Annotated in this window: 46 protein-coding genes, 2 tRNA genes and 1 pseudogene (1 of these 49 running past the window's edge); 13 read left to right on the top strand and 36 right to left on the bottom strand. The window is 73.6% G+C overall.

Annotated elements, in window-relative coordinates; genetic code table 11:
* Together ACWEPF_RS10575 and ACWEPF_RS10580 are read right to left on the bottom strand one after the other, a co-directional pair.
* A pseudogene (locus tag ACWEPF_RS10575) lies at positions 1–1,813 on the bottom strand (SUKH-4 family immunity protein); the annotation flags it as partial.
* On the bottom strand, positions 1,807–2,832 hold the full coding sequence (locus ACWEPF_RS10580) for an SMI1/KNR4 family protein (RefSeq protein ID WP_449796255.1): 1,026 nt from the start codon (positions 2,830–2,832) through the stop codon (positions 1,807–1,809). The gene ACWEPF_RS10580 and the pseudogene ACWEPF_RS10575, both read right to left, overlap by 7 nt.
* 188 nt (positions 2,833–3,020) lie before the next feature.
* On the opposite strand from ACWEPF_RS10580, the gene ACWEPF_RS10585 reads away from it, so the two are divergent.
* Positions 3,021–3,920 carry a sigma-70 family RNA polymerase sigma factor gene (locus ACWEPF_RS10585; protein WP_452172297.1) on the top strand — a complete coding sequence of 300 codons (900 nt, stop codon included), beginning with the start codon at positions 3,021–3,023 and terminating at the stop codon, positions 3,918–3,920.
* 264 nt (positions 3,921–4,184) lie between these two features.
* Here the strand turns inward: ACWEPF_RS10585 and ACWEPF_RS10590 are convergent, their stop codons facing one another.
* The 5 genes from ACWEPF_RS10590 to ACWEPF_RS10610 form a co-directional block, all read right to left on the bottom strand.
* Positions 4,185–5,279 carry a DegT/DnrJ/EryC1/StrS family aminotransferase gene (locus ACWEPF_RS10590; protein WP_452172298.1) on the bottom strand — a complete coding sequence of 365 codons (1,095 nt, stop codon included), beginning with the start codon at positions 5,277–5,279 and terminating at the stop codon, positions 4,185–4,187.
* Positions 5,276–6,787 (bottom strand): MBL fold metallo-hydrolase, encoded by a 1,512-nt coding sequence (locus tag ACWEPF_RS10595; protein ID WP_452172299.1) that lies wholly within the window; start codon positions 6,785–6,787, stop codon positions 5,276–5,278. The genes ACWEPF_RS10590 and ACWEPF_RS10595 overlap by 4 nt, the downstream gene beginning before the upstream one ends.
* Positions 6,784–7,911, bottom strand: a complete 1,128-nt coding sequence (locus ACWEPF_RS10600; protein ID WP_452172300.1) for a DegT/DnrJ/EryC1/StrS family aminotransferase — start codon at positions 7,909–7,911, stop codon at positions 6,784–6,786. Before ACWEPF_RS10600 ends, ACWEPF_RS10595 begins: the two co-directional genes overlap by 4 nt.
* 152 nt (positions 7,912–8,063) lie before the next feature.
* Positions 8,064–9,044, bottom strand: coding sequence for an NAD-dependent epimerase/dehydratase family protein (locus tag ACWEPF_RS10605; protein ID WP_449796251.1), 981 nt, complete (start codon positions 9,042–9,044; stop codon positions 8,064–8,066).
* The gene (locus ACWEPF_RS10610; RefSeq protein WP_452172301.1) at positions 9,041–10,225 is read right to left on the bottom strand and encodes a Gfo/Idh/MocA family protein; all 1,185 of its coding nucleotides are present in this window, start codon (positions 10,223–10,225) and stop codon (positions 9,041–9,043) included. Before ACWEPF_RS10610 ends, ACWEPF_RS10605 begins: the two co-directional genes overlap by 4 nt.
* A 273-nt stretch (positions 10,226–10,498) precedes the next feature.
* On the opposite strand from ACWEPF_RS10610, the gene ACWEPF_RS10615 reads away from it, so the two are divergent.
* The 3 genes from ACWEPF_RS10615 (at position 10,499) to ACWEPF_RS10625 (ending at position 12,612) form a co-directional block, all read left to right on the top strand.
* Positions 10,499–10,954: a YwqJ-related putative deaminase gene (locus ACWEPF_RS10615; protein ID WP_345281133.1), complete on the top strand. Its 456-nt coding sequence runs from the start codon at positions 10,499–10,501 to the stop codon at positions 10,952–10,954.
* A 73-nt stretch (positions 10,955–11,027) separates the two neighbouring features.
* Positions 11,028–11,486 (top strand): SUKH-3 domain-containing protein, encoded by a 459-nt coding sequence (locus ACWEPF_RS10620; protein ID WP_380149426.1) that lies wholly within the window; start codon positions 11,028–11,030, stop codon positions 11,484–11,486.
* Between the two features lie 103 nt (positions 11,487–11,589).
* Positions 11,590–12,612, top strand: coding sequence for an acyltransferase family protein (locus ACWEPF_RS10625; RefSeq protein ID WP_449796250.1), 1,023 nt, complete (start codon positions 11,590–11,592; stop codon positions 12,610–12,612).
* Here ACWEPF_RS10625 and ACWEPF_RS10630 read toward each other — a convergent pair.
* Positions 12,577–13,845, bottom strand: coding sequence for a sensor histidine kinase (locus tag ACWEPF_RS10630; protein WP_345281137.1), 1,269 nt, complete (start codon positions 13,843–13,845; stop codon positions 12,577–12,579). The two genes, ACWEPF_RS10625 and ACWEPF_RS10630, sit on opposite strands and share 36 nt — an antisense overlap.
* 302 nt (positions 13,846–14,147) lie before the next feature.
* Here ACWEPF_RS10630 and ppc point away from each other — a divergent pair, with 302 nt between their 5' ends.
* Positions 14,148–16,943, top strand: a complete 2,796-nt coding sequence (ppc, locus tag ACWEPF_RS10635) for a phosphoenolpyruvate carboxylase (RefSeq protein WP_380149427.1) — start codon at positions 14,148–14,150, stop codon at positions 16,941–16,943.
* Between the two features lie 75 nt (positions 16,944–17,018).
* Here ppc and ACWEPF_RS10640 read toward each other — a convergent pair whose 3' ends face one another.
* From ACWEPF_RS10640 to ACWEPF_RS10665, 6 genes are all read right to left on the bottom strand, one after another.
* Complete coding sequence (locus ACWEPF_RS10640) at positions 17,019–17,294, bottom strand: hypothetical protein (protein ID WP_345281139.1); 276 nt, start codon at positions 17,292–17,294, stop codon at positions 17,019–17,021.
* Between the two features lie 146 nt (positions 17,295–17,440).
* Positions 17,441–18,016, bottom strand: coding sequence for an aminoacyl-tRNA hydrolase (gene pth, locus ACWEPF_RS10645; RefSeq protein ID WP_452172302.1), 576 nt, complete (start codon positions 18,014–18,016; stop codon positions 17,441–17,443).
* Positions 18,017–18,121: 105 nt separating this feature from the next.
* Complete coding sequence (locus ACWEPF_RS10650; protein WP_345281143.1) at positions 18,122–18,706, bottom strand: 50S ribosomal protein L25/general stress protein Ctc; 585 nt, start codon at positions 18,704–18,706, stop codon at positions 18,122–18,124.
* A gap of 276 nt (positions 18,707–18,982) precedes the next feature.
* Positions 18,983–19,963 (bottom strand): ribose-phosphate diphosphokinase, encoded by a 981-nt coding sequence (locus tag ACWEPF_RS10655; protein ID WP_452172303.1) that lies wholly within the window; start codon positions 19,961–19,963, stop codon positions 18,983–18,985.
* A 212-nt stretch (positions 19,964–20,175) separates the two neighbouring features.
* Positions 20,176–21,627 (bottom strand): bifunctional UDP-N-acetylglucosamine diphosphorylase/glucosamine-1-phosphate N-acetyltransferase GlmU, encoded by a 1,452-nt coding sequence (glmU, locus tag ACWEPF_RS10660; RefSeq protein WP_449796248.1) that lies wholly within the window; start codon positions 21,625–21,627, stop codon positions 20,176–20,178.
* Between the two features lie 155 nt (positions 21,628–21,782).
* A tRNA-Gln gene (locus tag ACWEPF_RS10665) sits at positions 21,783–21,853 on the bottom strand.
* 180 nt (positions 21,854–22,033) lie between these two features.
* On the opposite strand from ACWEPF_RS10665, the gene ACWEPF_RS10670 reads away from it, so the two are divergent.
* The 3 genes from ACWEPF_RS10670 (at position 22,034) to ACWEPF_RS10680 (ending at position 24,371) form a co-directional block, all read left to right on the top strand.
* On the top strand, positions 22,034–22,996 hold the full coding sequence (locus ACWEPF_RS10670) for an acyl-CoA desaturase (protein WP_345281148.1): 963 nt from the start codon (positions 22,034–22,036) through the stop codon (positions 22,994–22,996).
* A 200-nt stretch (positions 22,997–23,196) separates the two neighbouring features.
* Positions 23,197–23,799 (top strand): TetR/AcrR family transcriptional regulator, encoded by a 603-nt coding sequence (locus ACWEPF_RS10675; RefSeq protein WP_345281154.1) that lies wholly within the window; start codon positions 23,197–23,199, stop codon positions 23,797–23,799.
* A gap of 80 nt (positions 23,800–23,879) precedes the next feature.
* Positions 23,880–24,371: a MarR family winged helix-turn-helix transcriptional regulator gene (locus ACWEPF_RS10680; protein ID WP_345281156.1), complete on the top strand. Its 492-nt coding sequence runs from the start codon at positions 23,880–23,882 to the stop codon at positions 24,369–24,371.
* A gap of 45 nt (positions 24,372–24,416) precedes the next feature.
* Here ACWEPF_RS10680 and ACWEPF_RS10685 read toward each other — a convergent pair whose 3' ends face one another.
* The 8 genes from ACWEPF_RS10685 to ACWEPF_RS10720 form a co-directional block, all read right to left on the bottom strand.
* Entirely contained in the window at positions 24,417–25,952 is a 1,536-nt protein-coding gene (locus ACWEPF_RS10685) for a polysaccharide biosynthesis protein (protein ID WP_452172304.1), read from the bottom strand.
* Positions 25,953–26,010: 58 nt separating this feature from the next.
* The gene (locus tag ACWEPF_RS10690; RefSeq protein ID WP_345288242.1) at positions 26,011–26,877 is read right to left on the bottom strand and encodes a response regulator transcription factor; all 867 of its coding nucleotides are present in this window, start codon (positions 26,875–26,877) and stop codon (positions 26,011–26,013) included.
* A 338-nt stretch (positions 26,878–27,215) separates the two neighbouring features.
* Positions 27,216–28,346, bottom strand: a complete 1,131-nt coding sequence (galK, locus tag ACWEPF_RS10695) for a galactokinase (protein WP_452172305.1) — start codon at positions 28,344–28,346, stop codon at positions 27,216–27,218.
* Positions 28,343–29,305, bottom strand: a complete 963-nt coding sequence (galE, locus tag ACWEPF_RS10700; RefSeq protein WP_345288245.1) for a UDP-glucose 4-epimerase GalE — start codon at positions 29,303–29,305, stop codon at positions 28,343–28,345. Before galE ends, galK begins: the two co-directional genes overlap by 4 nt.
* A complete protein-coding gene (gene galT, locus ACWEPF_RS10705) occupies positions 29,298–30,392 on the bottom strand; it encodes a galactose-1-phosphate uridylyltransferase (RefSeq protein ID WP_449796244.1) in 1,095 nt (364 codons plus the stop codon). The genes galE and galT overlap by 8 nt, the downstream gene beginning before the upstream one ends.
* A gap of 131 nt (positions 30,393–30,523) precedes the next feature.
* Positions 30,524–31,213: a response regulator transcription factor gene (locus tag ACWEPF_RS10710; RefSeq protein ID WP_345288249.1), complete on the bottom strand. Its 690-nt coding sequence runs from the start codon at positions 31,211–31,213 to the stop codon at positions 30,524–30,526.
* Positions 31,214–31,379: 166 nt separating this feature from the next.
* A tRNA-Thr gene (locus tag ACWEPF_RS10715) sits at positions 31,380–31,452 on the bottom strand.
* Between the two features lie 82 nt (positions 31,453–31,534).
* Complete coding sequence (locus tag ACWEPF_RS10720) at positions 31,535–32,842, bottom strand: MFS transporter (RefSeq protein WP_452172306.1); 1,308 nt, start codon at positions 32,840–32,842, stop codon at positions 31,535–31,537.
* 334 nt (positions 32,843–33,176) lie between these two features.
* Here ACWEPF_RS10720 and ACWEPF_RS10725 point away from each other — a divergent pair, with 334 nt between their 5' ends.
* Positions 33,177–34,973, top strand: coding sequence for an FUSC family protein (locus ACWEPF_RS10725; protein ID WP_452172307.1), 1,797 nt, complete (start codon positions 33,177–33,179; stop codon positions 34,971–34,973).
* Between the two features lie 170 nt (positions 34,974–35,143).
* Here the strand turns inward: ACWEPF_RS10725 and ACWEPF_RS10730 are convergent, their stop codons facing one another.
* From ACWEPF_RS10730 to rsmI, 8 genes are all read right to left on the bottom strand, one after another.
* Positions 35,144–36,946, bottom strand: coding sequence for an ABC-F family ATP-binding cassette domain-containing protein (locus tag ACWEPF_RS10730; RefSeq protein ID WP_452172308.1), 1,803 nt, complete (start codon positions 36,944–36,946; stop codon positions 35,144–35,146).
* Between the two features lie 90 nt (positions 36,947–37,036).
* Positions 37,037–38,026: an aldo/keto reductase gene (locus ACWEPF_RS10735; RefSeq protein ID WP_452172309.1), complete on the bottom strand. Its 990-nt coding sequence runs from the start codon at positions 38,024–38,026 to the stop codon at positions 37,037–37,039.
* Between the two features lie 93 nt (positions 38,027–38,119).
* The gene (locus tag ACWEPF_RS10740) at positions 38,120–39,040 is read right to left on the bottom strand and encodes a 4-(cytidine 5'-diphospho)-2-C-methyl-D-erythritol kinase (protein WP_452172310.1); all 921 of its coding nucleotides are present in this window, start codon (positions 39,038–39,040) and stop codon (positions 38,120–38,122) included.
* On the bottom strand, positions 39,037–39,930 hold the full coding sequence (rsmA, locus tag ACWEPF_RS10745) for a 16S rRNA (adenine(1518)-N(6)/adenine(1519)-N(6))-dimethyltransferase RsmA (RefSeq protein ID WP_452172311.1): 894 nt from the start codon (positions 39,928–39,930) through the stop codon (positions 39,037–39,039). Before rsmA ends, ACWEPF_RS10740 begins: the two co-directional genes overlap by 4 nt.
* Before the next feature lie 19 nt (positions 39,931–39,949).
* Entirely contained in the window at positions 39,950–40,819 is an 870-nt protein-coding gene (locus tag ACWEPF_RS10750; RefSeq protein ID WP_452172312.1) for a TatD family hydrolase, read from the bottom strand.
* The gene (gene metG, locus ACWEPF_RS10755) at positions 40,819–42,438 is read right to left on the bottom strand and encodes a methionine--tRNA ligase (protein ID WP_452172313.1); all 1,620 of its coding nucleotides are present in this window, start codon (positions 42,436–42,438) and stop codon (positions 40,819–40,821) included. The genes ACWEPF_RS10750 and metG overlap by 1 nt, the downstream gene beginning before the upstream one ends.
* Positions 42,439–42,523: 85 nt before the next feature.
* Positions 42,524–42,934 (bottom strand): hypothetical protein, encoded by a 411-nt coding sequence (locus tag ACWEPF_RS10760; RefSeq protein WP_452172314.1) that lies wholly within the window; start codon positions 42,932–42,934, stop codon positions 42,524–42,526.
* A gap of 260 nt (positions 42,935–43,194) precedes the next feature.
* Complete coding sequence (gene rsmI / locus ACWEPF_RS10765; protein WP_345288268.1) at positions 43,195–44,043, bottom strand: 16S rRNA (cytidine(1402)-2'-O)-methyltransferase; 849 nt, start codon at positions 44,041–44,043, stop codon at positions 43,195–43,197.
* A 117-nt stretch (positions 44,044–44,160) separates the two neighbouring features.
* Here rsmI and ACWEPF_RS10770 point away from each other — a divergent pair, with 117 nt between their 5' ends.
* From ACWEPF_RS10770 to ACWEPF_RS10785, 4 genes are all read left to right on the top strand, one after another.
* Complete coding sequence (locus ACWEPF_RS10770; protein ID WP_345288270.1) at positions 44,161–44,574, top strand: VOC family protein; 414 nt, start codon at positions 44,161–44,163, stop codon at positions 44,572–44,574.
* 46 nt (positions 44,575–44,620) lie between these two features.
* The gene (locus tag ACWEPF_RS10775) at positions 44,621–45,055 is read left to right on the top strand and encodes a YdeI/OmpD-associated family protein (RefSeq protein WP_449796234.1); all 435 of its coding nucleotides are present in this window, start codon (positions 44,621–44,623) and stop codon (positions 45,053–45,055) included.
* A 75-nt stretch (positions 45,056–45,130) separates the two neighbouring features.
* Positions 45,131–46,963: a dolichyl-phosphate-mannose--protein mannosyltransferase gene (locus tag ACWEPF_RS10780; RefSeq protein WP_452172315.1), complete on the top strand. Its 1,833-nt coding sequence runs from the start codon at positions 45,131–45,133 to the stop codon at positions 46,961–46,963.
* 119 nt (positions 46,964–47,082) lie between these two features.
* Positions 47,083–48,747, top strand: coding sequence for a penicillin-binding transpeptidase domain-containing protein (locus ACWEPF_RS10785; RefSeq protein ID WP_452172316.1), 1,665 nt, complete (start codon positions 47,083–47,085; stop codon positions 48,745–48,747).
* A 28-nt stretch (positions 48,748–48,775) separates the two neighbouring features.
* Here the strand turns inward: ACWEPF_RS10785 and ACWEPF_RS10790 are convergent, their stop codons facing one another.
* The 6 genes from ACWEPF_RS10790 to ACWEPF_RS10815 form a co-directional block, all read right to left on the bottom strand.
* Positions 48,776–50,293 carry a N,N-dimethylformamidase beta subunit family domain-containing protein gene (locus tag ACWEPF_RS10790; protein ID WP_452172317.1) on the bottom strand — a complete coding sequence of 506 codons (1,518 nt, stop codon included), beginning with the start codon at positions 50,291–50,293 and terminating at the stop codon, positions 48,776–48,778.
* Positions 50,294–50,458: 165 nt separating this feature from the next.
* Positions 50,459–51,772 (bottom strand): glycosyltransferase 87 family protein, encoded by a 1,314-nt coding sequence (locus ACWEPF_RS10795; RefSeq protein WP_452172318.1) that lies wholly within the window; start codon positions 51,770–51,772, stop codon positions 50,459–50,461.
* Positions 51,773–51,856: 84 nt separating this feature from the next.
* Positions 51,857–53,320 carry an APC family permease gene (locus ACWEPF_RS10800; RefSeq protein ID WP_452172372.1) on the bottom strand — a complete coding sequence of 488 codons (1,464 nt, stop codon included), beginning with the start codon at positions 53,318–53,320 and terminating at the stop codon, positions 51,857–51,859.
* Positions 53,321–53,579: 259 nt separating this feature from the next.
* Positions 53,580–55,193, bottom strand: a complete 1,614-nt coding sequence (locus ACWEPF_RS10805; RefSeq protein ID WP_452172319.1) for a DUF2079 domain-containing protein — start codon at positions 55,191–55,193, stop codon at positions 53,580–53,582.
* A 1-nt stretch (position 55,194) separates the two neighbouring features.
* Complete coding sequence (locus tag ACWEPF_RS10810) at positions 55,195–56,445, bottom strand: glycosyltransferase 87 family protein (protein WP_452172320.1); 1,251 nt, start codon at positions 56,443–56,445, stop codon at positions 55,195–55,197.
* Between the two features lie 168 nt (positions 56,446–56,613).
* Positions 56,614–57,671: the 3' portion of a penicillin-binding transpeptidase domain-containing protein gene (locus tag ACWEPF_RS10815; protein ID WP_452172373.1), read on the bottom strand. The gene runs 406 nt beyond the window's last position; only the last 1,058 of its 1,464 coding nucleotides appear in the window; the start codon falls outside the window, past its right edge; it ends in the stop codon at positions 56,614–56,616.

Here is a 57,671-nt window from a genome sequence, read left to right on the forward strand (position 1 = left end):
GGGCCGCGCCGCCGACCGCGCCGGGGCCGCCGTCACCGCGCAGCTCGGCCGGCGGCGGCGGGGGCGGGGCGGTCGGGGTCCGGCCCGGGGCCTGACCCGTCGGGCCCGGCGGTACGGGCGGGGCGCCGGCCGGCCCGCGCAGGTCGGCCGGGGGCGGGGGCGGCGGTGCGGTCGGACCGCCCCGTCCGGGGGCGCCCGGCAGACCGCTCAGGCCGGGGACCTCGGAGGCCAGCAGGGTCGGCGCGTGCGAGGGGTCGCCGACCGGGCCCGCGCCGGGCCCGCCGGGCGGGGGCGCGAGCAGGGTCGGGGCGTCCCCGGCCGGGCGGCCGGACTCCGGCGGCGCGGCGAACACCGGCGGGGCACCGGGCCCGCCGGGCGGCGGGAAGCCACCGGGAGCCTGCGGGGGCGCACCCGCTGACGGACCACCAGGGAACGGAGCCCCGGGCGGCGGGAACGCACCCGGCACACCCTGCGGAGGCGTACCAGGGCCGCCCGGAGGCGGGAAACCACCGGGCGGCGGGAACGGACCCGGCGCGCCCTGCGGAGGCGGGAAGCCACCGGGAGCACCGTGCGGCGGCGTCCCGGGACCACCCGGCGGCGGGTACGGCCCGCCGGCGTACGGCGGCGGGAAGCCACCGGGAGCCTGCGGCGGCGCACCCGCTGACGGACCACCAGGGAATGGAGCCCCGGGCGGCGGGAACGCACCCGGCACACCCTGCGGCGGCGTCCCGGGACCACCGGGCGGCGGGAAGCCCCCGGGCCCGGGCTGGTACGGCGCTCCGGGCCCGCCGGGCGGCGGGAAGCCACCGGGAGCCTGCGGCGGCGCACCCGCTGACGGACCACCAGGGAACGGACCACCGGGCGGCGGGAACGCACCCGGCACACCCTGGGGCGGCGGGAAGCCACCCGGTGCACCGGGCGGCGGAAAGCCCCCGGGCCCGGGCTGGAACGGCGCACCCGGACCACCGGGCGGCGGGAAGCCACCGGGCGGCGGGAACGCACCGGGCTGCTGCCCGGGGGCGGACTGGGCACCCGCCGCAGGAGCCGCCTGAGCGGCGCCCGGACCGGCGCCGGGGCCGTCCGCGTGGCCCGGCTCCGCCAGGCCGCCGTTCGGTGCCGCCGGAACCTGGCCCGGTGCGACGGCCGGGTCGAGGGAGCCGCTCAGCGCGAAGGCCAGCGCGGCGTCCAGTCCCTCCGGTTCGGCCGGACCGGCGGACGGTCCGCCCGCCGCGACCGGACCCGCGTCGGCGGCCCCGGGCTCGGGCAGCCCCGTGCCGGGCCCCGCGCCTGCGGCTCCCGCACCGGGCCCGGGCAGCGTGGCGCCCTCACCGGTGGGAGCGCTGCCGGGCCCCGGCAGGGTGGTGTCAGCAGCCGCCGACGCCGAAGCCGACGCCGCGTCGGGCTCGCCGCCGAGGCGGGCGCGTTCGGCCGCGATGGCCGCCTCCCCCGCCTCCTGGAGCCACTGCGGGGGGCTGAGCAGGAAGGAGGTGGCCTCCACCCGCCCCGGGGCGGGCTTGGCGGCACCGGCCGGGTTGGGTTCGCTCGGGGTGCCGTAGGCGGCCTCGTAGCGGGCGACCACCTCGTTGACGGGGAGGGCCGGCCAGAGGGTGCTGGCGCCGGTCTCGCGGGCGATCACCAGCCGGGGGCCGGGGGCCGAGCCGGGGTCGGCCGACGGGACGTCGGTGGCCTCCTCCGCCCAGCAGACGTAGCCCAGGTCGAACTCCCGCACCCGGACCTCGCGTTGCCGCGAGCGCGGCACCCCCGCGTTGATCCAGTCCTCGGCCGTCTCCCGGGCCTGCGCGTAGGTCACCACGCCTGCCGCACCCCTTCCGCACTCACCGGGACGGCGCGCGCGAAGCCGCCGTCCACCATCATCGCCGCCACCGTCTCCAGCTCCTGGGGGCTGCCCGCCAGGCGGAGCAGGAACTCGTCGAAGTCCGCGCCGCAGGGCAGCAGCAGCCGGGCCACCCGCTGCTCGGGCGTCTCGTCCGGGTCACCGGCGTCCCGGGCGTCGTCGTACGGGCAGAACCAGACCGAGCCGGTCTCCTCGCCGCGCACCTTGAGGGCCAGCAGGCCGCCCTGGAGGTAGGCGACGCCCAGGTAGTCCTTGGTGAGGTGGTCGCGCAGGCACTTGTTGGCGTACACCAGGTCCTGGACGCCGTACTCCTCACTGAGCGTCAGGAACGGCTGGTCCACCAGCAGCCCGAGGCCCACGTCCAGCGCGACGCCGACCGGGGCGCGGCCGCCGGCCAGCTTGAGGAAGTCGCGGTACGCGTCCGGCAGCGGGTGGCCCAGGCGCTGCTCGGCGCGCTGGGCGAGGTCCTCGGTGACGGCCAGCGGGTCGCCGCCGTCCAGCGCGAGCGGGAAGTGCGCCGGGCGCTGCTCCTGGAGCGGCCGGGTGCCCCGGCGGTGGTGGTCCGCGCCGGAGTGCGCCAGGCCGCCGTGGTGGCGCAACAGCGCCTTCACCTCGACGGGCACCAGCTCCATCCGCCGCCAGCCGGGCTGCGCGCCGCCGCTGACGTGGTGCCAGGTCCAGCCGGCCGGGGTGGCCACGGCGGTGGGGAGGTCGGCCCAGAGCTCGTGGCCCTGGGTGTAGAGGGCGGCGTTGGCGGAGACGTAGTCGGTGAGCCGCATCTCGTCCACGCCGAAGCCCTCCGGCGGGTCCGCCACCTCGGCGGCGGCCGCGGCGTACGGGGAGAAGTCCGGCAGGCCGTTCTCGTCCACCCGCACCCCGGCCGGGTACTTCCCCGCCCTCAACGGGTCGGGAAACTGCACCACCTGCCCCGCGTACGCCCCGTTGGGCGCGGCGGTCCCGGGCCGGCCTGTAGTCATCTGGGTGCCCCCACTGGCTGCTGCGACGGATTGCTGCCCACAGCCTAGGGGTACTCCCCGTCCGGTCCACCAGGTCCGGACGGACTTGACGGACCGTCGACAGGTGCCCCGTCACGGGAGCCGTCCACCTCGGCCCGGTAGGTTCGCGGCGACCACACGCCCATGAGCGAACGGGGGACGCGAGACCCATGGACCGGCAACTCGAACTCGTACGGTGCTTCGAGGAGGAACGCGAGCACCTGCGCGCGGTCGCCTACCGGATGCTCGGCTCGCTGAGCGAGGCCGACGACGCGCTGCAGGAGGCCTGGCTACGGGCCGCCTCCGCCGACATCTCCGAGGTGCAGAACCTCGCCGCCTGGCTGACCACCGTGGTCGGCCGGGTCTGCCTCAACCTGCTGCGCACCCGGCGCACCCGGCGGGAGGACCCGCTGGAGCACGGGCCCGAGGGGCCCGAGGGCCCGGACCGGGCCCTGGAGCGGGGCTCGGGGGCCGACCCCGAGGAGGAGGCGCTGCTGGCCGACTCGGTCGGCCTGGCGCTGCTGGTGGTGCTCGACGCCCTGACGCCCGCGGAGCGGCTGGCCTTCGTGCTGCACGACATGTTCGCGGTCCCGTTCGACGAGATCGCCCCGATGCTGGAGAAGACCCCGGCGGCGGTGCGGCAGCTCGCCAGCCGGGCCCGCCGCCGGGTGCGGGGCGCCGCGCCGGGCCCCGACCCGGACCTGACGCGGCGTCGGCAGGTGGTGGACGCCTTCCTCGCCGCCACCCGCGGCGGGGACTTCGACGCCCTGCTCGCCCTCCTCCACCCGGACGTCGTGCTCCGGGCCGACCGCATGGTCATCCCCACCCCCGAACCGGTCACCGTCTCCGGGGCCCTCCCGGTGGCGCAGGGGGCGATGGCCGCGATGGCCCGCGCCCGCGCGACCGAGGTCGCCCTGGTGAACGACGCCCTCGCCCTGGTGATGGCCCCCTTCGGGCGCCTCACCGTCGTCCTGCGCTTCGCCTTCGCGGCGGACGGCACCATCGACGCCATCGAGGTCACCGCCGACCCGGCGGTCCTCGCGGGGCTGGAGGTCAGGCTTCCCAACTGACGCCCCGGGGGCACAGGTGGCTGTGCCTCGCACGGGCGAAGGTGGCTGTGCCTCGCAGGGGCGAAGGTGGTTGCGCCCCGCAGGGGCGCGGGGAACTGCGCGCGGGGGAACGGCAGCACGTGCAACTGGCCGACGGTGGGTCAGTTGCAGGTGAGCCGCCTCCCGATTCGCGCAGTTCCTCGCGCCCCCGGTGTGACCACGTACGTCCTCGCGCCCCGGTGTAGCCGCGCACGTCCCCGCGCCCCAGCGGTATGACCTCGGTCCCTAGAGGGCCTTGGTCAGGGTCTCCGCGACGTAGGTCTGCTGGTCCTCCGTCAGGTGCGGGTGCAGGGGGAGGCTGAGCAGCTCGCGGGCGGCCCGTTCGGCGACCGGGAAGTCGCCCTCGCGGTGGCCGAGGTCGGCGAAGGCGGGCTGGAGGTGGACCGGGGCGGGGTAGTGGATCCCGGCGCCGATGCCGGCCGCGTTCAGGGCGGCGAGCACCTCGTCCCGGCGGCCCCCGGCGATCCGGACGGCGTAGAGGTGCCAGACGTGCTCGTTGCCCGGCAGGGTCTTCGGCAGCGTCACCCCGCCCAACTCTCCGAGCAGCGCGTCGTAGCGGGCCGCCGCCGCGCGGCGGGCCTCGTTCCAGGCCGGGAGTCGCCGCAGCTTGGCCCGCAGCACCACCGCCTGGATGGTGTCCATCCGGGAGTTGAAGCCGAAGCGCTCGTGCACGTACTTGCGGCTCGACCCGTGGTCACCGATCTCCCGCACCACGCCCGCGAGTTCGGCCGAGTCGGTGACCACGGCACCGGCGTCGCCGTAGGCGCCGAGGTTCTTGCCGGGGTAGAAGCTGGTGGCGGCGAGCACGCCCCAGGAGCCGGAGACCCTGCCGTGCCGGGTGGCCCCCTGGGACTGGGCGCCGTCCTCCACCACCGGGCGGCCGTCGGCGAGTTCCAGGATCCGCTCCATCGGCGCCAGCTGCCCGTTGAGGTGGACAGGCAGGTAGGCCTCCGCCTCCGCCTCCGCCGCCCGCTCCGGGTCGATCAGCAGGTGCTCGGGGTCGGCGTCCACCAGCACCGGCCGCATCCCGGCCCGGACCACCGCCTCGGCGCTGGCGACGAAGGTGTTGGCGGGGATCACCACCCGGGCGCCGGGCGGAAGTTCGAGCGCCCGCAGGGCCATCTCGATGGCGTCGGTGCCGTTCGCGGCGCCGATCGCGTGGGCGACGCCGGAGTAGGCCGCGTACTCGGCCTCGAAGGCGGCCACGTCCGGCCCCTTGATGTAGGCCCCGGAGGCGAGCACCCGGTCGATGCCCTCCCGGACCTCCTCGGCTACCTCGGCGTGGGCGGCTTGCAGGTCCACCAGCGGGATCGGGTTCATCGGACTGGCCCTTCCAGGGTCGGTTCGAGCAGGGGGTCAACAGGGGCTGCGGCGGGTTCCACGCGCAGCGGGAGGGTGCCGCCGGAGAGGCAGCGGCCGGTGCGGGCGTCCCAGCGCCAGTGGTGGCGGGGGCACTCGATCACGCCGTCGGCGACCTCGGCGTGGGCCAGGTCCTCCCCGGCGTGCGGACAGTACCGCTGGAAGCGCAGGCCGTCCCGCTCCACCACGGCATCCCCGGCCCCGCTCCGTTCGCGGACCAACTGCCGGGTCTGGGCGGGCTGGTGGCCGTAGCGGAGCAGGCTGAGCAGGGTCAGGTCGAAGACGTCCGGGTCGCGGTGCAGGGAGAGCCGCATGGAGAGCAGCGCCTCCTCCCAGCCGGTCCGGCCGTCCAGCACGGCCCGCAGCGCCCGGGGCGGGACCCGGATGGTGTAGCCGGGGTCGACCGGCTCGTCCTCCAGCTCGACCCGTTCGGCGAGCTCGCCCAGGCGCACGCCCCAGGCCGCTCCGTCGGCCTCCAGCCGCAGGCCCTGGCGGTAGCCGTCCAGCAGTGGGCGGTTGAGCCGCTGGAGCCGGTCGAAGTGCGCCGCCACCTCGGTCGCGCGGATCACCGGCTCCGGGCCCCGGTGGTACGCCTCCCACTCGTCGCGGCGGCGCTCCCGGTAGGCGTCCAGGTAACCCTGCTGGTCGGTGGCCCAACTCCCGGGCACCGAGGGGGCGTCGACGGTGTCGCCGGGCGCGGTGCGGATCACCTCGACCCCGGGGCAGGCGGCGGCGAACTCCCCGGCCACGTCCTCCCAGTGCGGGAAGATGGTGGCCGCCCGGTCGTTGAACCGGTCCAGCTCCGGGTCGAGGAAGCAGGCCGGACCGGCCGAGGGCAGGTAGGCCCGGGCGCCGGTCAGCCGGACCTTGCGCACCAGGGTGTCCAGCAGGTCCGCCCGGACGGCCGCGGTCTTGCGGGCCATCTCCTCCGGCGGGTAGCCGTAGGCGTTCGGGTACCACATGGCGCCCGAGTACTGGGCCGCCAGCAGGTCGATGCCGGTGGGCAGTTCGGACAGCGGGGTGTTGCAGTCGTTCAGGTCCAGGAAGCGGTACCCGCCGAGGTCCAGCAGCAGGCCGCTGTCCTCCTTGTGGCTGGTGTCCAGGTACGCGGTGGCCACCGCGTCCGGCCCCAGCCGGTGCGACTCCCGGTGCCCGAGCAGCACCTGCTGCCCGAACCCCATCCGGGCCAGCCGGCGGCGCAGCGACTGCGAGCGGTACCGGGGCACCAGCACCGTCACCTCGCGGGAGAGCTGCGCCAGCAGCCGCTCGTCGAAGTGGTCCTCGTGGGTGTGCGAGACGTACAGGTAGTCGTACCGGCCGCCCACCACCTCGGGCAGCAGCGGCCGGTTGTCGGGGTACGGGAACCAGGCGTCCAGGAACGCCGGGTGGAACCACGGGTCGATCAGGATCCGCAGCCCGGCGTGCTCGACCACGAAGCCCGCGTGGCCGAGGTGCCTGATCACCGTCACCCGACGATCTCCAACAGGGCCGCGACGACGGTGTCCTGCTGCTCCTCCGTCAGCGTGTGGTAGAGCGGCAGGATCAGCGAACGGCCGGTCAGCAGCTCGGTGTTGGGCAGCTCCACCCGGGCCGCCCCCTTGTACGGCAGCTCCAGGTGGGCCGCCATGATCCCGCGCCGGGCCGAGATCCCCTTCTCCGCCAGCCGGGCCAGCACCTCGGTGCGGTCCGGGGCGTCCTCGGGCAGCAGCAGCCAGCAGGCCTGGAAGTTGGAGCTGCCGTGCGGCGGGTCCGCCACCAGGCGCTCGCCGAGCGGGCCGAGCAGCTCCCGGTAGCGGGCCGCCAGTTCGCGGCGCCGGGCGACCAGCGCCGGCAGCTTCCCGAGCTGCACCAGGCCGATCGCGGCCTGGATGTCGGTCATCCGGAAGTTGTAGCCGACCTCGTCGTACGTCTCCACCACACTGGCCCCGCCGCTGGCGGCGTGCCGGTCGGCGGCCGAGACGCTCATCCCGTGCTCGCGCAACCGCCGCAGCCGGGCGGCGAGTTCGCCGTCCTGGCAGGTCACCATGCCGCCCTCGCCGGTGGTCAGCAGCTTGCGCGGGTGGAAGGAGTACGCGGCGATCGCCGCACCGCTGCCCACCGGACGGCCGTTCAGCAGCGAGCCCGCGCCGCAGGCGGCGTCCTCGACCACGGTGATCCCGCGGCCCGCGACCAGCGCCTCGATCGCGGGCAGGTCCACCGGGACGCCGCCCTGGTCCACCACGATCACGGCCTTGGTGCGGTCGGTGAGCAGCGGCTCCACCGTCTGCGGCGTGAGGTTCCCCGAGGAGAGCTCCACATCGGCGAAGACCGGGACGGCACCGAGGTAGACGACGGCGTTGGCGGTCGCGATGAACGAGAAGGACGGGACCACCACCTCGTCGCCCGGGCCCACCCCGGCCCCGATCAGGGCGAGTTGGAGGGCGGTGGTGCAGGAGGAGACGGCGACCGCGTGCGGCACGCCGAGGTACTCGGCGAACGCCCGCTCGAACTCCGCCACCCGCGGCCCTTGGGCCACCCAGCCCGAGCGCACCGCATCGGCGGCAGCCAGGGCTTCTTCTTCACCGAGCCAGGGGATCATCACCGGGATGGACACGAGCGGGTTGCTCCTTTGGGGGCGCGGGGAACTGCGCGCAGCGGAAGGCCACGCACCGTTCAGTCGCTTCGAAGTGGTTCAGTTGCAGGTGCCGCGATCTAACGGCGGGATGGTGGCTGGCCGCGCAGTTCCTCGCGCCCCCGGGGTGGCCTCTAGCGAGCCTGCTGCCACCAGGTGACGAGCTTGCGCAGTCCGTCCTCGAGGCCCAGCTCCGGCTTCCAGCCCAGGTCGCGCTCGGCGGCCGAGATGTCCGCCAGCCGCCGCGTCACGCCACCGGCGGTGTCCCGGGCCGGCCCGTGCTCGACGTCCAGCTCGGAGTCCATCGCCGACAGCAGGGCGTCGGCCAGCCCGCGCAGCGAGACCTCCGAGGCCGAGGCGATGTTGTAGACCCGGTCCGTCACCGGCGCCGAAGCAGCGAGCAGGTTGGCCCGGGCGATGTCCTCGGTGTAGACGAAGTCCATGGTCTGGGCGCCGTCGCCGAAGATCAGCGGGGGCTGCCCGGCGGTGATCCGCTCCATCCAGCGGATGAAGACCTCGGTGTACTTGCCGTGGACGTCCATCCGGGGGCCGTACACGTTGAAGTACCGCAGCGCGACGTAGTCCAGCCCGTACATCGCGTGGAAGGACCGCAGCAGGCCCTCGTTGAAGACCTTCGCCGCCCCGTACAGGGTGTCGTTGTTGTAGGGGTGCTGGGTCTCCGGCGTCGGGAAGACGTCCGCGAGGCCGTAGACCGAGGCCGTCGACGAGGCCACGACCTTCTTCACGCCGCACTCGGCCGCGGCCTCGACCACGTCGAAGGTCCCGTCCACCATGATCTCCAGCGCCAGCCGCGGCTCGGTCGCGCACTGGGTGATCCGGATCGCGGCCAGGTGGAACAGCAGGTCGGTGTCGCTGCCCAGCAGCTCCCGCAGCAGCGCGCGGTCGCGGATGTCCCCGTCCACCACCCGCAGTTGGCCCGGGGCCGCGGCGGCCTCGGCGTCCGCCAGGTTGGCCATCCGGCCGCGGACGAAGTTGTCCAGCACCACGACCTCGCGGGCCCCGGCGGCGATCAGCTGGTCGACCACGGTGGAGCCGATGGTGCCGGCACCTCCGGTGACCAGGCAGCGGGAACCCTCGATCGGTACGGCGTTCATCGGGCGGTGGCCCTCTCCTGTGCGGTGATCAGTTCTACGTCGGAGGAGTCGTCGGAGGAGTCGTCGGCGTTCACCGGCACGGTGGCGCCGCCGAGTTCCAGGCTGCGCGAGGCGGCGTGCAGCAGCTTGAGGACCCGCAGGCCGGAGCGGCCGTCGGTGAGCGGGGCCCGGCCCTCGGTGATGGCGGCGGCGAACTCGGCCATCACGTTGCGCAGCGCCTCCTGCTCGACCAGCGCGGGGGCGACCATCTCGCCGACCCGGTAGGAGATCAGGGCCTGGTGGCGGATGGCGTCGGTGAGCTCGTCCGGCGGGGTGAGGTCCACGCCGCGGTCGTGCACGGCGAGGCGGGCCTGCGGGTTGAGGTCGTCCCAGACCAGGGTGCGGCGGGAGCCGCCGATCATGGTGGTGCGGACCTTGGTCGGGGAGAGCCAGTTGACGTGGCAGTGGGCCAGCGCGCCGTTGGACAGACGCACCGTCAGGTAGGCCACGCAGGCCCGGCCGGCCCCGATCGGGTCGGCGCCCTGGGCGCTCACCCCGACCGGCTCGACGCCCGGGGGCAGCACGAAGTCCAGGATGGAGAGGTCGTGCGGGGCGAGGTCCCAGAGCACGTCCACGTCGGGCTGGACCAGCCCGAGGTTGATCCGCACCGAGTCGAAGAACTGCACGTCGCCGATCTCGCCGCCGTGCACCAGGTCGCGGATCCGGCGCACCACCGGGGTGTAGCAGAAGGTGTGATCGGTCATCAGCACCAGGCCGCGCTCCTCGGCCAGCTCGCAGAGCTCGGCGGCCTCCTCGACCGAGGTGGTGATCGGCTTCTCCACCAGCACGTGCTTGCCCGCCTCCAGGGCGGCCCGCACCAGCTTGTAGTGGCCGGCGGCCGGGGTGGCGATGGCCACCGCGTGCACCCGCTCGTCCTCCAGCACCTGCTCGAAGGAGGTGGTGGGCTTCACGGTGCTGTACTCGCCCAGCACCCGGCGGGACTTGGCCTCGTCCAGGTCGCACAGCCAGTGCAGCCGCATGGCCGCGGTCTGCTGGGCGTTGCGGACCAGGTTCGGCCCCCAGTAGCCCGCCCCGACCACGGCCATGCCGATCCGGTCGGCCGACCGCGGTCCGGGCACGCCCGGTGTCTCCACGTGCTCGCCCGGCGCCTCGTGCGCCACCTGGTCAGCTGCGTTCGTCATCGCAAGACCCCCCTTGCCCGACAGTTGAGAGGGCACTCGTCATGACCGCGCACCGATCCCCCGGTGGATGGCGGCCCGGCCCTGGTGCGGAACGCTATCGGCTGCCATCGGCGCTCGGGGGGCGAATCGGGAAACCGTGTGGGAATGGTGAAGCGTGGCGGGGCGCGCACCCCCGGCGTCCGCCCTGTCGGCGGCATTTGGCAGGCTTGGTGCCTAGTGTGGTGCACCGGGGCACCACCCGCCGAAGGGCGGCCGAGCAGGTGAGGAGCAGTCATGGAGCAGGCCGAGCAGGCCCCGACGCTGCGCCACCACCGCGACAGCCTGCTGCCCGCGGTGGCCGCCGCGCTCTCCCTGAAGAACGGCACCGTGCACACCCTGGCCGGGCACAAGCCGGACGAGCTGCCCGAACTGCACCCGCTGGTCGGCGAGTTCCTGGACGGGCTGCCGCTGGACCAGCGCGAGCGCTTCCTCGGGCGCTGCCCGGAGGCGGTGCTGCTCTCCCGGTACCTGACCGAGGTGGACGCCAACCGCTCCAAGCGGGCCGCGCGCAAGCCGCTCGGCCTGCCGGAGGCGCGCAAGGCCCTCAAGGGCTCCCGGCTGACCACCGTCCGGATCCGCGAGGAGGGCGATCCGGCGCACGGCACGCACGCGCCGCCCTGCCGGTCCTGCGAGCCGCTGCTGGCCCACTTCCAGGTGGCCAGCGTGGCCGTCGGCCCGGCCGCCCCCTGAGTCCCCCCGTCCCGTCAGTCTGGAGCCCGCACTGAACTCCGCCCTCCGCACCCAGCCCCGCTTCCCCGCCGACGTGGCCGCCGAGCTCAAGCAGGCCGGCTGGCACCCCGGCCGCTGGCAGATCCGGCAGGCCGAGGAGTGGGCCGACGCGCTGGTCGCGCACGGCGATCCCCAGGGTGTGCAGCACTCCGTCTTCCCGGCCGCGATCGAGGCCTGGGCCGAGTTCGGCGGCCTGGCCTTCGACCTGTCCGGCGCCGGGCGGGAGATCGCCCGCACCCCCTTCCTGCTCGACCCGCGCTGCGGGCTGCACCAGCCGCGCACCCTGGCCGACCTGGGCCGGGCACTGGGCCGCCGGGTCGCCCCGCTGGGCGAGGAGTCGTACGGGCAGGCGCTGCTGGCACTGGACGAGGACGGCCGGGTCTACAGCCTGGACCACGCCGGCGAGTGGTACCTGGGCCGCTCGGTGGACCAGGCGGTGGGCGCCCTGGTGCTCGGCCTGCGACCGGAGCGGCTGCTCCCGCTGTCGGTCTGACGACCCGACGCCCTCCGGCGGCACGTGCCACTTCGGGCAATCCCTTCCCACCGGCACCTCCGAGCCACCACACTTTCCCCACACATCTGCACCAGGGGGCCCGGTGGACCGTCAACCACTCTTCGACAACGCCAAGTTCGCGGCGGTCGCCCTGGTGGTCTGCGCCCACACCTGGATGCCGCTGCTGGCCGCCGACCGGCTGGTCGGCGCCGTGGTGCTCACCGTCGCCGCCTTCGCCATGCCGGTCTTCATCACCCTGTGCGGCTACTTCGCACGGCCCCGGCCCGGCCGCCCGCAGGTGGACGGCGCCCGGCTGATCGCCCAGCTGGTGGTGCCGTACCTGGTCTTCCAGGTGCTCTACAACGTGGTCGGGATGGCGCTGGAGCGGAAGCTGGAGCCGATACCGCTGCTGGAGCCGCGCTGGCTCACCTGGTTCCTGCTCTCGCTGCTGCTCTGGCGGCTCAGCGTGCCGCTCTGGACGGCGCTGCGCCACCCGCTGCCGGTGGCGGTGCTGATCGCCCTCGGCTCCGGCGCGCTGCACGCCTTCCCGGCCGAGCTGGCGCTCGGGCGCACCCTGGGCTTCCTGCCCTGGTTCGTGCTCGGCCTGGTGCTGCGCCCCGGCCACTTCGAGCTGCTGCGCCGTCAGGCGGTCCGCCGGCTGGCCCCGTTCGGCCTGCTGCTCACCCTCGCGGCGGTCTGGGCGGCCCACCCGTTCCTGCTGGACTCGGGCTGGCTGGAGTACACCGGGACGGCCGCCCAGCTCAAGGTCGGCTACCCGGTCTGGCTGGCCGTCAGGGTCGTCCTCGGCCTGCTCTCGCTGCTGGCCGCCGCCTCGTTCCTGGCCCTGCTCCCGGACCGCCGGCTGCGCTGGACCTCGCTGGGCGCCGCCTCGCTCTACGTCTACCTGCTGCACGGCCTGCCGCTGAAGGCGCTCCAGGCCAGCGGGGTCTACCACGCCCGGGTGCTCCGGCACGCCTGGACCGCGCTGCCGCTGTACGGCGCCTTCGCGCTCGCCCTCGCCGTCCTGCTCGCCCTGCCGGTCACCGTCCGGCTGACGCGCCCGCTGGTGCAGCCGCCGGTCGAGCGGCTGCTACGCCAGCCTGGTGTCCTGCACCGCGAGGCGTGAGGGGAGCACCGCCTCGACCCGGAAGCCGCCGTCCGGCTCCGGCCCGGCCGCGAAGGTGCCGCCCAGGGCCAGCACCCGCTCCTCCATGCCCACCAGTCCGTTGCCCCCGCTGGGCAGCCCGGCCCGCTTGGCCGCCCCGCCCGGGCACTCGTTCAGCACCGCCACCCGCACCCCGTTGGGCACGTACGCCAGCAGCACCGTGACCCTGGCCCCGCCGGCGTGCTTGTGGGCGTTGGTCAGCCCCTCCTGCACCACCCGGTACGCGGTCCGCTCCGCCTCGGTGGTGTACGGCAGCCGGCTGCCGCTCACCGTCAGGGTGACCAGCATCCCGGCCGCCTCCGACTGCTCGACCAGCCCCGGCAGCCCGGCCAGGTCGTCCACCGCGACGGCCCCCTCCTCGGACATCCGCAGCACCCCGAGGATCTCGCGCAGCTCGTTCAGCGCCTGCCGGCCGACCTCGCCCATCAGCTTGGCGCTCTGCTGGGCCTTCTCCGGGTCCTTGGCGACGATCCGCTCCAGCGCCCCGGCGTGCACCACCATCAGCGAGACCCGGTGCGCCACCACGTCGTGCATCTCCCGGGCGATCCGGGTGCGCTCCTCCAGCCGGGCCCGGCGGGCGCGCTCCTGGGCCTGCTCGGCCAGCAGGTCGAGCTCGGTCTCCAGACCGTGCGCCCGGTCCTTGAGGCTCTCGACCAGCCGCCGCCGGGCGCCCAGGTAGAGGCCGGTCACCACCGGGGGGACCGTCACGCCGACCGAGACCAGCACCGCGATCAGCACCAGCACCCAGACCGGCGGGGTGGTCTCCTCCGGCGGCACCGGCTCGAACATGCCGAACAGCACCACCGCGACGGTCTCCGCGAAGGCCAGCGCGGAGAGCGAGACCACCCGCCCCCGTCTGGACGGCCACTCCCAGGTGGCCGCCAGGGTGTACAGCGACACCACCAGCAGCACCACGCCGAAGGACCCCGGCACGAAGAGCAGGGCCAGCACCACCGGCACGGCCGGCCAGCGCCGCCGCACCACCAGCGAGGCCCCGCACAGCGCGCCCACCACCGCGGTGGCCACCGCGAGGGGTGTGGACCAGTCGAACTTCTGCACCGCCGTGGCGTAGGCCCCGGCGGCACACTCCAGGGCGGCCAGCGCGGCCAGCCCCACATCCAGCACCACGCTGCGGCGCCGCTCCCACCACCAGAGTGATCGGCCCGGCCCGCCCCCGTCCGGCGAGTTGCTCATGCCGCTCAGCCTATGGCAGCGCCTCCACGCCGGGCACCCGAGTAACCGGCCGCCGATCGGCCGCACCAGCGGGGCGACCTGACAAGGTCGGCCGGGCTCCGTACGGTCGGGCAGGTGCGGGCACCGACCATCCCCTCAGGAGACCGACCCGGACCAGCCCGGGACCCTCGCCCCGCGACTCCTGAGTGTCCGACATTCGGTTACCCGGGTGAGACGGCACCGGGTGCCACATATGCTGGGCGCGTCGGACAGCGAGGTCCGCGCGAGCCGTTGCCGAACCCCACCACCACAGGGAGCCAGCCGTGACCGCTCCGGTCCCCACCTCGGCGGAGAACCCGAATCCGATCGCCGACAACGCCGCCCTGCGCGCGGACATCCGTCGCCTCGGCGACCTGCTGGGCGAGACCCTGGTCCGCCAGGAGGGCCCCGAGCTGCTCGGCCTGGTCGAGCAGGTCCGCCTGCTCAGCCGCACCGACGGCGAGGCCACCGCCGAGCTGCTCGCCGGGATCGACCTGGAGACCGCCGCCAAGCTGGTCCGGGCCTTCTCCACCTACTTCCACCTCGCCAACGTCACCGAGCAGGTGCACCGCGGCCGCGAGTTCGCCACCCGCCGGGCCAAGGAGGGCTCGCTGCTGGCGCAGACCGCCGACCAGCTGGCCGAGGCGGACCCCAAGCACCTGGAAGACACCCTGGCCAACCTCGCGGTCCGCCCGGTCTTCACCGCGCACCCGACCGAGGCCGCCCGCCGCTCGGTGCTCAACAAGCTGCGCCGGATCGGCGAGCTGCTGGAGCGCATCCACCGCGAGCACGTCGCCTCCGGCCTCGCCGCCACCGACCCGGCCCGCCACAGCTCGGCCAAGCGCCAGGCCGACCGCCGGCTGGCCGAGGTGATCGACCTGCTCTGGCAGACCGACGAGCTCCGGATCGCCCGCCCCGAGCCCACCGACGAGGCCCGCAACGCCGTCTACTACCTGGACGAGCTCTACCGCGAGGCCGTCCCCGAGGTGCTGGAGGAGCTCCACGAGGAGCTGGCCCGGGTCGGCCTCACCCTTCCCGAGGGCGTCCGCCCGCTGACCTTCGGCACCTGGATCGGCGGCGACCGCGACGGCAACCCGAACGTCACCCCTGCCGTCACCTGGGACGTGCTCAACCTCCAGCACGAGTACGGCATCAAGGACGCCCTGGCCGCCGTCGACGACCTGCGCAGCTCCCTCTCCACCTCGGTCCGGCTGGCCGGCGCCTCGGAGGAGCTGCTCGCCTCGCTCGACGCCGACCTGCGCCTGCTGCCCGAGCTCAGCCCCCGCTACAAGCGGATGAACGCCGAGGAGCCCTACCGGCTCAAGGCCACCTGCGTGCGCCTCAAGCTGGAGAACACCCGCGAGCGCCTGGCCGCCGGCACCCCGCACCTCCCGGGCCGCGACTACCTCGGCACCCGCGAGCTGGTCGCCGACCTCAAGCTGATCCAGGACTCGCTGCGCGCCCACCGCGGCGGCCTGATCGCCGACGGCCGCCTGGCCCGCGCGATCCGCACCGTCGAGGCCTTCGGCCTGCAGCTCGCCACCATGGACGTCCGCGAGCACGCCGAGGCCCACCACCACGCCCTCGGCCAGCTCTTCGACCGCCTCGGCGAGGAGGCCTGGCGCTACTCCGACATGCCGCGCGAGTACCGCCAGAAGCTGCTCGCCAAGGAGCTCCGCTCCCGCCGCCCGCTGGCCCCCACCCCGGCCCCGCTGGACCCGGCCGGCACCAAGACCCTGGGCGTCTTCAGCACCATCCGCGAGGGCTTCGAGCGCTTCGGCGACGAGATCGTGGAGAGCTACATCATCTCCATGTGCCAGGGCGCCGACGACGTCTTCGCCGCCACCGTGCTGGCCCGCGAGGCCGGCCTGATCGACCTGCACGCCGGCATCGCCAAGATCGGCATCGTGCCGCTGCTGGAGACCACCGACGAGCTCCAGCAGGCCGACCGCATCCTCGACGAGATGCTCTCCGACCCCTCCTACCGCCTGCTGGTCTCGCTGCGCGGCGACATCCAGGAGGTCATGCTCGGGTACTCGGACTCCTCCAAGTTCGGCGGCATCACCACCTCCCAGTGGGAGATCCACCGCGCCCAGCGCCGGCTGCGCGACGTCGCCCACCGCTACGGCATCCGGCTGCGCCTCTTCCACGGCCGCGGCGGCACCGTCGGCCGCGGCGGCGGCCCCTCGCACGAGGCCATCCTGGCCCAGCCCTGGGGCACCCTGGAGGGCGAGATCAAGGTGACCGAGCAGGGCGAGGTCATCTCCGACAAGTACCTGCTCCCCTCCCTCGCCCGGGAGAACCTGGAGCTCACCATCTCGGCCACCCTGGCCGCCTCCGCGCTGCACACCTCCCCGCGGCAGGCCCCCGAGGAGCTGGCCCGCTGGGACGCCGCGATGGACCAGGTCTCCGAGGCCGCGCACACCGCGTACCGCGCCCTGGTCGAGCAGGAGGACCTGCCGAAGTACTTCTTCGCGGCCACCCCGGTCGACCAGCTGGCCTCGCTCCACCTGGGCTCCCGCCCGTCCCGCCGCCCCGACTCCGGCGCCGGTCTGGACGGCCTGCGGGCCATCCCGTGGGTCTTCGGCTGGACCCAGTCCCGGCAGATCGTCCCCGGCTGGTACGGCGTCGGCTCCGGCCTGGCCGCCGCCCGCGAGGCGGGCCTGGGCGACGTGCTGGACGAGATGCACGGCCAGTGGCACTTCTTCCGCAACTTCCTGTCCAACGTCGCCATGACGCTGGCCAAGACCGACCTGCGGATCGCCCGCCACTACGTCGAGCAGCTGGTCCCGGCCGAGCTGCACCACGTCTTCGACCAGATCGTGGCCGAGCACGAGCTCACCCTGCGCGAGGTCCTGCGCCTCACCGGCGAGGGCGAACTCCTGGAGCACAACGAGGTGTTGAAGCAGACCTTCCAGGTCCGCGACGCCTACCTCGACCCGATCTCCTACCTCCAGGTCGCCCTGCTCCGCCGCCAGCGCGAGCTGGTCGCCCAGGGCCGCGACGAGGATCCGCTGCGGGCCCGCGCGCTGCTGCTGACCGTCAACGGCATCGCCGCCGGCCTGCGCAACACCGGCTGACGGAGGCTCAGAACGCGAGGGCGGCCCGGGACTTCCCGGGCCGCCCTCGCGGTGTTCTGCCGCTCTCTCGCGGAGTCAGTGGACGGTCGGCTGTCCGGCCCGGCGCCGGCGCAGCCACATCGCCGCGCCGCCGGCCGCGACCACCAGGCCGCCGCCGACCGCGTACAGCCCGGAGCCGCCCTCCAGATCGACGTCGTTCGGCCCGGGGAACTGGGCCGCCGCGGGCTCGGGCGTCGCCACCGGGCCCCCCGTCGGCTCCGCCGCCCGCGCCGCCGGCGCACCCAGCGCCGTGACCAGCAGTGCCGTCCCGCCGACCACGCGAGCGACCCGGACCCGCTTCGAGCGAACCACGTTCCTTACCCCCTGTACCGACCCCTCAACCCCGTGCACGGGTCGACGCTATCGGATCGGACGGGTCGTTCCCACACCGTTTTCGGAACGATCAAGCAAGCGTTGTACGACCGTTGCGCAAACCAGGACGACTTCTTGACGGTCCGTCAGGAGTTGTAGGTGGACTGGGCGCGCTCCAGACCCTCCGTCAGCAGCGCCTCCACCGCGTCGGCGGAGCGGTCCACGAACCAGTTCAGCTCCTTGCGCTCGGTGGACGAGAAGTCCTTGAGCACGAAGTCCGCCACCTCCATCCGGCCCGGCGGGCGGCCGATGCCGCAGCGGATCCGGTGGTAGTCCGGGCCGAGCGACTTGGTGATGGACTTCAGGCCGTTGTGCCCGTTGTCGCCGCCGCCGAGCTTGAGCCGCAGGGTGGCGTAGTCGATGTCCAGCTCGTCGTGGACCGCCACGACCGCCCCGGTGGGCACCTTGTAGAAGTCCCGCAGCGCGGTGACCGGCCCGCCCGAGAGGTTCATGAAGGTCATCGGCTTGGCCAGCACCACCCGCTTGCCGCCGATCCGCCCCTCGGCGGTCTGCGCGCGGCTCTTGTGCGCCTTGAACCTGGCCCCCATCCGCCCGGCCAGCAGGTCGGCCACCATGAAGCCGATGTTGTGCCGGTTCCGGGCGTACTGCTCCCCCGGGTTGCCGAGGCCCACGACCAGCCAGGGACCGTCGTAGTCGTCCATGTGTACCGCTCCTCCTGATTCGCTTCGGCCATCATCCCGGACGCACCGCTGCCCCGGTCACTCCGAACGGAGCGACCGGGGCAGCGGTCAGGTGCGGGGCGAGGCTCAGGCCTCGGTGACCTCGGCGGTCTCCTCGGCGGCCGGCTCGGCGGCCTGGGCGCCGATGACCTGCAGCACGACGGTGTCGGCCTCGACGGCGAGCTTGGCGCCCTTGGGCAGCTCGATGTCGCCGGCGGTGACGGAGGCACCGGCCTCCAGGCCCTCGACCGAGACGGTGACGGCCTCGGGCAGGTGGGTGGCCTCGGCCTCGATCGGCAGGGCGTTCAGGACGTGCTCGAGCAGGTTGCCACCGGCGGCCAGCTCGCCCTCGGTGTGGACCGGGACCTCGACGGTGACGGTCTCGCCGCGCTTCACCAGCAGCAGGTCGACGTGCTCGATGGAGCGCTTGATGGCCTCGCGCTGGACGGCCTTCGGCAGGACGTACTCGTCCTTGCCCTCGATCGGGACGACCAGCAGGGCGTTCGGGGTCTTGAGGGCCATCATCAGGTCGTGGCCGGGCAGGTTCAGGTGAACCGGGGCGTGGCCGTGGCCGTAGACGACACCGGGGACGAAGCCGGCACGGCGGGCGCGACGGGCGGCACCCTTGCCGAACTCGGTGCGGGACTCGGCGGCAAGGCGGATCTCGGACACGTCTGCTCCTCGTGAAGGTCCGGGTGCAGACAAGCGAAAACCGCCGAAGCCACACCCACAAATACGCTGGGGGTTCGCTCGGCGGCGGAGACGACGGACCGTGAGGTCAGCGCGTCGATCACGGACACGGCACCGTTTTGGGCGCACAGCATCCCTCGCCGAGCAGTCTCACGAGTCTAACTTGGAAGCTCGTCAACCGTGAAATCGGCCCCCCACCGTGAACGGTGGAGGGCCGATTGTGGCTGACTGTCCGTCAGCAGGGACGTTTCTCCGGGATCAGTGGACGCCCTCGAACAGGCTGGTGACCGAACCGTCCTCGAAGACCTCCTTGATCGCGGCGGCGATCGAGGGGGCGATGGAGAGGGTGGTCACCTTGTCCATCTGGAGCTCCTGCGGGGTGGGCAGGGTGTTGGTGAAGACGAACTCGCTCACCCGGGAGTTCTTCAGGCGGTCCGCGGCCGGGCCGGAGAGCACGCCGTGGGTGGCGGCCACGATGACGTCGGCGGCGCCGTTGTCGAAGAGCGCGTCGGCGGCGGCGCAGATGGTGCCGGCGGTGTCGATCATGTCGTCGACCAGGACGCAGACCCGGTCCTTGACGTCACCGACGACCTGGGCCGACAGGATGGTGTTGGCCTGGGTCAGGTCGCGGCGCTTGTGGATGACGGCCAGCGGGGCGCCGAGGCGGTCGCACCACTGGTCGGCGACCTTCACGCGGCCGGCGTCCGGGGAGACGATGGTCAGCTTGGAGCGGTCGGCGACCCGGTCGCCGACGTAGTCGGCCAGCATCGGCAGGGCGAACAGGTGGTCCACCGGGCCGTCGAAGAAGCCCTGGATCTGCGCGGTGTGCAGGTCCACCGCCATCAGGCGGTCGGCGCCGGCGGTGCGCAGCAGGTCGGCGACCAGGCGGGCCGAGATGGGCTCGCGGCCGAGGTGCTTCTTGTCCTGCCGGGCGTAGCCGTAGAACGGGAGGATCGCCGTGATGGAGCGGGCCGAGGCCCGCTTCAGCGCGTCGATCATGATCAGCTGCTCCATGATCCACTGGTTGATGGGAGCCGTGTGGCTCTGCATCACGAAGCAGTCCGCCCCCCGGGCGGAATCCAGGAAGCGGACGTAGATCTCACCGTTGGCGAAGTCGAGGGCCTTGGTGGGGACCAGCTCGGTGCCGAGCTCCCGGGCCACCTCCTCCGCCAGCTGGGTGTGGGCACGGCCGGAGAAGAGCTTGAGCTTCTTCTCACCCGACGTCGTGATCCCGCTCACTGAACCGTCTCCTCGCGTTGCTGCCGCATGGTCCGCCGCACCTCGCCCGGGCAGGCGCCCGGGCGAGGTGGTCGGCGAATGGATGGGGGTACGCCCAGAACACGGGCCAGGGAGCCCAGTGGCGCACGCATGTACTCAAGGTTACGCGCTGGCCCGGCCGGCGTCCGCCCCGGGACCGCCCCTCAAGATCCCCGGTGGGCCGATCGGGTCGCTCAGGACTGCTGCTCCCCGGCGGCCTCGGCGGCGGCCCGGGCCGAGTCGGTTCCGGGGCGCTTGCGGGCCACCCAGCCCGCGATGTTGCGCTGCTGGGCGCGGGAGACGCCGAGTGCGCCGGGGGGCACGTCGTTGGTGATGACCGAGCCGGCGGCGGTGTAGGCGCCGTCACCGACCGTCACCGGGGCGATGAACATGTTGTCGGATCCCGTGCGGCAGTGGGCCCCGATGGTGGTGCGGTGCTTGTTCACGCCGTCGTAGTTGACCGTGACGGAGGCCGCGCCGATGTTGCTGTGGGCACCGATGGTGGCGTCCCCGATGTAGGAGAGGTGCGGCACCTTGGCGCCCTCGCCCAGCTCGGAGTTCTTGATCTCCACGTAGGTGCCGGCCTTGGCCTTGCGGGCCAGCTTGGCGCCGGGGCGCAGGTAGGCGTACGGGCCGACCTGGGCCAGCTCGCCGATCTCGGCGCCGATGGAGGTGGTGTTGCTCACGGTGGCGCCGGCGCCGACGGTGGTGTCGGTCAGGGTGGAGTTCGGGCCGACCTCGCAGCCCTCGCCCAGGTGGGTGGCACCGTGCAGCTGGGTGCCGGGCAGCACCACGGCGTCGGGCTCGTACGTCACCTGGACGTCGAACCAGGTGGTGGCCGGGTCGACCACGGTGACCCCTTCGCGCATCGCGCGCTCGACCAGACGGGCGTTCAGGATCCGGCGGGCCTCGGCCAGCTGGACCCGGTCGTTGATGCCGAGCACGTCGCGGTGGTCCGCGGCGACCACGGCGCCGACCCGGTGGCCGGCCGTGCGGAGGATCTCCAGGGTGTCGGTGAGGTACTCCTCGCCCTGGGAGTTGTCGGTGGTGACCTTGGCCAGCGCCTCGCCGAGCAGCTCGGCGTCGAAGGCGAACACCCCGGAGTTGATCTCGCGGACGGCCCGCTGGGCCTCGGTGGCGTCCTTCTCCTCGACGATGGCCGCCACCGCGTCGGAGGCGTCCCGCAGGATGCGGCCGTAGCCGGTGGAGTCGGGGACCTCGGCGGTCAGCACGGTGGCCGCGTTGCCCTGCCCGGCGTGGGCGGCGACCAGGGCGGCCAGGGTGGCGCCGGTGAGCAGCGGGGCGTCGCCGGTGGTGATCACCACGGTGCCCTCGGGGCGCTCGCCGCGGGAGGCCAGCTCGGCCAGCGCGGTGCGCACGGCGTGGCCGGTGCCCTTCTGCTCCAGCTGCACGGCGGTGGAGACCCCCGGGTACACCTCGGCCAGGTGGGCCTCGACCAGCTCGCGCTGGTGGCCGACCACCACGACCAGCTGCCGGGGCGTCAACTCCTGGGCGGCGGCCACCGCGTGGCCGACCAGGGTGCGGCCGCAGACCGGGTGCAGCACCTTGGGCAGCTTCCTGGACTTCATCCGCGTCCCGCCGCCGGCGGCGAGCACGATCACGGCTGCAGGGGTGTTGGCACTCACGCGGGAGGCTCCTCGGGTCGGGAGGGGGAGGGGATGGCGCCCTCGGGTCGGCACTCCGCACGGCCGCACCCGGGCTGCTCAGAGACTATCCGGACATCCTGGCTGAAAACCCGTCAGCCTCCGGCCGGAGCACCGGCCGAAGGCTGACTGAACGGCTCCCGGAGGAGGATTCGAACCCCCATAAGCTGGACCAAAACCAGCTGTCCTGCCCTTAGACGATCCGGGAAGGGCGGGCACCGCGCCGGTGTCCCGGCGCGCGGTCCACAGCCTACGGGCTGCGGCGCCGCACATCCACCACCTTCGCCGCCCCCGGGCCGCCCCCGACACGTCTTCCCATCCGGGGCGGCAGTACTTACGATGCCGTAGGTTACGGCTACGTAGGTAGCCCCTTCCCTCGAGGACCCTCATGACGATCCAGGCCAGCGAAGCGCCCCCGGAAGCGGCAGCGGTCGCCGCCACCCAGCTGTCCGCCACCCGGGGCGGTGAGCAGCAGGGCCTCGCCGAGCGGATCACGCTGGGCCTCTTCATCGGTGTGCCGTTCCTGGCCCTGCTGGCCGCCGTGCCGGTGGCCTGGGGCTGGGGCCTCGGCTGGACCGACCTGGCGATCATGACGGTGATGTACTTCGTGGCCTGCCACGGCATCACGGTCGGCTTCCACCGCTACTTCACCCACGGCTCCTTCAAGGCCAAGCGCCCGCTGGTGATCGCGATGGCGATCGCCGGCAGCCTGGCCATCGAGGGCCCGCTGGTGCGCTGGGTGGCCGACCACCGCAAGCACCACCGGTTCAGCGACAAGGAGGGGGACCCGCACTCGCCCTGGCGCTACGGCGAGTCGGTGCCCGCGCTGATGAAGGGCCTCTGGTGGGCCCACATGGGCTGGCTCTTCGACGAGGAGCAGACCCCGCAGCTGAAGTACGCCCCCGACCTGGTGAACGACCCGGTGATAAGGGCGATCTCCCGGCTGTTCTGGCTCTGGACGCTGGTCTCGATGCTGATCCCGCCGGTGATCGGCGGCCTGGTCTCGATGAGCTGGCAGGGCGCGCTGACCGCCTTCTTCTGGGGCTCGCTGGTCCGGGTGGCCCTCCTGCACCACGTCACCTGGTCGATCAACTCGATCTGCCACGCGGTCGGCGAGCGGCCGTTCAAGTCCCGGGACCGCTCCGGGAACGTCTGGTGGCTGGCCGTGCTCTCCTGCGGCGAGTCCTGGCACAACCTGCACCACGCCGACCCGACCTCGGCCCGGCACGGGGTGCTCCGCGGCCAGGTGGACTCCTCCGCCCGGCTGATCCGCTGGTTCGAGCAGCTCGGCTGGGCCCGGGACGTCCGCTGGCCCGACGAGGCCCGGATCGCCGCCCGCCGCACCGCATGACCCGACGTCTACAGCATGATGTAAGGGTGAACGGGAGCAACGGAGACAGCGAAGCCGACCGGACCGACCGAGCGGAGGCCGCCCCGGGCGCGCCCGCCGCGCGCGCCCGGGCCGCCGCTCCCGCCGCCCGCACCACCCAGGCCCGCACCGCTCCGGCCCGCACCGCCCCCGCCCGGGGCGGCAAGGGCGGCCGGGTCCGGATGACCGGCAAGCAGCGCCGCGAGCAGCTGCTGGACATCGGCCGCACGGTCTTCGCCGAGCGCGGCTACGACGGCACCTCGGTGGAGGAGATCGCCGAGCGGGCCGGGGTCTCCAAGCCGGTGGTGTACGAGCACTTCGGCGGCAAGGAGGGGCTCTACGCGGTGGTGGTCGACCGCGAGATGCAGCTGCTGCTGGACATGGTCACCGGCGCGCTGACCGGAGGGCACTCCCGGGAGCTGCTGGAGCAGGCGGCGTTCGCGCTGATGGACTACATCGACACCTCGACCGACGGCTTCAAGATCCTGGTCCGGGACTCCCCGGTGGCCCAGTCCACCGGCTCCTTCGCCTCGCTGATCAGCGACATCGCCACCCAGGTCGAGGACATCCTCGGCCTGGAGTTCAAGTCGCGGGGCTTCGACGCCCGCCTCGCCCCGATGTACTCGCAGATGCTGGTCGGCATGGTGGCCCTCACCGGTCAGTGGTGGCTGGAGGTGCGCAAGCCCGGCAAGGCCGAGGTCGCGGCGCACCTGGTGAACCTGGCCTGGCACGGGCTGGAGGGTCTGGAGCGGCACCCCAAGCTGGTCGGCGACCGGCAGCTGTGACCGCCGCCTGACGTCGGGGTGTCCGACGTCTTGACGTCAAGAGGCTTTATATCGACACACCCGTGGATACACTGATCCACATGGAGGACGAGGTCGACCGGCTGGTCGCTGCATGGCGCCGTGAGCGCCCCGACCTCGACGTGGAACCGCTCGAGGTGCTCAGCCGGGTCAGCCGGCTCGCCCGGCACCTGGACCGGGCCCGCCGCACGGCCTTCGCCGAGCACGGCCTGGAGCCCTGGGAGTTCGACGTCCTCACCGCGCTGCGCCGGGCCGGTTCGCCGTACCAGCTCTCCCCCGGGCAGCTGCTCACCCAGACCCTGGTGACCTCCGGCACCATGACCAACCGGATCGACCGGCTGACCGGCAAGGGCCTGGTGGTCCGGCTGCCCGACCCGGACGACCGGCGCGGCGTGCTGGTGCGGCTCACCGAGGACGGGCAGGACCGGGCGGACCAGGCGCTGGCCGGACTGCTGGCCCACGAGCGGGCGCTGCTGGCCGAGCTGACCGGGCCCCAGCAGTCCGAGCTGGCCACCCTGCTGCGGCTGCTGATCGCCCCCTTCGACCAGGCCTGACGGCCCGTCGGCGGAGGCTGCCGACGGGCCGACCGCTCCGTACCGTCAGAAGCCGTCCGGGTAGGGCGTGCTGAGTGCCGGGACGGGCTTGGGCTCCGGGGTGGTGTAGCCCGGCAGGATGGTGCCGAGCAGGCGGCGGACCTCCGCGTCGGAGTTGCCCGCAGCGGCCGCGTACAGGGCCGTCAGGGAGCCCGCCAGGTCCTCCGGGCCGGCCAGGTCGTCGGCCACCGTGGCGTAGATCCGGGAGTGCGCGGTGGGCAGCCGCTCCTCGCCCTCGGAGAACAGCGCCTCGTTGAGCTTCTCGCCGGCCCGCAGGCCGGTGTAGCGGATCTCCACCTCCTCCGCCTCCAGCTGCACCTGACGGGCGAAGTTGTGCACCAGGTCGACGATCCGGACCGGCTCGCCCATGTCGAGCACGAAGACCTCGCCGCCGTGCGCCATCCGGCCGGCCTCCAGGACCAGGCCGACGGCCTCCTCGATGGTCATGAAGAAGCGGGTCACGTCCGGGTGGGTGATGGTCACCGGGCCGCCGCTGCGCAGCTGCTCGGCCAGCACCGAGAGCAGCGAGCCGCGCGAGCCCAGCACGTTCCCGAAGCGGACGGCGGAGAAGACGCCGGTGCCGAGGTTGCGGGCGTCCCGGGCGTTGGCCTGGACGATCAGCTCGGCCAGCCGCTTGGAGGCGCCCAGCACCGAGGTCGGGTCGGCGGCCTTGTCGGTGGAGATCAGCACGAACCGCTCCACGCCGGTGGCCAGCGCGGCCTCCACCAGGTTGTCGGTGCCGAGCACGTTGGACTTCACCGCCTCGCTGGGGTGACGCTCCAGCAGTGGCAGGTGCTTGTGCGCGGCCGCGTGGAAGACCACCTCGGGGCGCAGGTCGCGGAAGATCTGCTGGATCCGCGGCCGGTCCCGGATGTCGGCGATCACCAGCGAGTCGTCGGTGAGCAGCGCCTCGCCCCAGATCTCCAGCTGGAGCCGGTGCAGGTTGGACTCGTCGTGGTCCAGCATGTAGAGCTCGGACGGGCCGAACGCGTGGACCTGGCGGCAGAGTTCGCTGCCGATCGAGCCGCCGGCGCCGGTGACCAGCACCCGCTTGCCCTCGATCACGGCGCGGACGTCGGAGGAGACCACGTGCACCTCGTGACGGCCGATCAGCCGGTTCACGTCCAGCGAGCGCAGGTCGGAGCCGACCACCTCGCGGCGCAGCGCCGCCAGGAAGGAGGGCAGGTAGCGGACGGCCGCTCCGGCCGCCGCGGCGGCGGTGGCCAGCGCGCGGACCTTCTGGTGGGCCAGCCCGGGGATGGCCAGCACCACGACCTGCGCCCTGTTCTCCACGGCCAGCTCGGTGAGCTCGGTGAGCGTCCCCAACACCGGGACGCCGCCGACCAGTTCGCCCGCCTTCAGCGGGTCGTCGTCGAGCAGGCCGACCGGGACCAGTCCGAACTCGGGCGTCCGGCCCAGGTCGCGCACCAGCGCGGAGCCGGCCGCGCCGGCTCCGACCACGATGGTGCGCAGACCCTGGCCGCCGTCCCCTGATGAAGGGTCGAACGGGTTCAGGCGTGCGGCATTGCTGTACGGCGACATGGGTGTCCTCCGGATTCCCTGACCTGACGGAGTCGGTACCTGGGGCATGGGGGGCCGGTCAGCCGGCGCCGGGGCCTGCGGTCGAGGCGACGGTTGGGGTGGATGGGGTGGTGCGCTGGGGAGGCCCGGACGGTTCGGACGGGCTGACGCCCGCCCGCCGGGCCACGGCCACGGCGGCGAGGGTGGAGTGCACCCCCAGCTTGCCGAGCACGTTCTGCATGTGGGTGCGGACGGTGTGCGGGGAGAGGTACAGCCGCTCCGCGACGGCCTGCCGGCCGAGACCGGCCACCATGCAGCGGAGCACCTCCTCCTCGCGCGGGGTCAGTGTCTCCACCAGCCGCTCGCTCTCCGTCCGGTCCCGCCGGGCGGCGGTCAACTCCCGTACCACGCCGGTGAGCAGGGTCGGCGGGAGGTGCGTCTCGCCGCGCAGGACGCCGCGGATCACGGCCATCAGACGCGGCAGCGAACTGTCCTTCGCGACCCAGCCGCCGGCTCCGGCCTGGAGGGCGCGGACCGCACGGCGCGGGTCGTCCTCGGTGGCCAGCACCACGGCCCGCAGCTCCGGATGGCTCCGGGCGGCCCGGGCCAGCAGCAGCAGCCCGTCCGGCGCGGGGCCGGAGGCGGGGCGGGGCACGGTGGCGAGGGGCAGCGGTCCGGGTGGCCGCCGCGGTGCCGGGGCGCGGCCCGGTGGGGCCTCCGGCTCCACCGGCTGGCGCGGCCGCCGCGCGGCGGCGCCGAGGTCGGCGTCGACCAGGATGACGTCGAACGGACGCCCCTCGGTGGCCGCCCGCTCCAGGGCGCGCTCGGCCCCGGCCGCGCTCCCGGCCACACCCACTTCGACATCGGGCTCGGCGGCCAGGGTGGCCGCCAGTGCCTCGGCGAAGATGCGGTGGTCGTCGACCACCAGGACGCGAACCCGCCCCATCGTCGTACCCCCCTGCTCAGGTGCCGACCCCCACCGGTACCGGACTCAGCGTACGGAAGTGGGGGGCGGGTCGGTGGGGGTTTCGTGAAGTTCCGTGGGGCACGGGGGCGTTACGCCGAGAACGTCCGCGGGGCGCGGTGACGCGGCGGACGCACGTGGTGATGCCGGGGCGCTGGGTGGCGGACGCACGTGGTGATGCCGGGGGCGCGAGGAACTGCGCGGGGCGGGAGGCGGCTCACCTGCAACTGAATCGCCGTCAGCCAGTTGCAGGTGCTGCCGTTCCCCCGCGCGCAGTTCCCCGCGCCCCTGGGGCCTCCGGCCCCGAGGCGCGGCTCCGGTCAGGAGAGGCGGCGGGCTCCGGCGGAGGGGACGGCGGTGAAGGTGCGGGGTTCGGCGTACCCGGCCGCCGCGAAGGCGGCCCGTACGGCGGCCTCGACCTCCGTCAGGAGTCCCTCGCGGACCAGGGCGATGACCGAGCCGCCGAAGCCGCCGCCGGTCATCCGGGCGCCCAGGGCGCCGGCCTCGACCGCGGCCGAGACGGCCAGGTCGGTCTCCGGGCAGGAGACCCGGTAGTCGTCGCGCAGCGAGGCGTGACCCGCCGTCAGCACCGGGCCGAGCGCGGCGAACTCGCCCGCGTCCAGCAGCGCGACCGCCTGCTCCACCCGGGCGTCCTCGGTCACCACGTGGGCGACCAGCGGGGCCAGCTCGTCGGGCAGCCGCTCCAGTGCGCCGGCCAGGCCCTCCGGTGCCAGGTCGCGCAGGGCCGGCAGGCCGAGCAGTGCGGCGGCCTTCTCGCAGCCGGCCCGCAGCTCGGCGTAGGCGCCGTCGGCCAGGTCGTGCTTGACCCGGGTGTCGATCACCAGCAGCCGCAGGCCGTGGGCGGCCAGGTCCAGCGGGACCTGGCGCTGCGTCAGGTCCCGGGTGTCCAGCACCAGGGCGTTGCCCTCGGAGCAGCACATCGAGGCCATCTGGTCCATCACGCCGCACGGGACGCCGACGAAGGCGTTCTCGGCGAACTGCGCCAGCTGCGCCAGGTCGGCGTTGCTCAGCGGCAGGTCGTACAGGTCCCGGTAGGCGGTGGCGACCACGCACTCCAGGGCGGCGGAGGAGGAGAGCCCCGCCCCGCCGGGCACGTCGCTGTCGAACCACAGGTCGGCGCCGCCGACCGGGTGCCCTGCCTCGCGCAGCGCCCAGACCACGCCGGCCGGGTACTTGGCCCAGCCCTCCACGGAGCCGGGGGCGAGCCCCTCGACCTCCAGCTCGGTCACCTGGCCGTCGCCCTGCTCGCTCCAGAGGCGGAGCAGGCCGTCGGTGCGCAGCCGCACGGCCGCACGGGCGGCGTGCGGCAGGGCGATCGGGAGCACGAAACCGTCGTTGTAGTCGGTGTGTTCGCCGATCAGGTTGACGCGGCCGGGGGCCGCCCAGACACCGGTCGGGGCGGCTCCGTGGACGGACTGGAAATCGGTCATGCCTGCTTCTTCTCCAGGGTGAACTGCCAGGCGTCGCGGACGATGTCGTCCAGCTCCGGGCGGCGGGGGGTCCAGCCGAGCGCCTCGTGCGCGCGGGTGGCGGAGGCGACCAGGACGGCCGGGTCGCCTGGGCGGCGGTCGGCGACCACGACCGGGATCTCCCGGCCGGTGACGCGCTTGACGGACTCGATGACCTCGCGGACCGAGAAGCCGCTGCCGTTGCCGAGGTTGCAGATCAGGTGCTCGCCGGGCTTGGCGGCCGCGATCGCCAGCAGGTGGGCCTCGGCCAGGTCCGCGACGTGGATGTAGTCGCGGATGCAGGTGCCGTCCGGGGTCGGGTAGTCCTCGCCGAAGACCGCGATGTGCGGGCGCTGGCCCAGCGCGGCCTGGAAAACCAGCGGGATCAGGTGCGACTCGGGGTCGTGCCGCTCGCCGTAGGCACCGTACGCGCCGGCCACGTTGAAGTAGCGCAGCGAGACCGCGGCGAGGCCGTGGGCGATCGCCTCACTGGTGATCAGGTGGTCCACCGCCAGCTTGGTGGCGCCGTACGCGTTGGTCGGCGCGGTGGCGGCGGTCTCCTTGATCGGGGTCTCGGTCGGCTCGCCGTAGGTGGCGGCGGTGGAGGAGAAGACCAGCTTGCGGACCCCGGCCTTGCGCATCGCGCTGACCAGCTCCAGCGACCCGGCCACGTTGTTGCGCCAGTACTTCTCCGGGTCCGCGACCGACTCGCCGACCTGCGAGGAGGCGGCGAAGTGCAGCACGCCGTCGTAGGAGGAGTCCAGCACCTCCGCGGCGTCCTGGATCCGGCCGCGGACGAACTCGGCGCCCGCCGGGACGCCCTCCAGGAAGCCGGTCGAGAGGTCGTCGAGCACCGTCACCTGGTGGCCGGCCTCCAGCAGGTGCGCGCCGACCACGCTGCCGACGTATCCGGCGCCACCGGTGACCAGGTACTTACCCATGTGTTGCGACCTCCCGCAGGCGGTGTGCCGCCTGTTCCGGCGACACGTCGTTCATGAAAGCGTCCATGCCGGATTCGGTCCCGGCCAGGAACTTGAGCTTGCCTACCGTACGACGGATCGTGAAGAGCTCCAGGTGCAGTGCCAGCTCGTCACGGTGACCGGCCGGCGCCTGGTGCCAGGCGGAGATGTACGGGGTAGGCGCGTCCGTGTCGAAGAGACGGTCGAAGCGGCGCAGCAGTTCCAGGTAGATCCCGGGGAACTCGGCCCGCGCGGCCTCGTCCAGGCCGGTCAGGTCCGGTGTGCGGCGGTTCGGGTAGAGGTGCACCTCGTACGGCCAGCGGGCGGCGAACGGGACGAAGGCCGTCCAGTGCTCGCCCGCCAGCACCACCCTTTCGGGGTGGGCGAGCTGATCGGCGATCAGGTCCTCGAAGAGGTTGCGGCCGGTGGCGGCGCGGTGCGCGGTGGCGGCGGCGGCCGCCTTGGCGGAGCGCGGGGTGACGAACGGGAAGGCGTACACCTGCCCGTGCGGGTGGGCCAGCGTCACGCCGATCTCCACGCCCCGGTTCTCGAAGCAGTACACCTGCTCGATCCCCGGCAGTGCGGAGAGCTCCGCCGTGCGGTCGGTCCAGGCGTCCAGCACCAGCCGGGCCCGGTCCTCGGTGAGGCTCGCGAAGGAGGCGTCGTGCTGCGGGGTGAAGCAGACCACCTCGCAGCGGCCCGCCCCGGGGGCGGTCTCGTGGAAGGCGGTCCGGTCGGTGGCCACGTGCTCGGCGGCTCCCGGGGCCAACGACGGGAAGCGGTTCTCGAAGACCGCGACCTGGTAGTCCGGCGCCGGCACCTCGCTCAGCCGGCCGTCCCTGGACGGACAGAGCGGGCACTCGTCGGCCGGCGGGTGGTAGGTGCGGCCCTGGCGGTGAGCGGCGACCGTCACGTGGTCGCCGGTGACCGGGTCGCGGCGGATCTCGGACAGCGCGGTGGTGGGCTCCAGCGGACGCAGGTCGCTGTAGTTCCGGTCGGCGGTGCTGCCGTCCGCGTCGAAGTAGATCAGCTCGCGGCCGTCGGCAAGCTTGGTGGTGGTCTTCTGCACGGCAACATGGTCGAACAGAACCCAACAAGAGTCAACAGGCGAGGGCGCACGCCCGCTGCGCCGGTGATGGTGATCCCGGGGGCGCGGGGAACTGCGCGGACCGGGAGGCGACCGCCGCCGCTGAGGGCACGTCAGCCCGTTGCACGCGCTCCGGGGCCCGGCGTGATCCGGTCGAGCAGTCCCGTGCGGGCGGCGGTGGCGGTGGCCTCCAGGCGGGTGCGGGCCCCGAGCTTCATCAGGACCCGCTGGACGTGGGTCCTGGCCGTACTGGGGGCGATGCCCATGCCCTCCGCGATGGCGCCGGTGTCCTGGCCCTCGGCGATCCGCAGCAGCACCTGGACCTCACGGCGGGTCAGCGCCCGCAGCAGCCGCACCGCGTCGTCGTCCGGCTCCGCCACCGGTCGCAGCAGCCGCTCGAACGCCCCCTGGAGCACCTCGACCGCGACCGCCGCCTCCCCCGCCCGCACCCGGGCGATGGCCCGCTCGACCACCTCGATCCGCTCGTCGCTGCGGACGTACCCCGCCGCCCCCGCCGCGAACGCCGCCGCCACCCGCCCGGGTTCGCCCACCGGGCCGAGCACCACCACCGCGATCTCCGGCCGGTCCCGCCGCAGCCGCCGCACCGGCTCGAAGGCGTCCGGGCCCCCCGGGCCGGCCACACCGACCAGGCAGACCTCCGGGCGGCGCGCCGTCACCAGCTCGCACACCGACCGGGCCGGCGAACCGATCGCCAGCACCCGGTGCCCGCGCAGCTGCAGGGCCGAGGCCAGTGCCTCGGCGAGCAGCCGGTGGTCGTCGACCACCACGAGCCGAACGCCCACGGCGCCCTCCCAGTCCACGTCCGGCGCACCCCACTCCGCGACCGGCGGGCGGCCGTTGACGCACCATCACAGCGCATCCGGCCCCGGCCCGCCAGAGTGCGCGCAGCCGTGACGCTCCCGGAAACGAAAGAAGGCCCCCGCCGTAACGGCGGGAGCCTTCTGTCCGAGCCCCCATGCGGAATCGAACCGCAGACCTTCTCCTTACCATGGAGACGCTCTACCGACTGAGCTATAGGGGCTTGCCGGTCTTCGTTTCCTTCTGACCGGGCCGGTCGAACGAGGAAGACATTACACGGTGATCGCCCCGCATGTGAAATCCGCTCAGCCGGCCTCCGCCGCGAGGCTCACGGGGCGTACGGCGGCGAGGTCACGCCCCCTGGTCTCGGGCAGCGCCCGGAGTGCGAGCAGCGAGACCACGCCCACCCCGGCGGCGTACCAACCCACCGGTGCGGCGGTCCCGTACTCCGCCGCCAGCCGGGTCGCGACCAGCGGCGCGGTCGCTCCGCCGACCACCCCGCCGAGGTTGTAGCTCAGCGCCACCCCCGTGTACCGCAGCCGGGTCGGGAACAGCTCCGGCAGGTACGAGGCGATCGGCCCGAAGAGCAGGCCCAGCGCCGCCATCGCCCCGATCAGCGCCACCCCCGCGGCCACCGGACGCCGGGTCTCCAGCAGCGGGAAGAGCAGCAGCGACCAGCCCGAGGTGACCGCCGTCGCGGCCAGCAGGGTGAGCCGCCGGCCGAACCGGTCGCCCCAGCCCGCGCTCAGCCACACCGTGCCGGCCATCGCCGCCGAACCGGCCAGCAGCGCCGCCAGGACGAGCCCGCCGGGCATCCCGAGGTCCACCGTGGCGTGGGCCAGCGCGTAGGTCGTGGTCAGGTAGAAGACGGTGTAGCCCACCATGATCGACAGCCCGCCGAGCAGCACCTCCCGCCCGTGCCCGCGCAGCAGCTCCAGCACCGGCACCCGCGGGCGCTCCGGCTGCTCGGCGAAGAGCGGCGACTCCGCCACCTTCAGCCGGACCACCAGCCCGAACGCCACCAGCACGGCGGAGGCCAGGAACGGCACCCGCCAGCCCCAGGACAGGAAGGCCCCGCGGCTCAGGCCCTCGGAGAGCAGCAGGAAGACCGAGTTGGCCAGGAAGAACCCGGCGCAGGGCCCGAGTTGCAGGTAGCCGCCGTACCGGCCGCGGCGCCCGCTCGGCGCGTGCTCGGCCAGCAGCAGCGCGGCCCCGCCCCACTCCCCGCCCAGGCCGATCCCCTGACAGAACCTCAGCACCACCAGCAGCACCGGGGCCCACATCCCCCACGCCCCGTACCCGGGCAGCAGCCCGACCAGCGCGGTCGAGACGCCCATCAGCAGCAGCGAGCCGACCAGCGTCGCCTTCCGGCCGAGGCGGTCGCCGTAGTGGCCGAACAGCACCGCCCCGACCGGGCGGGCCAGGAAGGCCACGGCGTAGACGGAGAAGGCGGCGAGCAGGGAGCCGGTGGTGCCGAGGCCGGGGAAGAAGACCTGGCCGAAGACCAGGGCCGCGGCGGTGCCGTAGATGAAGAAGTCGTAGAACTCGATCGTGGTGCCGACCAGCGCGGCGGCGGCGACCCGGCGCAGCGCGGGGGCCTGAGTGGGTGTCATGGGCACCACCCTGGCGGGACCGTGGCGGCGAACAACAGCGGGCAACCGGGTGATCGGGGAGCGCACCGCCGACGGCCGCCCCGGGGGCGCGAGGCTCTGCTGATCTGCGGCTCCGCCGCGGGGCGCACAGGGGAACGGCAGCACCTGCAACTGGCTGACGGTGCATGAGGTGCAGGTGAGCCGCCTTCCGGACTCGCGCAGTTCCTCGCGCCCCCGGGGTAACCCATAGGCTGGCGTCGTGGGTGAGCAAGGGTCGGCTTCGTGGTGGGCGCATGCGGCCAGGACGGGGCGGCCGCCGGTGCCGTGGGGGCTGATGGCGCGTGGGGCGGCGGGGATGGGGACCCCGTTGGCGCTCGGGTTGCTGACCGGGCGGCTGGACCTCGGGGTGTACGCCGGGCTCGGGGCGATGCACGCGACCATGAACGACCGGGACGAGCCCGCCGGGCTGCGGGTACCGAGGATCGCCGGTGCGGTGGGGGCCTCCGCGCTGGGGATGCTGACCGGCGCCGCGCTGCAGCACTTCGGGGCCCCCACCGCCCTCGCCGCCGTGGTGCTGACCGTGCTCGCCTTCGCCTCCGGCGCCCTGAGCGCGACCGGCCCGCGCGGCTCCGGCGCCGGCATGCTGCTGCTGGTCTCGGCCACCCTCGGCGCCGGGATGCCGCTCGCCGCCCCGTGGTGGGCCGCCGCCCCGACCATGCTGCTGGGCGCCGCGTACGTGGTGCTGCTCGGCGCGCTGCACCGCTCCTCCCGCCCCGCCGCGGACCCGCGCCGCCGCGCCCTGGCCGCCGCCTTCACCGCCCTCGGCACCACCCTCGCCGACCTCGGCACCCCGCGCGGCGCCGGCTCCCGCCAGGTCCTCACCGCCCGGCTCAACCAGCTCCAGGACCTCCTGCCACCCGCCCGGACGGGCCGTCAGGAACCGGAGCGGGTGCGGCGGCTACGCACCCTGTACGAGGCGACCCTGGCCGTCACCGAGACCGCCAGCGGCCTGCTCTGGGCCTGGCGGCCGGTGCCCGCCGAGGTGGCGGAGCTGCCCGGACGGCTGGCCGCCGCCAAGCTCGGCGCCGGTCCGCCGCCCCCGTACCCCGCCTGGGAGCCGGACACCCCGGCGCTGCGCGCGCTGGACGCCGCGCTGCGCGACCTCACCGAGGCGGTGGCCGGGCGGCCGGTGGCCCTGGGCACCGCCCCCGCCCCTCCCCCGGACCCCTGGCGGCTGCGGGCCGGACTGCTCTCGCCCGCCTCGGTCCGCTACGGGCTGCGGGTGGCGCTCTGCATCGCGGTGGCCTCGCTGCTCACCGCCGGGGTGCCGCTCAGCCGGGGCTACTGGGTGCCGATGACGGTGGCCTTCGTGCTCAAGCCGGACCTGGGCTCGGTCTTCCAACGGGCCGTCAGCCGCTCGGTCGGCACCGTACTGGGCGTCGCGGTGACCGCCGGGCTGCTCTCGCTGACCTCGTCCGAGTGGGGGCTGGCGGCGATCGCCGCGCTCTGCGTCGCGCTGCTGCCGTACTCGCTGGGCGTCCACTACGGGCTGAACGCGGCGGTGATGACGCCGATGGCGCTGATCCTGGTGCAGCTCGGCGGCGAGCCGGGCACCGAGGAGCTCTGGCCCCGGGTCCTCGACACCGCGCTGGCCAGTGCGATCGTGCTGGTCTTCGGCTACCTGCTCTGGCCGGAACGGCCGCAGCACCGGATCGAACCCCGGCTGGTCGCGGCCGCCACCGCCGTCCGGGCCTACCTGGCCTCGGTGGTGGACGACGGGCCGCCGGTGGCCGAGGTCTGGCTGCGGCGCACCGCGTACCGCGCGCTCGCGGACGCCCGGCAGGAGGTGCAGCACGGGCTCACCGAACCACCCCCGAACGGGCGGCTGGCCGCGCAGTGGCTGCCCGCCACCGCCGCCCTGGAACGGCTCTCCGGCGCGGTGGCCGCGTACGGCGCCCAGATCCGCTACGGGGGCCGGGCCCCCGACCCCGCGGAGGCCGCCCGCGTCTTCGAGGCCCTCGACCGCCTCACCGCCGCCGCCCGCGGCCACCGCCCCCCGGGCGGCCAGGCCGTCCGGCCCACCGAACCGCACGACCCGGCGCTCAGCGCCTTGGCCCGCGCCGCGAACGAACTCGACGCGCTACTGGCGTGATGCCGCGCGGCAGGGCAGCGACCTCAGGGGCGCGAGGAACTGCGCGAACCGGAAGGCGGCCCACCGGCAACTGAACCGCCGTCAGCCAGTTGCACGTGCTGCCGTTCCCCCGCGCGCAGTTCCTCGCGCCCCCGGGGCAACCACGGACGTTCCCCGCGCCGCCGGTTGTGTCAGACGTCTTCCGCCAGTTCGAGCCAGGCCATCTCCAGCTCCTCCTTCTCCTCGCGGACCTTGCGCAGCTGCGCGTCCAGCTCGGCGACCTTGGAGAAGTCGGCGGCGTGCTCGGCCAGTTGGGTGTGCAGCTTGGACTCCTGCTGGTCCAGCTTGGCGATCTGGCGCTCCAGCTTCTGCATCTCCTTCTTGGCCGCCCGGGTGTCCCCCGCGGGCTTGGCCGCGGCCACCGGGGCCTGGACGGCCGAGGCGGCGGCGGCCTGCTCGGCCATCCGGGTCCGCCGCTCCAGGTACTCGTCGACGCCGTTGGGGAGCATCCGCACCCGCTGGTCGCCGAGCAGGGCGTGCACCGTGTCGGTGGTGCGCTCGATGAAGAAGCGGTCGTGGGAGATGACGATCATCGAGCCGGGCCAGCCGTCGAGGAGGTCCTCCAGCTGGTTGAGGGTCTCGATGTCGAGGTCGTTGGTGGGCTCGTCGAGGAAGAGCACGTTGGGCTCGTCCATCAGCAGCCGGAGCAGCTGCAGGCGGCGGCGCTCACCACCGGACAGGTCCCCGACCGGGGTCCACTGCTTGTCCTTGCCGAAGCCGAACTGCTCGCAGAGCTGACCGGCGCTCATCTCCCGGCCCTTGCCCAGGTCGACCCGGCCGCGGACCTGCTCGACGGCCTGGAGCACCCGGGTGGCCGGGTCCAGCTCGGCGATCTCCTGGGAGAGGTACGCCAGCCGGACGGTCTTGCCGACCTTGATGACGCCCGACGCGGGCTGCACGTCGCCGTCGGTGGCGTACGCGGCCTGCATGGCGCGCAGCAGCGAGGTCTTCCCGGCGCCGTTGACGCCGAGCAGGCCGATCCGGTCGCCGGGGCCGAGGTTCCAGGTGAGGTTCTCCAGCAGCAGCTTGGGGCCGGCCTTGACCGTCACGTCCTCCAGCTCGAAGACCGTACGGCCCAGGCGCGCGTTGGCGAACTTCATCAGCTCGCTCTTGTCGCGGGGCTCCGGCACGTCGGCGATCAGGGCGTTGGCCGCCTCGATCCGGTAGCGCGGCTTGGAGGTGCGGGCGGGGGCGCCGCGGCGCAGCCAGGCCAGCTCCTTGCGGGCCAGGTTCTGCCGCTTCTGCTCCTCGGTGGCCTCGATCCGGGAGCGCTCGGCGCGGGCGAAGACGTAGTCGGAGTAGCCGCCCTCGTACTCGCGGACCTCGCCGCGCTGGACGTCCCACATCCGGGTGCAGACCTGGTCCAGGAACCAGCGGTCGTGGGTCACGCAGACCAGCGCGGAGCGGCGGTTCTGCAGGTGCTGGGCGAGCCAGGCGATGCCCTCGACGTCCAGGTGGTTGGTGGGCTCGTCGAGGACGATCAGGTCGTGCTCGCCGAGCAGCAGCTGGGCCAGCGCGATCCGGCGGCGCTCACCACCGGAGAGCGGGCCGATCACGGTGTCCAGGCCGTCGGCGAAACCGGGCAGGTCGAGGCCGCCGAACAGGCCCTGGATGATGTCGCGGATGCGCGCGTCGCCGAGCCACTCGTGGTCGGCCCGGTCGGCGATCACCTCGTGCCGGATGGTGGCCTTCGGGTCCAGCGAGTCGTGCTGGGTGAGGACCGCCATCTGCAGGCCGCCGGAGTGGGTGATCCGCCCGCTGTCCGGCTCCTCCAGCTTGGCCAGCATCCGGATCAGGGTGGTCTTGCCGTCACCGTTGCGGCCGACGACGCCGATCCGGTCGCCCTCGCTGACGCCGAGGCTGACCCCGTCGAGCAGGGCCCGGGTGCCGTAGACCTTGCTGACGGACTCGATGGTGGCGAGGTTGACGGCCACTGCTGCGCGCTCCTGAGCTAGACAGACCCCGGGTGTGCACCCCCGGGTATCCGTCCAAGCCTAGTCGAGCGGCCGTCGGGGCCGACGGCCTCAGTGGGCGGCGTCCAGCCGGGCCCGCTGATCCTCCGTCAGCTCCAGGTCGAGGGCGGCCAGGCTCTCGTCCAGCTGGGCCACCGAGGAGGCGCCGGTCAGCGGGATCACCGGGACCTCGCCGCCGAGCAGCCAGGCCAGCACCACCTGGTTGTGGGTCGCGCCGGTCTCCTTCGCGACCTGGTCCAGCACCGCGCTCCGGGCCCGGGTGCCGGCGTGGTCGAAGGACGGGTCCAGCGGCTTGGCCGTCTCGTTGCCGTAACTGCCGCCCAGCAGCGGGGAGTAGGCGACCATCGCCAGCTCCGGGTTGGCCCGGACGTAGGAGAGCAGGTCGCCGACCACCACGCCCGCGTCGCCGTCCGGGGAGAGCGGGCTGGGGCGGTCGGCCCGGCGGCGGAAGTAGCTGTGGCTGTACTGGAGCACCTCGTACCCGGCCAGGCCGCGCGCTGCCGCCAGGTGGCGGGCCCGTTCGACCTGCCAGGACCAGTGGTTGCTGACGCCCAGCAGGCCGACCGTGCCCTCCGCCACCAGCTTGCCGAAGGCGCCCACCGTCTCGGCGAGCTCCACCGTCGGGTCCTGGACGTGGGCGTAGAGCAGGTCCAGCTTCTCCACCCCGAGCCGCTGCCGGCTCTCCTCGGCCTCCTGCCGGATCGCCGCCGCCGACAGGCCCTCGCGGTTCTCCACGTAGCCGGTGCCGGCCGCCTTCGGGCGGGCGCCCAGCTTGGTGGCGATCACCACCTCGTCGGTGATGCCCCGGCTGCGCCGCCAGTGGCCGAGCACCCGCTCGCTGGCGCCGCCCCGGCTGCCGTCCAGCCAGTAGGCGTAGTTGTTGGCGGTGTCGACGAAGGTGCCGCCGGCCTCGACGAAGCGGTCCAGCACCGCGAAGGCGGTGGCCTCGTCGGTGCGGGTGCCGAACAGCATCGCGCCCAGGCTGAGGACGCTGACCTCGCGGCGGTGCTGCGGGTCGGTGCCGATGGTGCGGTAGCGCATGGCGGAGCTCTCCCCGTTCTCACGGCCCGTCAGCTGCGGGCCCGTGGGAACGAGTCTGGAAGCTGGAGCGCGCTCCAGGTCAACAAGCGGAGGTCAGGCAGAGGTCTGGACCGCCGCCCCCGGCACCGGGCCGTGGGTGACGTGCGCGGCCCGGCAGGTGCCGGAGTCGCGCAGGGCCCGGGCGATGCCCTCGGCCGCCTCCGCGTCCTTGGCCAGGAAGGCCGTGGTCGGGCCGGAACCGGAGACCAGCGCGGCCAGCGCGCCCGCCTCGGTGCCCGTCCGCAGGGTCTCGGCCAGCGAGGGGCGCAGCGAGACGGCGGCGGCCTGGAGGTCGTTGGCCAACGCCCCGGCCAGGGCCGTCGGGTCGCCCTCGGCCAGGGCGGCGAGCAGCGCCGGGTCGGCGTCGGGGGTGGTCACCTCCGCGGAGGTGCAACCGGTGCCCGCCTCGGCCCGCAGCCGGTCGCACTCGCGGAACACCGCCGGGGTGGACAGCCCGCCGTCGGCCACCGCGAAGACCCAGTGGAAGGTGCCCTCGACCGGCAGCGGGGTCAGGATCTCGCCCCGGCCCCGGCCCAGCGCCACCCCGCCGAGCAGCGCGAACGGCACGTCCGAGCCCAGCTCGGCGGCCAGCTCGTGCAGCACCTCGGCGGGGGTGTCCAGCTTCCACAGGGCGTCGCAGGCCACCAGCGCGGCGGCCCCGTCGGCACTGCCGCCGGCCATGCCGCCCGCCACCGGGATGGCCTTCTCGATGTGCAGCGCGACGTTTGCCTCGATGCCGTGGTGGGCGGCCAGCGCGTACGCCGCCCGGGCGGCGAGGTTGGAGTCGTCCAGCGGCACCTGGTCCGAGCCGGGGCCCTCGCAGGTCAGCGTGACGCCCTCGCCCTGACGGGCCGTCACCAGGTCGCCGAGGGCGACCGCGAAGAACACGTTGGCCAGGTCGTGGAAGCCGTCGGGGCGCAGACCGCCCACGCCCAGCTGCACGTTGACCTTGGCGGGCACCCGTACGGTGATCACTGGGCGGCCTCCGCCTTCGGCTTGTGCTCGGCGATCGCCGCGAACTGCTCCACCGTCAGCATTTCGCCGCGCAGGGTGTGGTCGATGCCCGCCCCGCGCAGCGCCTCCTCGGCGGCGGCCGGCGAGCCGGCCCAGCCGGCCAGCGCGGCCCGCAGGGTCTTGCGGCGCTGCGCGAAGGCCGCGTCCACCACGGCGAAGACCTCCTGCCGGGTGGCGGTGGTCCGCGGCGGCTCGCGGCGGATCAGCGAGACCAGACCCGAGTCGACGTTCGGCGCGGGCCAGAACACGTTGCGGCCGATGGCGCCGGCCCGCTTCACGTCCGCGTACCAGTTGGCCTTCACGGACGGGACGCCGTAGACCTTGTTGCCCGGCTTGGCGGCGAGGCGGTCGGCGACCTCGCTCTGCACCATCACCAGGGTGCGCTCGATGCTCGGGAAGGTGGCCAGCATGTGCAGCAGCACCGGGACGGCCACGTTGTAGGGGAGGTTGGCCACCAGCGCGGTGGGCGGCGGGCCCGGCAGCTCGGTGACCTCCATCGCGTCGCTGAGCACCAGGTCGAAGCGGTCGGCCCGCTCCGGCATCCGGGCCGCCACGGTGGTCGGCAGGTGCTGCGCCAGCAGCGGGTCGATCTCCACCGCCGTGACGTGCTCCGCCACCTCCAGCAGCGCCAGCGTCAGCGAGCCCAACCCCGGCCCGACCTCCACCACCGCGTCCTCGGCCGTCACCCCGCCCGCCCGGACGATCCGCCGCACGGTGTTCCCGTCGATGACGAAGTTCTGCCCGCGCTGCTTGGTCGGCTTCACCCCGAAGGCGGCGGCGAGCTCGCGGATGTCCGCGGCGCCCAGCAGGTGGGTGGTGTCGGGGGCGGTGGGTTCTTCGGTGCTGCTCACCCGGCAAGGATACGGGCGATCAGTAGCCGAAGGCGCGGGCCGTGTTGGCGGCGATGGCGGTGGCGAGCTCGTCCTCGTGCAGGCCCAGGGTGTCGGCCATCGAGCGGAGGGTGACCGGGATGAGGTACGGGGCGTTGGGGCGGCCTCGGTAGGGGTGGGGGGTGAGGAAGGGCGCGTCGGTCTCGATCAGGACGCGGTCGAGGGGGGTGACGGCGAGGGCGTCGCGCAGGGGCTGGTTGGCCTTGAAGGTGACGGGGCCGGCGAAGGAGAGGTACCAGCCGTGCTCGGCGCAGACCTTGGCCATGGCGGCGTCGCCGGAGTAGCAGTGGAAGACGGTGCGCTCGGGGGCGCCCTCCTCCAGCAGGACGGAGATGACGTCCTCGTGGGCATCGCGGTCGTGGATGACCAGGGCCTTGCCGTGCCGCTTGGCGATCTCGATGTGGCGGCGGAAGGACTCCTTCTGGATGTCCACGCCCTCGGGGCCGGTGCGGAAGTAGTCGAGGCCGGTCTCGCCGACGGCGAGCACCTGCGGGAGGGCGGCCAGCGCGTCGATCTCGGCCAGGGCGGCTTCGAGGGCGGGCGAGCCGCCGGGGGTCCGGCGCTGGCCGGACCACCCGTCGGGGTCGCCGAGGACGAGGCGGGGCGCCTCGTTGGGGTGCAGCGCGACGGCCGCGTGGACCTGCTCGAACTCCGCCGCCAGCGCGGCGGCCCAGCGGGAGCCGGGCACGTCGCAGCCGACCTGCACGACCGTGGTCACCCCGACCGAGGCGGCCCTGGCCAGGCCCTCCGCGGGGGTGCCGGACTGCATGTCCAGGTGGGTGTGCGAGTCGGCCACCGGCACCGCGAGCGGTGCCGGCAGCGGCGGCGGGGTCGAGCGGTCGTCGGCCATCAGGCTGCGGGCTTCTCTTCCAGGCGGGGGAACAGGATGTCGCCCTTGACCACGGTGGCGCCGGCGGGCAGCCGGCCCCAGTCCGCGACGGTGGCGATGGTCTGGTCGCGGAGCTGGCCGAGCGACTCCTCCGCGCCGAGCGACTCCCAGAGCTTCTGGGCGGTGGTCGGCATCAGCGGGTTGAGCAGCACGGCGGTGGCCCGCAGCGCCTCGGCGGCGGTGTAGAGGATGGTGGCGAGACGGGCCTGCCCCTCGGCGGACTCGTCCTTGGCGACCTTCCACGGCTCCTGCTCGGTGAGGTAGCCGTTGACCTGCTTGATGAACTCGAAGACGGCCGCGATGCCGCCCGCGAAGTCCAGCTCCTCGCCGATCTTCTGGTCGGCGGCCTGAGTGGCCGTCACCAGCCCGGCCGCGACGGCGGCTTCGGCCTCGCCGGCCGCCGTGGCGGCGGGCAGCTTCCCGTCGAAGTACTTGCCGACCATGGCCGCCACCCGGGAGGCCAGGTTGCCGAAGTCGTTGGCCAGCTCGGAGGTGTACCGGGCGGAGAAGTCCTCCCAGGAGAACGAGCCGTCGGTGCCGAACGGGATGGCCCGAAGGAAGTAGTAGCGGTAGGCGTCCACGCCGAAGTGCGAGGTCAGGTCCTGCGGGGAGATGCCGGTCAGGTTCGACTTGGACATCTTCTCGCCGCCGACCATCAGCCAGCCGTTGGCGACGACCCGCTTGGGCAGCGGCAGCCCGGCGGCCATCAGCATGGCCGGCCAGATCACCGCGTGGAAGCGCAGGATGTCCTTGCCGACCAGGTGCACCGAGGCGGGCCAGAGCTCAGCGAAGCGCTCCGGGTCGGAGCCGTAGCCGGCGGCGGTGATGTAGTTCTGGAGCGCGTCGACCCAGACGTAGAGGACGTGCTTCTCGTCCCAGGGCAGCGGGACGCCCCAGTTGAAGGTGGAGCGGGAGATCGAGAGGTCCTTGAGGTCCTGCTCGACGAAGCGCAGCACCTCGTTGCGGGCCGAGGCGGGCTGGATGAAGTCCGGGTTGGCCGCGTAGAACTCCAGCAGCTGCGGGCCGTAGGCGGAGAGCCGGAAGAAGTAGTTCTCCTCCTCCAGCCACTCGACCGGGCGCTTGTGCACCGGGCAGAGCTTCTCGTCCTCGGTGGCACCGGGGAGCAGCTCGCCGGGGAGCTTGTACTCCTCGCAGCCCACGCAGTACGGGCCGGAGTAGCCGCCCTTGTAGATCTCGCCCTTGTCGAACAGGTCCTGGACGAACTCCTGGACCCGGTCGGTGTGGCGCTTCTGGGTGGTGCGGATGAAGTCGTCGTTGGCCACGTTCAGGTGCTCCCAGAGCGGCTTCCACTCCTGCTCGACCAGCCGGTCGCACCACTCCTGCGGGGTCACGCCGTTGGCGTCCGCCGTCCGCATGATCTTCTGGCCGTGCTCGTCGGTACCGGTCAGGTACCACACCTTCTCGCCGCGCTGGCGGTGCCAGCGGGTGAGGACGTCCCCGGCGACGGTGGTGTACGCGTGGCCCAGGTGCGGGCGATCGTTCACGTAGTAGATCGGGGTGGTGACGTAGTAGGCCGAGTTCGATGCCTCGGTGGTGCTGTGCTCTGCAGTGGCCGCCATGGCCGAAATCTTAGCGGCGCGAAGGAACCACCCTCGACTCGTTAAAGGCGGGGGTGGTTCCGGGACGGGGGACGGCTGCGGAGGGTCAGGCGGCGCGGCCGAAGAGCGAGCGCAGCCAGGTGCGGAAGGAGCGGTGCGGGAGCCTGGTCACCGTACGCTCGGGCTCGGCGTGGGAGGCGTAGCCGGGCGAGGAGTGCCAGTTGTGCTCGGCGGTGGCCACCCGGCCCTCGCGCATGATCCGCACGGTGTGGCCGCCGCAGCCGGGGCAGGTGGGCTTGAGCAGCGGGGACGGGACCCGGACGCCGTTGGCGTGGTACTCGATCACGGTGTGACCGTCCCGGGCGATGTGGTGCTCGATCCGGTACCCCTGCTCCCAGCCGTAGCCGCAGCTGAGGCAGGCGAAGGAGTACGCCTCGTGGACGACCTCCACCGGGACGTGCTTGGTGAACTGCGTGCTGGCCGGGGTGGTGGTCGGGGTGCCGATCGTGTCGCTCATGGCCGTCTCCCAGCGCCCGCCGGGCGCTCGCCCGGCTCGGGTCTTTCCATCTCAGGGAATGCCCGGGGCCCGTGCTCCGCCAACCGGCTTGCCGAACCTTGGTGCCGAATTGGAGAGCCTTGTACGACAAGCGGGTGAAAGCTTCAACGAGCCTTGGCTTTACCCAGTGCTCCCTCCACGGTACGCGCCCGGGAACGTCGCTGCTCAGCCACCGTTTGCGCGCTGTTCGCGCGCCCCCCGGCGCTCGTCGGCAGCGCGGTTCAACCGGCGTGCTTGGCGGCCACCACGGCGTCGAAGACCTCGCGCTTGGGCAGCCCCAGTTCGGCCGCCACCGAGGCGATGGCCTCCTTGCGGCGCTCCCCCGCGGCCTCCTCGCGCAGGGCCACCAGCCGGGCCAGCTCGGCCGGGGTGTGCTCCTGCGGCGGGGCCGGCGGGGCGCCCGCCACCACCACGGTGATCTCGCCCTTGACGCCCTCCGCCGCCCAGGCGGCCAGCTCGGCCAGCGGGCCGCGCCTGACCTCCTCGTAGGTCTTGGTGAGCTCGCGGCAGACCGCGGCCGGGCGGTCGGCGCCGAGGGCCTCGGCCATCGCGGCCAGCGCCTCGGCGATCCGGTGCGGGGCCTCGAAGAAGACCATCGTACGGGGCTCGGCCTTGAGCTCGGCCAGGGTGCGGGCCCGGTCGCCGTTCTTGCGGGGCAGGAAGCCCTCGAAGGTGAAGCGGTCCACCGGCAGGCCGGACAGGGCCAGGGCGGTCAGCACGGCCGAGGGGCCGGGCACCGCGGTGACCTTGATGCCGGCCGCCACCGCCGCGTCCACCAGGCGGTAGCCCGGGTCGGAGACGGAGGGCATCCCGGCGTCCGTCACCAGCAGCACCCGGGAGCCGTTCTTCAGCGCCTCCACCAGCTCGGGGGTGCGGCCGACCTCGTTCCCCTCGAAGTAGGAGACCACCCGCCCGGTGGGCTCCACCCCGAGCGCCTGGGTCAGCCGGCGCAGCCGCCGGGTGTCCTCGGCGGCGATCACGTCGGCCGAGCCGAGCTCGGTCAGCAGCCGGGGCGGCGCGTCCGCCACGTCGCCGATGGGGGTTCCTGCAAGCACCAGTACGCCAGTCACCCGCCCATCCTCCCAGACCCGGGGAGAGCGGTCAGGAATGGAGAAGCACCGGTGGCCGGGTGGCCCGTAGCGTGATCACCACGGAAAGCAGTACGGACCGCACCGAGGAGAAACACCATGAAGGCTCACGTCAGCTCGATCCTGCTCGGCGTCCGGGACATGGACCGGGCCAAGGAGTTCTACACCGAGGGCCTCGGCTGGAAGATCAAGAACGACTTCGGCATCTCGGTCTTCTTCGAGTCGGACGGCGCCTCGCCGGTCGGCTTCTACGGCCGCGAGGGCCTGGCCGGCCTGGTGGGCACCTCCGCCGAGGGCAGCGGCTTCAGCGGGCTGGTGCTGACCTACGTGGTGCGCAGCGAGGCCCGGGTCGACGAGGTGATGGCCGAGGCCGCCAAGGCCGGCGCCACCGTCCTCAAGCCGGCCGGCGCGCTGCCCTGGGGCGGCTACGGCGGCACCTTCGCCGACCCGGACGGCTACGTCTGGAGCCTCGGCTACAGCGCCCAGGGCGAGGACCAGCCGTACGCCGAATAGCCCTCGCCCCGCCACCCGAACCGACACCGCGTCAGGAGTACGGACCATGAAGTTCCTCGCCACCGTCGAACCACCCGAGCCCATGCGGGGGCTGGAGGTGCCGCCCGAGGTGGTGGCGGCGCTCGGCGGGGGCGCCCGGCCGCCGGTGGTGATCACGGTCGAGGGGCACTCCTGGCGCAGCCGGGTGGCCGTCCTGCGCGGCCGTCACCTGCTCGGGCTCAGCAACGCCAACCGGCGGGCGGCCGGCGTGGAGATCGGCGAGGAGGTCGAGGTGGAGCTGGAGCTCGACACCGAACCGCGGACGGTCGAGCTGCCGGACGACTTCGCCGCGGCGCTGGACGCCGAGCCGGCCGCCCGCGCCGCGTACGACCTGCTCACCGACAGCCGCAAGCGCCAGCACGTCCGCACGGTCGAGGGCGCCAAGAAGCCCGAGACCCGGCGGAGTCGGATCGAGAAGGCCGTCGCCACCCTGCGCGGCTGACCGAGGTCCCTTTATTTGGTGACGAATCGGGCAGCTTTGCGGCGGGCCATTGTCTTGGTGGGGGGCGCCCCTACGATGTGGCGGGTGAGCGGCGAGAAGGGTCCCGAGGGACCGGTTGGCGTAGACCACTCGGAGGCGGGCGCGGTTGCGCTGCTGGACGAGGCGGTGGCGGTACCGGGGCCCCGGGACGGCGAAGAGGGCGCGTCGGGCTGGCGCCGGGCGCTGGAACGGCTCGGACACCGGGCGGCCGAGCCCGTCCCGGTGGCCGAACGGCTGGTGCCGCCGATGCCGGACGGCCCGAAGGTGACGCCCCGTCGGGTGGCGCCCTCCCCCGTGCTGCTCTCGCTCGGGCTGCGGCTGCCGGACGCGCTCTGGTCCTGGCTCTGCCGCTGGGCCGGCTGGCTGGGCCCGGTCGCGGTGGCGGTCTTCGCCGGGGTGCTGCGGTTCTCCGGGCTGAGCGGCCCGCACTCGTTGATCTTCGACGAGACCTACTACGCCAAGGACGCGTACTCGCTCTGGCAGGTGGGCTACGAGACCAGCTGGCCGGACGACGCCAACACCAAGATCATGGCGCCGCAGCAGTCCATCCCGTTCCGCGAGGACCCGTCGTACATCGTCCACCCGCCGGTCGGGAAGTGGATGATCGGGCTGGGCGAGCAGCTGTTCGGGATGAACCCCTTCGGCTGGCGGTTCGTGGTGGCGGTGCTCGGCACCCTCTCGGTGCTGATGATCGCCCGGATCGGACGCCGGCTGTTCCGCTCCACGCTGCTGGGCTGCGTGGCCGGCCTGCTGCTCGCGGTGGACGGGCTGCACTTCGTGATGAGCCGGTCGGCGCTGCTCGACCTGGTGGTGATGTTCTGGTGCCTGGCGGCCTTCGGCTTCCTGCTGCTGGACCGGGACCGCACCCGGGGTCTGATCGCCCGTCGGCTGGAGCAGGGCGGGAAGCCCGACGCCTGGTGGTTCGTCGGGGTGCGGCCGTACCGGATCGCGGCCTGGGTCTGCGTCGGGCTGACCTCGGCGACCAAGTGGAGCGGGATCTACGTCGCGGTCGCCTTCCTGCTCCTCGGCGTCTGCTGGGACTACGGCGCCCGCAAGGCGGCCGGCTCCAGGAACCCGCTGGGCTTCGCCCTGTGGGACCTCGCGTTCGCCGGCCTGGTGATGCCGCTGATCGCCGTCGTCGTCTACGTCGCCTCCTGGACCGGCTGGTTCGCGTCCTCCCGGGGCTACGGGCGGGACTGGGCGGCACACCGGGCGGGGCTGTCGCCCGACACCGTGTTCGGCGTCGAGATGCCGTTCCAGTTCGGCATGAGCTGGGTGCCGGAGTCGCTGCGCAGCCTCTGGCACTACCACGCGACCATGTACGACTTCCACGTCGGCCTGACCAGCCCGCACACCTACCAGTCGAACCCGTGGAGCTGGCTGCTGGTCGGCCGCCCGGTCTCCTTCTTCTACGAGTCCCCGAAGATGGGCCAGTCGGGCTGCAAGGTCAGCGAGTGCGCCACCGAGGTGCTCGGCATCGGCACGCCGCTGCTCTGGTGGACCGGGATCGTGGCGGTGCTCTACTGCCTGTACCGCTGGGTGGCCCGGCGGGACTGGCGGGCGGGCGCGATCCTCTGCGGCCTGGCCGCGGGGTACCTGCCCTGGTTCATGTACCAGGAGCGGACGATCTTCCTGTTCTACGCGGTGGTCTTCGTCCCGTTCCTGGTCCTGGCGGTGACCATGATGCTCGGCGCGCTGATCGGGCCGGCCACCGCGAGCCGGGACCGGCGGCTGATCGGCGGCACGGCGGCCGGGGTGATCGTGCTGCTGGTGATGTGGAACTTCGCCTACTTCCTGCCGATCTTCAGCGGCCGCACCATCCCGATGGACGACTGGCGCAGCCGGATGTGGTTCAACACCTGGATCTGACCGGCTCCGTACCAGCTCTGCAACAACGGGCGGGTGGATCGCCCACGCACCGTTGACCTCGGCTTATGGTGGGCTGGACCTGCCATGACCATCGGGGGAACAGCACCATGCACACGGGCGTGAAGATAGGGATCGGCGTCGTGGGCGCCGGCATGCTCGGCGTGGCCGGGCTCGGCGCGTACAACATCTACGACTCGGTCTCCGACGGCTCCAAGGACTCCGCGCCGAAGGTGCGCACCGTGGTGGCCGAGGCCCCGGCGGCAGACCTGGCCGCGACCGGCGCGAAGGCCTTCCTGGAGGCCTGGGCCAAGGGTGACTACGAGGCCGCCGGGAAGCTCACCGACAAGCCGGACACCGCCAACACCGAACTGCGCAACTTCCAGGACCGCCTGAAGCCGAGCGCGATCACCCTGACCCCCGGCGGGGCCCCGACCGCCGCGCCCTCGCCGTCCGCGTCGGCCTCGGCATCGGCCTCCGCCGCCCCCGCCGCGGGTGGCGGCACCAGCGTGCCGCTGACCTTCAAGGCCAAGGTGGAGTTCGCCGGGGTCGCCGGCGCCTGGACCTACGAGGGCCGGCTCAACCTGGTCAAGATGAGCGACGGCAAGGCGGCCGTGCAGTGGGCGTCGAGCGTGCTCAACCCGAAGCTCAAGCCCGGTGAGATCGCCGACATCAAGCCGATCACCGCCAAGGTCACCGGTGTGGTGGACCGCAAGGGCAGGAAGCTCAACTCGCCGACCCTGAACGGCCTGCTGGCCAACATCAAGCCGGCCGAGGTGAACCCGGGCGACGCCGGCACCGGCGTGGTGATCACCAAGGCGAACGGCTCCCAGGAGACGCTCTTCACCATCACCGAGCCGAAGGCGGGCGCGGCCGCCAAGGTGACCCTGGACGCGACCCTCCAGGCCGAGGCCGAGAAGGCCGTGCAGACCGCCTCCGACAACGGCAGGCTCCCGGCCTCGCTGGTCGCGATCGAGCCCTCCACCGGCAACATCCTGGCCATCGCCAACGCCCCCGCCACCGGCCAGAACCGTGCCTTCCTGGCCGCCATCGCCCCCGGCTCGACCATGAAGGTGGTCTCGGTGGCCGCCTTCCTCGAGGCCGGTGTGAAGCCGGACGACGTGGTGGCCTGCCCGGAGACGCTGAACGTGTCCGGCCGCACCTTCAAGAACGACTTCGACGGTGACCACTCGGACTACAAGCTCTCCCAGGACTTCGCCCAGTCCTGCAACACCGCCATGATCAAGAAGGGCCAGGAGGTCCTGAAGAACGGCGACATGGAGACGCTGGCCCGGGACGCCTTCGGGATCGGCCCGACCTGGAAGACCGGTCTGCCGCTCGCCCCGGCCAGCGCCCCGGTGCCCAACGGCGCCACCGAGCGGGCCGCCCAGATGATCGGCCAGGGCAAGATCACCATGAACGCCCTGACCATGGCCTCGGTCTCCGCCACCGTGCAGAACGGCACCTTCAAGCAGCCGATCCTGGTCCCCGGCTACGAGCAGCAGAGCGCCGCCAAGACCCTCTCCCCCTCCACCCTGTCCGGGCTGCGCCAGATGATGAACCTGACGGCCACCCAGGGCACCGCCGCCAACGTGATGCGCGGCATCACCGCCAACGCGGGTGCCAAGACCGGCACCGCCCAGGTGGACGGCCAGAAGGACGACAACAGCTGGTTCACCGCCTACCGCGGCAACCTCGCGGTGGCCGCCGAGGTCGGCGGCGGCGGCCACGGCGCGGCCGCGGCCGGGCCGGCGGCGGCCGCGGTCCTCAAGCTCGGCAACGGCTGACCGGGCCGACCGGGGGGCTGACCCTCCGTCAGAGCGGGCTCCGCACCGGGTGTGCGGGGCCCGCCGGGCCGGCCGCGAAGGCCCGCAGCAGGTTCTCGGTGACCCGGCGGGTGAAGGCCCCGGCCCGGTGGTCCATGCCGTGGTCGGCCCTCCCGCCGCCCGGGCCGTTCGCGTCCAGCGCCTCGACCCAGCGCATGGTGCCGGTGGCGAAGACGGCGGCCCCGCCCGGGGTCGTGTAGTACGCCGAGTCGGCGTACGAGCGGCGGCCCTCGCAGACCACCGGGGAGCGGGAGACCAGCTCGATCGGCCCCGGCGTCGGCCGGTCGGCGGGGAGCACCCGGTCGTACTCGACCCCGACCAGGTGCGGGAAGGAGTCCCCCGCCTGCGCGCCGGTGCCCTCCAGCAGCCAGTGCCCGGGGTTGCTCACCACGTACGGGGCGTCCACCGGGTAGCCGTCGTAGATCACGCCGAGCAGGGAGCTCTCCGGGTCGGCGCCCGGCCCTTCCCGGAAGTCGCAGGTGGCGGGCCGGCCGGCCCGGAAGCCCGGGTCGTCCCGGTAGTCGCTCTTCCAGCAGACCACGGTGCGGTCCTCGCCCAGCGGCGAGGACTCGTACCGGACCCGGCGGTAGCAGCAGTTGGCGCCGAGGAAGGCGAGGTTGGTCCCGGCCTCGCGGGCGGCCGTGACGTGGCGGCGCTGCTCGTCGGACCAGTACTCGTCGTGGCCCGGGGAGAGCAGGGCGGTGGCCCCGCGCAGCAGCTCCGGGGAGCGGGCCAGGTCGGGCCCGGTGGTGTAGGCGAGCGGGATGCCCAGCCGCTCGGCCAGGGCGATCAGCGGGGCCTCGTAGACCAGGAACAGCCCCGCCCCGTCGTCGTAGTGGTACGGCCGGTCGAAGCTGACCTCCAGCGCCCGGGTCGCGTAGCCGCCGGTCGGCCCGTTGTAGAGGCTGTGGCCGCCCCACTCGTTGTACGCCTGCCAGGTGGCCACCGCGTTGACCACGACGCTCCGTCCGGCGGTGGAGCGGGAGCGGACGGTGAGCGGGACGTACCGGTGGCCGGTGTCGGCGTCCAGGCGGAGCAGGTAACTGCCCTCCGGCCAGCCGGTGGTGTCCACGGTGGCGCTGCGCGGCCAGGGGGCGCGGACGGTGCGGGTGCGCGGGTCGGTGGTGGCGGCCGGCTGGAGGGTGCCGGGCAGGCGCTCGGAGCGCCAGACCAGCCGGGCCCGGGCTCCGCCGTACCAGCCCGCGCGGTACGCGGAGACGGTGAAGCCGGGCGCCGTGGTGGAGACGTGCAGGCCGAAGGACTCGCCGGGGAGCACGCTGACCCGGTCGGCGTAGCCCTGGACGCCCTCGCGCGGGCCGGGGTCGGTGATCGCCCAATCGGCGTTGCCCGGGCGGGAGTTCTCGTCCTGGACGGGCGACGGGGACGGGGACGGGTCGGGGGCGGTGGGTTCCGGCGCAGGGGAGCCGGCGGCCTGCCCGCAGGCCGTCAGGCCGACGGCCGCGGCGGCGAGTCCGAGGAAGCGTCGGCGTCCGGTCGGGTACGACATGTCCGTATCGTGCCCGGCCGTCGCCCGCCGGCGGCCCGCACCACGCGGACCGTCCGCTCCCCCGCCGGCCCCGCTCACCCGCACGGCGGACCACCCCGGCCGAACTCCGCGAACTCGCCGCCGGGGTCGACCGCGTGGCTCCGCCGCGCCGGGCCGGAGCACCGGTCAGAGCTGAACGCCCGTCAGGATGGTGGTCAGCCGGTCCGGTCTTCGGCGCGGCACCGCGGCGAGCCGGGGCCAGACCACCAGCACCGCCGGGAGCGCCAGGTACCCGAAGCGCCCGGCCGGGGCCAGCGTGAAGGCCACCGCGAGGCCGACCGCGAGCACGTCGCAGGCGTGCACCGCCGAGGTCGGCGGGTAGGCGATCAGCCAGACCGCGACGCCGAAGGCGCCGAGGCAGAGCATCGAGAGCGAGATGGTGTGCCCGGTCGGGCCGAAGCCGGCCAGGATCTTGCCGGGCAGCGGGCTGCCGGCCGGGGTCCGGATGCCGGTCAGGCCGAGCGGGAAGCGGACCACCTGTTCCTGGAGCACCTGGGGGATCGTCAGCAGGTAGGGCAGCACCACGGCCGCCCCGGCGCCCAGGGCGGTGAGGGTGGCCCGGGCCGCCGGGCGCCGCCCGTACAGCCGCCAGAGCAGCAGGGCGGCCACCGGGAGGGCGGGCCAGGCGGTCCACTTGAGGGTGCAGGCCAGGGCGAGCACCAGGCCGGCGGGGACGGCGCGGCCGCGGGCGGCCAGCGCCATGGCGAGGCAGCAGACCCCGATCAGCGGCAGGTCCACCCCGCCGACGGCCAGCGCCAGCGCGATCAGCGGCGAGGCGGTGAGGGCGGCCAACGGCAGCAGGGCGGCGCCCTCCTGGCGCGGGCGGAGCAGCCGGCGGCAGGCCAGCAGGCAGGCCAGGAAGGTGACGGCGAACCAGATCCGGGCGTCCCCGAGCAGGACGCAGACCGGGTTCCCGGTGCCGAGCAGGGCGCGCGGCAGTCCGAAGAGCGCCATCGCCGGGAGGTACGGGTCGTAGTCGGTGACCACCGCCGGGTGCGGCAGGTACGGGCTGCCGGATTCCAGCAGCAGCCGGGCCGAGCGCTCCACCACCATCACCTCGGACTGGTGACGGCCGCTCAGCACCAGCAGCACCAGGGGCACCAGGACGGCCCCCAGCACCGCGACGGCCGCCGCCGCCCTGGCCCCGAGGCGGCCCGGCACGGTGAGGCGGAGCAGCGCGGCCAGCCCGTAGGCGGGGGCGGCGACGGAGCCCCAGAAGACCTGGTTCGGCAGGTCGGAGACCAGCGGGAACGCCGCCGCCCAGCCTGCCGCCACCAGACACCCGAGGACCTGCACCGGTCGGCGCCGGGACAGGCTGCGCCGGGCGGTCCGGGCCGTTCGCTGACCGGGGATCCGGCCACCGGCCAGCGCGGACCGTCCCGCCTCGGGCAGGGCACAGACCGCCTGCTCGGGTACCTCGGGGGATCGGGTGGTGGCCATGCAGGAAGGTTAGGGGGTCGGTTGTGCCCTTCCGTAGAGGAAGGGACAACGGTTTGGTGGAGCTCTGCGGGCGGGTTGTGGGGGTCAGCCGGTCTCGGAGAGCTCGTCGGCCGGGCGGTTCAGCTTGGAGTGCTTGACGCTGTAGCCGAAGTAGACGACCGCGGCGAGCGCCAGGGCGACGCCGAAGAAGAGGTACGTCAGCGGGTGCAGCTTGACGATCAGGTAGACGCAGAAGCCGACGCTGAGCACCGGCACCACCGGGTAGCCCGGCACCTTGAAGCCGCGCGGCAGGTCGGGCTGGGTGCGGCGGAGGATGATCACGCCGACCGAGACCACCGAGAAGGCCACCAGGGTGCCCAGGCTGGTCAGGTCGGTGAGGATGTCCAGCGGCACGAAGGCGGCCAGGGTGGCGACGGCGGCGCCGACCACCAGGGTGTTCCAGACCGGGGTGCCGGAGCGCGGGGAGAGCTCGGCGAACTTCTTCGGCAGCATGCCGTCGCGGCCCATGGAGTAGAGGATCCGGGTCTGGCCGTAGATCACCACGAGGGTGATCGAGAAGATCGAGACGATCGCGCCGACCGCGAAGAGCATCGCGGGCCAGGTCTGCCCGGTGACGTCCTGGAGGATCTGGGCGAGGCCGGCCTCCTGGCCGTCGAACTGCTGCCAGGGCTGGGCGCCGACGGCGGTGATCGCCACGCCGATGTAGAGCAGGGTCACCACCACCAGCGAGATGATGATCGCCATCGGGAGGGTCCGGCGCGGGTCCTTGACCTCCTCGCCGGCGGTGGACACGGCGTCCAGGCCGATGAAGGAGAAGAAGATGCTGGAGGCGGCGGTGCCCACGCCCGCGACGCCGAGCGGCATGAACGGGGTCAGGTTGCCGGAGTGGAAGCCGGTCAGGCCGATCGCGATGAAGAGCACCAGGATGGTGATCTTGATCGCCACCATGGCGGCGTTCACCTTCGCCGACTCGCTCACGCCGCGGATCAGCAGGAAGACCACCATGGCCACCAGGATCACGGCCGGCAGGTTGAAGAACCCGCCGCCGCCGGGCGGGGCCGCCATCCACTCCGGGATGGTGAAGCCGAAGGCCAGGTCGAAGAACTTGTTCAGGTACTCGCCCCAGCTGACCGCGATGGCCGAGGCCGAGACGCCGTACTCCAGCAGCAGGCAGACGCCGACGCCGAAGGCCACCACCTCGCCCAGGGTGGCGTACGCGTAGGAGTAGGAGGAGCCGGAGACCGGGATCGCCGAGGCCATCTCCGCGTAGCACAGGGCGGTGAGGCCCGCGGTGACGGCGGCGATCAGGAAGGAGATCACCACGGCCGGCCCGGCCTCGGGCACCGCGCTGCTGAGCACGAAGAAGATGCCGGTCCCGACGGTCGCCCCGATGCCGATCGAGGAGAGCTGCCAGAGCCCGATCGAGCGCTTCAGGTGGATGCCCGACCTGCCGCCCTCCTCCGGTGCGCCCGGCGGCGGTGCGTCGGCGGCGCCGCTCTCGGCGATCAGTACCGAGACGGGCTTCTTGCGGAACAGGTCGGTGCCCATGGTGCTCAAGGCGGTGGTTCCTTCTAGGCGGGGGAGGGTGTCCTAGGCGGCTGCTCCGGAGCGCTGTGGGGACCGCTGTGGGGGCGGCAATCCGGACCAACCGAACAAAGATGGGACAGTACCCCGGAAGCGCACCAGTCACGCAAACGGTGCGGGACGGGGTCCGCCTTGTACGGATCGTCACATACCGTACGACAAACCGGACACATCGCACGCGGCGGCTTCGCCCGATCGGAGCTATCCGCGCCCTGACGGTGCGTCAGCCCCGGAACAGGTTGTGCCCCACGTCGGAGGGCACCACGTCCTGGACCGGCCTGCTGTCCGGCCCCGGCACCGACTCCCCCGGCACCGGTGCCGTGCCCGTCCGGTGCAGCAGCACCGCGCCGCCCTCGGACCAGATCCGCTGGTAGCCGTTGGTCTCCAGCAGGCGGATCCGGGCCGCCTGCTCGGTGTCCGCGGCGAACGGGAAGGCCCGCTTGTCGGAGCGCATCAGCACGTACTCCCGGCCGCGCGGGGTGCCGTCCACCAGCACCACGTCGGTGCGCGCGGTGAGCTGGGGCGCGACCTGGTTGTCCGCCTCCACCGACGCCCCGTCGGGGATCAGCGCCGCGCCGCGCAGCAGGGCCGCCTCGCTCGGCTTGGCCTGCCAGCCGGCCGGCACCGCCAGCTTGACCACCCCGAAGGGCAGCGCCAGCGCCAGTGAGAGCCCGGCCGCGGCCGCCCCGATCCGCCGGTACGTCCGGGCCTTCGGAGCGCCCTCGGCGCAGAGCCGGCCGAGCACCTCGACGGCGGCGGTGACCAGCACCGGCCAGAGGAAGACGTCGTAGTGCCGGGCGATCGACCAGTGGTTGGGGTTGGAGGAGAGGATCCGCTCGGCCAGCAGCGGGACCGCGCAGAGCGCGGTGGCCGAGCGCAGCGGCAGGGCCAGGGTGGTGACGAGCAGCCAGAGCAGCAGCAGCGGCTTGAGCGGGGCGTCGAAGGCGGCCCGCACCAGGAGCAGCGGATCGCCCAGGACGTTGCGCAGGGCGTCGCCGCCGTCGGTGCCGAGGGCGGCGTAGTTCCAGTAGTAGCCGGGCTCGCCGCCCATGGCCGGGATCAGCCAGCCGACCGTGACGGCGGCCGCCACCGGTCCGGCCACCAGCAGGCCGAGGCCGGTGAGCAGCCCGCGCCGGTCGCCGTCGCGGCGGGCCCGCAGCGCCAGCACCAGCCCGTAGGCGGCCACCACCAGGCCGAGGTCCTCCTTGGTGCAGCAGAGCAGCACCGCCGCCACCAGCACCCCGCCGTACCGGCGGGCCTGGCCGCGCTCGAACATCAGCAGGGTGAGCGGGGCGGCGAAGGCCACCTCGTGGAAGCCGCCGCGGGCGGCCACCAGCAGCGGCCAGCCCAGTACGTACACCAGCCCGGTGAGGTCCACCGCGCGCCGGGCGGTGCGCGGGTCGGCGGCGGCGAAGCTCCGGGCGGCGATCCGGCGGGCCAGCGGCACCCCGGCGGCGAACAGCAGGGCCTGACCGAGGATCAGCGAGCGCGGGTCGTCCCAGATCCAGTAGAGCGGGGCGAGCAGGGCCAGCACCGGGGAGAAGTGGTCGCCCAGCAGCGAGAAGCCGGGCGGGAACTCGTGGTGATAGGTCTTCAGGGAGGAGACCGGCAGCCCGAAGTGGGCGTAGCCGCGCACGCCCTGGTCGAAGATGCCGAGGTCGAAGCCGCCGAGCTGGACCGAGCTCCACTGCTGGAGGCCGATCGCCAGCAGCACCAGGAAGCCGCCGACCGCGGTGGCCGGCCCCCGGTACCGGGGGTCCCGCCACCACGCGGCGGCGGGCGGCGCCCCGGTCGGTCGGACGGCGGTCGGCGCGGGGCGCACGGCGGGTGAGGTCACGTCAGCTCTGCTCGGTCAGCACGGGTACGGCGGGGGCGGCCGACAGGCCGGCGGGCCGACGCAGGCGGCGGTGCAGCCGCACCGCCGTGACGCCGAGCACGGCGAGGCCGAGCAGCGGGTAGGGCGAGGCCGGCACCTGCCACCACGGCTCGATGCCGAGACCGCTGCGTTTGGGCACGACCCACAGGGTATGCGAGAAGAACACCAGGGCGGTGGCACCGAGCGCCCAGGCCCAGCGGCGGTCCCGCCAGGGCAGCGCCCGGGCCGACTCCTGGGCGGCCTCGGCGCCGAGCAGCACCAGCAGCGGGACGCACCAGACCCAGTGGTGGCTCCAGCTGATCGGCGAGATCAGCACGCCGGTCAGCGCGACCGTGACCACGCCCCAGGCCTCGGCACGGCGGAGCACCCGGGCCGAGCGGCCCGCCAGCATGGCCAGGGTGAAGCCGGCCAGCGCGACCAGGAGCCCGGCGGCCAGGCCGGTGAGGCCGGGCTGGTTGGTGGAGAGCAGGCGGGCGACCATGCCGCGCACCGACTGGTTGTCCACCAGCTCGGTGACGCCCACCCGGCGGGAGTCCCAGAGGTGTTCGGTCCAGAAGCCGAGGGAGTCGCCGGGGAGCACCACCGCGCCGAACAGCACGGTGGCGGCGAAGACCCCGCCGGAGACCAGGGCGGCCCGGATCCGGCCGGTCAGCAGCAGGTAGACCGCGAAGACGCCGGGGGTGAGCTTGATGCCCATCGCCAGGCCGATGCCGACGCCCTTGAGCCGGTGGCCGTCGGCCCGGGTGAGGTCCCACAGGACGAGGCAGGCCAGCAGCAGGTTGATCTGCCCGTACTGGAAGGTGGTGTAGACGGGCTCCAGGAAGACCCCGGCGCCGGTGGCCAGCAGCAGCGCGGCCGGACGGTCCACCCGGCGGGGCCAGCCGACCAGCTTGAAGGAGAGGTGCACCAGCAGGGCCAGCAGGGCCACGTTGGCCAGGGTGACCAGCACCCGCAGCAGCGAGACGTCGAACCAGCCGGCCGGCACGAAGAGCATCGCCGCGAACGGCGGGTAGGTCGCCGCCAGGTCCCAGCCCGGCAGCCGCATCGCGTACAGGTCCCGCCCGTCGGCGACGGCCTCGCCCTCGGCCCGGTAGACCAGCATGTCCACCATGTTGAAGCCGTGCAGGTGGCGCACCACGGCGAAGGCCGAGAGCAGCACCACGGCCGCGCAGAGCGCGGACCCGACCGTCAGCCGTGCGCCCCGGTCAGCCACGCCGCCCCGCAGCCCTGCGGCGGATACGGCTGGTTCTGGCACATGACGGCATGGAACATCCCCCTGGGAGCGGAAAGAACCGAATCACCCTAACGGAGCCTCCGGGACCGGGCGGTGACTCCCGCCACACCGGCTGTCACAGCTCTGTCACCGGTTGATGAGAGCGTCTCAGCCACCGTTCAGCACCGCCTGCATGACGGACCGTGCGATCGGCGCGGCCAGTCCGCCGCCGGTCACGTCGGTGGCGGCGCTGTCGGCGATGACCACCGCGACGGCCACCGGGGGCACCGCGGAGGAGCCGCCCGGCCTGGCCCAGGAGATGAACCAGGCGTACGGGACGCCGGAGTTGTCCACCCCCTGCTGGGCGGTGCCGGTCTTGCCGCCGACGGTGGCGCCGGGGATCCGGGCGTTGCGGCCGGTGCCGTTCTCCACCACGTCGGTCATCAGCTGCTGCACCTGGCCGGCCACCTGCGGGGTGACCGCCTGCCGGTAGACGGTGGGCTTCATCACCTGGACCGAGGTGCCGTCGGACTTGGCCAGCCGGTCCACCAGCTGGGGGTGCATCACCGTGCCGTTGTTGGCGATCCCGGCCGCGACCATCGCCATCACCAGCGGGGTGGCGGCGGTGTCGTACTGGCCGATGGAGGAGAGCGCGACCTGCGAGGCGTTCATCTCGGTGTCGAAGTTGGACCGGGCGGCGCGCACCGGGATGTCCAGCTTGGCGTCGTTGAAGCCGAAGGACTCGGCCGTGGCGGTCATCTTCGCCAGGCCGACCTGGGTGCCGAGCCAGCCCATCACGGAGTTGCAGGAGAGCACCATGGCCCGGTCCAGCGACTGGCCCGGCGAGTCGCAGGCGGTGGTGTCGTTGACCAGCTCGGTGGTGGTGCCCGGCATCACGAAGGGGTACGGGGCGCCGGTCGGGGCGTTGATGTCGGTGACCACGCCGTTGGCCAGCGCGGCCGCCGAGGTGACCACCTTGAAGGTTGAGCCGGGCGGGTAGATCTGACGGAGCGCCCGGTTGAGCATCGGCTGGTTCTTGTCGGCCTGCAGCCTGTTCCAGGCGTCCTGGTCGGCGCCGGAGGAGCCGGCGAAGCTGCCCGGGTCGTAGGAGGGGGTGGAGGCCAGCGCCAGGATCCGCCCGGTGGCCGGCTCGATCGCGGCGACCGCCCCGGTCTGCCCGCCGAGGCCCTTGAGCGCCGCCTGCTGGGCCGCCTTGCTGATGGTGG

It is taken from the genome of Kitasatospora sp. NPDC004289, assembly GCF_053602875.1.

Coding starts and splice junctions, on each gene's coding strand:
- ACWEPF_RS10580 (WP_449796255.1), bottom strand. CDS start 2,832: ATGACTACAGGCCGGCCCGGGACCGCCGCGCCCAACGGGGCGTACGCG.
- ACWEPF_RS10585 (WP_452172297.1), top strand. CDS start 3,021: ATGGACCGGCAACTCGAACTCGTACGGTGCTTCGAGGAGGAACGCGAG.
- ACWEPF_RS10590 (WP_452172298.1), bottom strand. CDS start 5,279: ATGAACCCGATCCCGCTGGTGGACCTGCAAGCCGCCCACGCCGAGGTA.
- ACWEPF_RS10605 (WP_449796251.1), bottom strand. CDS start 9,044: ATGAACGCCGTACCGATCGAGGGTTCCCGCTGCCTGGTCACCGGAGGT.
- ACWEPF_RS10610 (WP_452172301.1), bottom strand. CDS start 10,225: ATGACGAACGCAGCTGACCAGGTGGCGCACGAGGCGCCGGGCGAGCAC.
- ACWEPF_RS10615 (WP_345281133.1), top strand. CDS start 10,499: ATGGAGCAGGCCGAGCAGGCCCCGACGCTGCGCCACCACCGCGACAGC.
- ACWEPF_RS10630 (WP_345281137.1), bottom strand. CDS start 13,845: ATGAGCAACTCGCCGGACGGGGGCGGGCCGGGCCGATCACTCTGGTGG.
- pth (WP_452172302.1), bottom strand. CDS start 18,016: ATGGACGACTACGACGGTCCCTGGCTGGTCGTGGGCCTCGGCAACCCG.
- ACWEPF_RS10670 (WP_345281148.1), top strand. CDS start 22,034: ATGACGATCCAGGCCAGCGAAGCGCCCCCGGAAGCGGCAGCGGTCGCC.
- ACWEPF_RS10675 (WP_345281154.1), top strand. CDS start 23,197: ATGACCGGCAAGCAGCGCCGCGAGCAGCTGCTGGACATCGGCCGCACG.
- ACWEPF_RS10680 (WP_345281156.1), top strand. CDS start 23,880: ATGGAGGACGAGGTCGACCGGCTGGTCGCTGCATGGCGCCGTGAGCGC.
- ACWEPF_RS10685 (WP_452172304.1), bottom strand. CDS start 25,952: ATGTCGCCGTACAGCAATGCCGCACGCCTGAACCCGTTCGACCCTTCA.
- ACWEPF_RS10690 (WP_345288242.1), bottom strand. CDS start 26,877: ATGGGGCGGGTTCGCGTCCTGGTGGTCGACGACCACCGCATCTTCGCC.
- galK (WP_452172305.1), bottom strand. CDS start 28,346: ATGACCGATTTCCAGTCCGTCCACGGAGCCGCCCCGACCGGTGTCTGG.
- galE (WP_345288245.1), bottom strand. CDS start 29,305: ATGGGTAAGTACCTGGTCACCGGTGGCGCCGGATACGTCGGCAGCGTG.
- ACWEPF_RS10720 (WP_452172306.1), bottom strand. CDS start 32,842: ATGACACCCACTCAGGCCCCCGCGCTGCGCCGGGTCGCCGCCGCCGCG.
- ACWEPF_RS10725 (WP_452172307.1), top strand. CDS start 33,177: ATGGGGACCCCGTTGGCGCTCGGGTTGCTGACCGGGCGGCTGGACCTC.
- ACWEPF_RS10735 (WP_452172309.1), bottom strand. CDS start 38,026: ATGCGCTACCGCACCATCGGCACCGACCCGCAGCACCGCCGCGAGGTC.
- ACWEPF_RS10750 (WP_452172312.1), bottom strand. CDS start 40,819: ATGGCCGACGACCGCTCGACCCCGCCGCCGCTGCCGGCACCGCTCGCG.
- metG (WP_452172313.1), bottom strand. CDS start 42,438: ATGGCGGCCACTGCAGAGCACAGCACCACCGAGGCATCGAACTCGGCC.
- ACWEPF_RS10760 (WP_452172314.1), bottom strand. CDS start 42,934: ATGAGCGACACGATCGGCACCCCGACCACCACCCCGGCCAGCACGCAG.
- ACWEPF_RS10770 (WP_345288270.1), top strand. CDS start 44,161: ATGAAGGCTCACGTCAGCTCGATCCTGCTCGGCGTCCGGGACATGGAC.
- ACWEPF_RS10775 (WP_449796234.1), top strand. CDS start 44,621: ATGAAGTTCCTCGCCACCGTCGAACCACCCGAGCCCATGCGGGGGCTG.
- ACWEPF_RS10780 (WP_452172315.1), top strand. CDS start 45,131: ATGTGGCGGGTGAGCGGCGAGAAGGGTCCCGAGGGACCGGTTGGCGTA.
- ACWEPF_RS10790 (WP_452172317.1), bottom strand. CDS start 50,293: ATGTCGTACCCGACCGGACGCCGACGCTTCCTCGGACTCGCCGCCGCG.
- ACWEPF_RS10795 (WP_452172318.1), bottom strand. CDS start 51,772: ATGGCCACCACCCGATCCCCCGAGGTACCCGAGCAGGCGGTCTGTGCC.
- ACWEPF_RS10800 (WP_452172372.1), bottom strand. CDS start 53,320: ATGGGCACCGACCTGTTCCGCAAGAAGCCCGTCTCGGTACTGATCGCC.